We start from the raw sequence: 57,671 nt of genomic DNA, 5'->3' as shown, positions 1-57,671 counted from the left end.
TTGAAAAACACATTGCTCAACTCCCTAAGCGCCAGCAAGAAGCGCTTCTTCTTCGTTTTTACGATAATTTAAGCTACGACGAAATTGCCGAAATGATGTCGCTAACGCGTCATTCGGTCTATAATCTTATCTACAAAGCCCTCGGCCAATTGCGCGATAATTGGATATTTGTGGCTGTTTTTGGGGTGTTGAAATTTTTTTATAAATTTTTTTAAAAAAGAAAGAGGTAATCTTCGCACTTCGTTTCTCTATGGGGTATAATGCCTCTGAGAGAATGCCTGAACCCTTAACAAAATACGCCTCCTTTGACGCTGTGCAACTCGCAGCTGATGACTTTTTCCAAGATTGGGTACGAAATCCTTCGGGAGAAACGGATCAATTTTGGAATGAATTTCTTCACACCCATCCTGAACGCCAAACGACGATGGAAGAAGCCCGACAGCTGGTGCAACGAGTCCAAGTTCGTTTGCCCGACCTGCCAGAAGCGAAAGTTCAGGCCCTCAAAACCCGACTTGAGCAGACCCTTGGCTTGCCACTATCGCCGCAAGACGCTCCCGTCATGCCTTTACGCCGCTCGTTTGTGAAACGATTGAGCTGGGTAGCCGCTGCCGTGGTGCTACTGGTAGGCGGTGTGGTAGCCGCTTGGTACACGTCGCAGCCCACCACAGTGTCGTACGCCACTTCTTACGGCGAAACCCGTAAAGTTGAGTTGCCCGACGGTTCGGTGGTGAATTTGAATGCCAACTCAACCTTGTCATTTTCGGAAGATTTGAAAGACAAGGCCATTCGGGAAGTGTGGTTGCAGGGGGAAGCGTTTTTTGAGGTGAAACATACGCCAACCGATGCGAAGTTTCGGGTACATACCAACGACCTCGTGGTGGAAGTACTTGGGACGGAGTTCAACGTCTCTGACCGCCGCAAAACTACCCAAGTGGTGCTTCAATCGGGGAAAGTTCAAATCAAAGCTGCCCAACAATCGGCGGTATTGCGGCCTGGTGATATGGTAGAGTTTCGGGCCGATACGCGTAGCTTGACGCAGCGCAAAGTAAGAACTGAGCTCTACAGTTCTTGGCAAAAAAACATTTGGATTTTGGATGGCGAGGCAATGAGCGATGTTGCTCAGCGCATCGAAGACAACTTTGGGGTCGAAGTAAGTTTTGAAAACCCTGCCCTTGCCAACGAAAAAATATCGGGCACCATTCCTTCGGGCAGTGCCGAAGAAGTACGAGACATTTTGGCCGACCTTCTTAAAGCAGATTGCCAACTCACAGAGAAAAAACTAACGATTAAATAAACCTAACTTTTGAGATAAACCATGTACAAACCATTACTATTATCCTTTTTGGTCTGTGGGATAACAGGTTTTGTTCAAAAAGCAAATGCGCAAGTGTTTGCCGCCAATTACACAACCATTTCTCAGCAAAACAAAAATCAACCCGACCGTAAAGCGTCGATTCCTTTGAAAGAAGCACTACGCGATGCCGAAACGCGTTTTGGGATTCATTTGGTGTATAAAACCGACGAAATTCCGAATCGGTTGATTGCCGCCGATGCCCTCAGTGGCAAACTCGAACAAGTGCTGGAGAACCTCCTAAGCCCTGCGGGCTTGACCTACAAAAAAGTACGAAATACGTACATCATTAAAACCCAAAAAATCAAAAACTCAGGCAAGGAGACCCCTGCCCCTAGCGAGCCAAGTCCTGAGGTATTGCCAAGCACAAGAGCCGTTGCTAACGATTTGTCTAGCCTTAGGTCTGTGCCTTCTCAATTACACGTTCCGACGGCATCCGCAAATGTCGTGGGTATTGATGAGGTAAAAATTGCGGGAAAAGTGGCAGAAGAAAACGGCCAAGGTTTGCCTGGCGTAAGTATTTTGCTCAAAGGAACCAACCGAGGAACCACCACCGATGCCAATGGGGCGTTTCAAATTTCTGTGCCTGATGACAAAGCGGTGTTGGTGTTTAGCTACGTGGGTTACTTACCCCAAGAAGTGGTGGTAGGAGGTCGTACGGCCATAAACATCACGCTGGTCGCTGATACCAAAGCACTCGGAGAAGTGGTGGTTGTAGGCTACGGCGTTCAGAAAAAAACGAGCTTAACCAGTGCCGTTGCTGAGGTAAAAAGCGAACAACTAACGCGCCGCCCCGTGTCGAATGCCAATCAGGCCTTGCAAGGGATTGCACCTGGGGTGACGATTCTTGACCGCGGCGGTTCACCAGGGCCAAATTCTCGGGCCACTGTGCGGGTACGGGGTATTACCACGTTGAGCTCAAACGACCCGTTGTTTATCGTCGATGGGGTAGAACAACCTTTCAACACCATCAACCTCGACGATATTGAGAGTATCTCGGTGCTCAAAGACGCCTCATCGACGGCGATTTACGGGTCGAGGGCAGCCAACGGGGTAGTGCTTGTGACCACCAAACGCGCCAAGTCAGGGAAAGCAGTGGTGGATTATAGCGGTTTTTATGCCGTGCAAAATGCCATTAATAAACCCGAAATGATGGATTTAGAGCCATACATGCGTTTGCAAAACGTAGCGTATATTAACTCAGGAGCGGCGGCTAGGTTTACCGAAACGCAAATTTCGGACTACGTCAATGCTACCGACCGTCTCAAATACCCTCTTCCGAATACGTGGTTTAACACCGTCTTGAAGGCAGCGCCCCAATTTAGCCAAAATGTATCCATCAGCGGGGGTAACGAGTTTTTTCGCGGCCGTGTGGGTGTGCGATACCAAAAACAAGGTGGAATTGCCCCTAATTTTGACAGCGATGTGAAAGAAATTCGCGCTAATACCGATTTTAAAGTGTCTAATCGACTCAGTGCCAGCGTGGACATCAATTACCGCAACAACAACTGGCAAACGCCTGTCAGCGAGTTCAACGTCTTTAATACCATGTTTCACGGATCACTGTGGGCTGTTCCAAAGTATCCCGATGGTACTTACGGCGTGAGCGCTCAAGGCAACAACCCCTTGATGTATGCCGAGATTGCGGGGCTTTCGCGGAATATTCAGGACTATTTGTTTGGAAGTGGAAAAGTAGAATGGGAAATTATTCCAAACTTGAAATTTAGCAGCCAATACGCTATTCGCTACACGGCAGAGCAAAACAAAAACTACACCAATGCTTATACGGTCTTGGATTATTACAATCCGTCGTTGGTCAGAAAAACCATTCCGCGCAGTAGTTTGACCGAAATCCGTAGCGTAACGCGCGAAACAACCCTCAATAATTTGTTGGGATACAGCAATACGTTTGGTCAACACGAAGTGAAAGCATTGGTAGGATACTCAGAAATTCAGAACAAATACAACACCATCAACGCGTATCGGGAAGATTTTTACAACAACGATGTACAGTCGATTGGCTCAGGTTCTGACAACAACAAAAACAGCGGTGGGGTAGATTCTCAGTGGGGGCTTCGCTCGTTTTTTGGGCGGGTCAACTACGCTTTGGCCGACAAGTATTTGTTTGAAGCCAATGCGCGTTACGACGGCTCATCGCGTTTTACGGGCGACAAAGTATATAGCTTCTTCCCATCATTTTCAGCAGGCTGGCGTTTGTCAGAGGAGAAGTTTTTTGAACCGCTCCGTACGGTGGTGGGTGAGTTGAAAGTGCGCGGTTCGTGGGGAAGAACTGGAAACCAAGCAGTAGGCTTGTATAGTTATTTCCAAACCCTCAACTCTTCTACCTATACGTTTGGAGGGTCGGTGGTGCAAGGCTACGTTCAGTCGAACTTGGCCAACCCGAACTTGACGTGGGAAACTACTGCCCAAACCGACATCGGGCTGGATGCGCAGCTTTGGAACAACCGCTTGAGCTTTACGTTTGATTATTACGACAAATTGACCGACGGCATTTTGCTAAACCTACCCATTCCAACAACCGTTGGTTTGAATGCCCCACCCCAAAACGCAGGAAAAGTAGGCAACAAAGGAATTGAATTGGGCTTGACGTACCGCAACAAAACCAAAAGCGGTTTCTCTTACGAAATTGGTGGAAACTTTGCCCAAAACAACAATAAAGTAATTGATTTGGCCAAAACAGGGCCTTACATTTCGGGTTCGGACATCGACCCGCGCTACATCATCAAAGAAGGTTTGCCGTACAATGCCCACTGGGGCTACAAAACCGATGGTTTGTTCCAAACGGCCGATGAAATCAAAGCCTATCCTACGTTGGTACCTAACATGAAACCTGGTGATGTGAAGTACGTGGACTTGAACAACGACGGAAAAATCAACAGCGATGACATGACGTTTATTGGTCTGACGTTCCCGCGTTATACCTTTGGCCTAAACACCAATTTTAGCTACAAAAACTTTACGCTCTTTACCCAGTGGCAAGGCGCGGCCGATGTGGACACGCGCTTGTCGGGGGCGCTGGCCGAAATGGGGAACTACGAAGGTTTTACGCACAAAATTTATACCGATAACTACTGGACGCCCGAGCGCCCCAATGCGCGCTTTCCTCGTCCTGTGAAATTGGATTTGCGCAACGTAGCCACGTCTGACCGCATGATTATCGACGGGTCGTATTTCCGCATGAAAACCATCCAGTTGTCATACAGTTTGCCAAAAGGCTTGTTGGAGCGTATCAAGGCGGGGCGGGCTACGGTTTATGTGAGCGGGACCAACTTGCTTACGTTCTCGAAGTTGAATGAATGGAACCTCGACCCCGAAGCCGAATCAGGGCGAGCGACTTATTATCCTCAAACGTCGCTGACAACGGTTGGTCTTAATGTACAATTTTAACCTTTAAGGAAAGCTTAAAACAATGAAAATCAGCTATATTCTCTCTCTTGTCGTAGGCTTAAGTGTATTGTCGGGTTGCGAACAAAGCCTGCTCGATACCGTGCCCAACGACCGTATTTCATCGGATATTTTCTGGAAAACCGAAAAAGACGCGATTCTTGCCTCCAATGGTTTATATCCTGCTTTGGACGGAGTCAACATCTTTGCCATTGAAGGCGTTACTGATATTTCGCACGTCAACCAAGTATTTCAGGTAGAGTCTAATATTGAAAAAGGCATTCACGATGCGCTCAATTCACGCCCTCAAAGTGAGTGGACGGCGGCTTACCGTGGGATTCGCCTTGCCAACGATTTTTTGGCCAACATTGACAAAGTCCAAACGACCAATACAGCCCTCATTGCCCGCCTCAAAGGAGAAGCGCGTACGCTTAGAGCGTATCAATATACGAAGCTTGTGGGGCTTTTTGGAGATGTACCTTTGGTAACGACGACCATTGGTATTGAAGAAGGACGGACGCTCAAGCGGACATCCTCGGCCCAAATTTGGGATTTTGTGCTCAAAGAACTTACTGAAGCTGCCAACGATTTACCCGCCACCCAAACCGACAAAGGGCGCATCACCAAAGGAGCGGCCTTGGCCTTGAAAGCACGGGCTGCACTCTGGGCGGGACGTTACCAAGAAGCGGCCGATGCGGCCAAAGCGGTGATTGATTCAAAAACGTACGCTTTGTATTCGAGTTATGCCAACCTTTTCTCGTACGCCGCCGAAAACAATTCGGAAGTGATTTTGGACAAACAGTTTATCAAAGATACGTACTCCAACAACGTGTTTGCGAGCATGGGGCCGTATAGCCAACGCACGGCCAACAACACCTACGTGCCTACCAAAGCGCTGGTGGATGCTTACCCAATGGCCAACGGCAAGGAAATTACGGACCCTACCAGCGGTTTTGACCCTAAAAACCCGTATGCCAACCGCGACCCGCGTTTGAGGGCTTCGGTTTTTGTACAGGGCGACGATTTGCCCGATGGGAAGAAATTTGACCCTCGTCCAACAAGCGGAACGGCCGATGCCATTGGCAATACTTATTTAGCCACTTCGACGGGTTTTGTGTTGAAAAAATACATCAACAAAGAAGACTTAACCACGGGTGGAAACTGCGGAATCAACATCGTTTTGTTGCGGTATGCCGAGGTGCTTCTTACGTACGCTGAAGCAAAAATTGAACTTAATCAAATAGATGCCACCGTTTACGACGCCATTAATCAGATTCGTCAGCGCGCCGATGTGAAATTGCCTGCCCTGACGACGGGGCTGTCGCAAGCACAGTTGCGTGAGGCTGTCCGTAAAGAGCGCTTGCTTGAATTGGCGTTTGAGGGACTCCGTTTGTTCGACATTCGCCGCTGGAAAACCGCCGAAAAAGTAATGGTAGGCGATGTTTATGGAATGACGTATGCAGAAGGTGCCGATTTGAAAACCATTCAGATTGCGTCATTTACCCGCGTTTTTGATCCTGCCAAACACTACCTCTGGCCTATTCCTCAGAAAGAACGCGAACTCAATCCCGAGCTTACCCAAAATTCGGGCTGGTAATTTGAGCTGAGACATCAGTAGTATCCAACTCCATTTCTATTTTAAAACAAACAAGCAGCGGTAGGACGTCAAGTGCGTTCCTACCGCTGGTTCAATCAACCGAAGCAGAATATGAAACGAATTGTTTTGTTGCTTTTCCTTTGTTGGGGAACAATGGCATTGGCCCAAAAATCGACTTCTAAACCCAACGTCATCTACATCTTCGCCGACGACCTTGGCTACGGTGAAGTAGGTGCTTATGGACAAAAGAAAATCAAAACCCCTAACCTCGACCGACTAGCGGCGGGCGGAATGCGCTTTACGCAGCATTATTCGTCGGCGCCCGTGTGTGCACCCTCGCGTTGTGGATTGATGACAGGTCGCCATACAGGCCATACGTACATTCGCGGAAATTATGAACTTGGTGGTTTTGAGGACGATAAAGAGGGCGGACAAATGCCGTTGAACGAAGGAGCATTTACCATTGGGCATTTGTTCCAAAAATCGGGCTACAAAACGGGCGCGGTTGGAAAATGGGGGATGGGCATGGCCAATACAACTGGCAATCCTAACCAACAAGGTTTTGACTTCTTCTATGGGTTGCTTTGCCAAAAACAATCGCACAATTTTTACCCTACTCACTTGTGGAAAAATGGGGAAAAAGTGGCGCTAAACAACCCCTATATCAAAGTTCACCGCCCCATGCCCGAGGGCGATGAAAACTACGAGTATTACGTAGGGAAAGACTATGCGATTGATAAAATGACGGAGGAAGCAACGGGCTTTATCACTGAGAACAAAAGCCGTCCTTTCTTCCTGTATTTGCCTTATACCTTGCCTCACTTGTCGCTGCAAGCGCCTGCTGAGGCGGTCAAAGAGTACATTGGAAAGTTTGACGAAAAACCGTACCGTGGACAAACGGGCTATGCCTCTACGCGTTATCCGTACTCGACCTACGCGGCCATGATTTCGTATTTGGACAAGCAAGTAGGGCAGATTTGGGAGTTGGTAAAAAAACTCGGGATAGAAGACAATACCATCATTATGTTTTCGAGCGACAACGGGGCGACTTTTGTGAAACACGTGGACGCGGCGTTTTTTGAAAGTGCAGGGCCGTTTCGTGGGTTGAAAATGGACGTCTATGAGGGCGGAATTCGGGTGCCAATGATTGCGTATTGGAAAGGAAAAATCAAGCCTGGGCAAGTCACTGACCATGTTTCGACGCAGTATGACGTGCTGGCGACTTGTGCCGATTTGTTGGGAACAAAACCTGCCCTTCCGACCGACGGAGTGTCATTTTTGCCCACACTTTTGGGAAAACCTACGCAGATTCAGCATCCTTATTTGTATTTTGAATATCCCGAAAACGGAGGTCAGTTGGCAATTCGGAAAGGTGACTGGAAAGGTGTAAAACGAAACGTAAAGGCAAACCGCAACGGCGATTGGGAGATTTATAACTTAAAAACTGACATTGGCGAACGGAACAATGTGGCCACGGCTCACCCCGAGTTGGCCAAGGAATTTGACGAAATCGTACAGCGCGAACACCGCCCCGCGCACGTTCATGAATGGGAGTTTGTGGATCCAAAATTTGAAGCGAAGAAGTAGGTTCGTAAAGTTGAACACTCTGTTTCTTAGCGCGAAATTCAAAAATCGAGCCTCTGTTGGCTGGTTATCCTCTATTCATTTTTATTACAAAGTCCACAAAGACCCCAATAGAAATCAGGTTGAACGCATTAAAAAAAGTAGCCTCAGCGAGGCTAAATCTTAGTAGAAAAAAAGGGGTAAAGGCCACCCAAAAGCCCCATCGGGGTGACATCTTTCACCGAACGTCGGCCGCCCCGATGGGGCTTTTGGGGGATTTGATTCATTTTTCTACTAACAGGTTGCTCCTCTGGAGCAATCAATAGCCGCTTTATATTTTAATGCGTTCAACCTGAATGAAAATAGCATAATATCACTTTGTGGGCATTGTGCTATTCTTAGCGTTCTTTGTGGTTGGTAGTGTTTAAATAGCTTCCTAACTATTACAAAATATGAGAAAGCTTTCAATTGTTTTTTTGGCAATGTGTGCCGTGGTGGGTATTTCTGCCTTTACTATTTTTTCAACGGAAAAAGCGCCCAAAGCGACCCCACCCAATATCATTTTGATTTTTATGGATGATTTGGGCTACGGCGACTTGAGTTGCTACGGGGCGTTGCAATACCGTACGCCTCAGCTCGACAAATTGGCGGGAGAAGGAGTGCGTTTTACCAATTTTCTGGCAGCTCAAGCGGTGTGTAGTGCTTCGCGGGCAGCGTTGATGACGGGCTGTTATCCCAACCGTGTCGGCATTTCGGGTGCGTTGTTTCCCAATGCCAAAGTAGGATTAAACCCCGACGAAACCACCATTGCTGAGTTGTTGAAAGAAAAAGGCTACGCCACGGGGATGTTTGGGAAATGGCATTTGGGTGATAAACCTGAGTTTTTACCAACAAAACAGGGCTTTGATGAATACGTTGGTTTGCCGTATTCAAACGATATGTGGCCCGTGCATTACGATGGCAAACCGATTGCCAACGAGTCTGATAACCGTAAAAAGAGTTTTCCCTATTTGCCTTTGTTGAGCAACAACGACACCATCCAAGAAATCAAAACCCTTGATGACCAAGCCAAACTGACGGGAATTTATACCGAACGTGCGGTTAATTTTATCAAAAAGAACAAAAAAGGGCCGTTCTTTATTTATTTACCGCACTCGATGCCTCACGTACCGATTGCGGCTTCGGCTAAGTTTAAGGGCAAGAGTAACCAAGGAACTTACGGCGATGTGTTGCTCGAAATCGACTGGTCGGTGGGTGAAATCATGAAAGCCCTGAAAGAAAATGGGTTGGATAAAAATACAGTGGTGATTTTTACGAGCGACAACGGCCCTTGGCTCAACTACGGAAACCACGCAGGCTCATCGGGCGGCTTGCGCGAAGGGAAAGGCAATAGTTTTGAGGGAGGGCAACGCGTACCTTGCATCGTTCGCTGGAAAGGTGTCACGCCCGAAGGTGTCGTTTGTAACAAACTTACTTCGACCATTGATTTGCTGCCTACCATCGCCAACATCTGCGGAGCAAAATTGCCTGCGAAAAAAATTGATGGCGTGGATATTTTACCACTGCTCAAAGGCAACATGGACGCCACGCCTCGGAAGTATTTTTACTACTATTATCGTCGCAATAACCTAGAAGCCGTGCGCCGCGATGACTGGAAACTCGTCTTACCCCATGAAGGCCGCACTTACGAAGGACAACAGCCAGGCAACGACGGTTTCCCAGGAAAAGCCCCCGAAAATCATCCGTTTCCGTTGGCTTTGTACGACCTTCGCCGCGACCCGTCGGAGCGCTACGATGTGAAAGAGCTTTATCCTGAGATTGTGACAGAGCTCCAAAAAGTAGCCGACGAAGCCCGCGAGGACTTGGGCGACGACCTCACTAAACGCGAAGGAAAAAATGTTCGTCCCAGTGGACGGGTGAAGTAAAGAATGAAACCATCAAAAAAGTCGTTCCCCAGCTAGGTGGAACGACTTTTTTGTGTTTTCTTCCGACACTATTTCAAGAATCCTATGCCTCCTATGAACAAAAACGAACGTTATATCGCCATCGCTGTTGGCTTATTGCTCCTGATTGGAGCCGCTGTCTATTACCAATTTCGCCAAAAAGAAACCGTTAAACAAGCATTTGCGCCTGACTCAACGGTCTATTCCAAACAAGATTATACCACTTTGGTACTTGATAGCACGGTGTTGGCGTCGTTTTTTGCGTCACGTTCGCTGGCCGATAGCCTTCAGGGCGATGTGCGCTCGTTTTATCAGCGACGCGGGTATCAGTATGCGTGGTTTAGCGAAAACCGCCTTGCCAACGCTGCCAACAATTTCAATAACTTACGCCAAAGCTACATCAACGATTTTGCAGACAGCAGCCTGTACAATGCCGAAATCGACCGATTGGTGAACGAAGCCGAAACCCAAGGGACGAAGTTTTTGGCCAATAAGGTAGAAGTACAAACCCTCGAATTGCTTCTGACGACAGCGTTTTTTCAGTACGCCGATAAAGCATACGCGGGTACCGTCAAAGATTTGTTGGATTTGGAGTGGTTTATTCCCCGTAAAAAGAAAAATTTTCAAGCGTTGTTAGACACGCTCGTCCTCGCCAAAGGACAGCCGATTCGTGAGCCTGTCAATCGTTATTATACGTTGTTGAAAGAAAAACTGCGTCAGTACCGACTTATTCAGCAGGAAGGCGGGTGGCCTAAATTGGAATTTGAAGGAAAAGCGCCCAAAAAAGGCGACGAAGATTCGACGGTTTTGGTGTTGAAGCAAAACCTACACCGCTGGGGCGACTTAAAAACGCTGGATTCGACGAGGATATTTGATGACTCGGTGGCCGTGGCCTTAAAACGCTTCCAACACCGAATGGGCCTCTCGGAAACGGGTAAATTGGACGAAAAGACGTTGGTGGAAATAAACCGACCCGTAGAAGAACGCATCCGCCAAATGATGCTCAACATGGAACGGTTGCGGTGGGTGCCCGATGAACTCGAACCAAATATGTTGCTGGTTAACATTCCTGAGTATCGTTTACACGTGTTTGAAAATGGCGCTCAATCGTGGATGTGCAAAGTCGTGGTGGGAAAAGAAGCGACTAAGACAAGCATTTTTAAAGGAAACCTCTCGTATGTGGTGCTAAACCCGTATTGGGTGGTGACCAACAACATCATCAACAACGAAATTTTGCCCAAACTGAAACGTAATCCAGGGTATTTGGCACGAAACAACATGGAAGTGGTGTCGGGCAACAAAGTGATAAATCCGTCCTCGGTTAGGTGGAGTGCTTATACCAAAAACGTTCCATATACCATTCGACAAAAGCCTGGGAAGGGAAATTCTTTGGGGAAAGTTAAGTTTTTATTTCCCAATAGTTACAGCATCTATTTACACGATACGCCTTCAAAAAGCCTCTTTGGAGAGACTTCGCGGGCCTTTAGCCATGGCTGTATCAGGGTGTCCGAACCCGAAAAATTGGCACTGCACGTATTAAAAAGTGTCCCAGAATGGAACGAAGAGAAGCTAAATGCCGTTTGGAAAACACAAAACGAGAAATGGATAACCGTTCGTCCTTCGCTTCCAGTGTATATTGTCTATTTTACAACTTGGGTGGATAATACGGGTCAACTCAACTTCCGCCGTGACTTATACGGGTTGGATAGTGCGTTGGCAAAAGAAGTTTTTGGAGAACAATAACAAGCACAAATGTCGGAAATTTCATGCGGCGTTGATTTCGGAACGTCAAACTCTACCATTGCATTTTACCGAGATAACCAACTCACGTTGGTGCCCGTCGAAGGGACAAACACCACCATTCCTAGTGCAATATTCTTTGAACGCATCGACAACACGCCTCATTACGGGCGCGACGCGGTGCAGCTGTTTTTGGGGCGGAACAAAGGCCGTTTTATGCGCAGTTTGAAGCGGATATTGGGAACAACGATTATGAAACAGGGAACGCTCGTCAACGGCAGTCCGATGTATTTTAGTCGAATCATTGGTCAGTTTGTCAAAAACCTCAAAGACAAAGCTGAACTGGAAGCGGGGCAAGAAATCGAGAGTGTGGTGATGGGGCGGCCTGTTCATTTTATTGATAACGACCCTGTGGGCGACAAAAATGCCCAAGAAGAACTACGGAAAATTGCGCAACAAGTAGGCTTCAAACACATTGAGTTTCAGTTTGAGCCGATTGCCGCAGCGTTTGCCCACGAAATAAACGTATCGGGCGAAAAACTGGCGTTGGTGGTGGACATCGGCGGGGGTACGTCCGATTTTACGGTGATTCGCCTTTCGCAGCATTTTTTGAATAGAACCAACCGCGCCAACGATATTTTGGCCAACACAGGGGTGCGGATTGGTGGCAACGATTTTGACAAAGACTTGAGTTTGACTTCGTTTATGCCCGAATTGGGTTTTCGTAGTACGTACGGCGACAAACACTTGCCCGTACCGCTCAAGTATTACTACGATTTGGCCGAATGGAGTAAAGTCAACTCGCTTTATACGCCCAAAAACCGAATGCAGATTTACCAGTATTTGGGCCAATCGCACGACCCTGAGCGACTTTCTCGGTTGTTGAATGTCATCGACCAAGAGAGTGGGCACGTCTTGTTAGGAGCTGTGGAAGAGGCAAAAATCGCTTTGACTTACCACGATGTCAATTGTTCCTCGCTTGATTTTTTAGCGGAAGGATGTACCGTTGAGACCTCCAAAGCGGTCTTTGAGGAATCCATTGCCGCAGAAATTGAACAAGTGACCGTGGCCGCAACGGCCTGTGTACAAGAAGCAGGAGTGAAGCTTCAGGATATTGAGTTGATTATTTTGACGGGAGGTTCTACTGAGATTCCCGCAGTTCAACTTGCTTTTAAAAACCTATTTTCCCATGCCGAAGTAGCAGATGGCAACAAACTCGATAGTGTTGGGGTAGGGTTGGCTTATGACAGCCAACGTAAGTTTCAAATGGGGTAATGGTAGTGTGTTGGGGTTTTGAGAAACCCCAACCACGCATTTTATTTTAAGTTATTGGCCAAACGAAGCAATTCGATTTCGGCGGCTTTGGCGGCAAAACTGTAATTGACAAACGCATACCCGATACTTTCAAAACTCTGTTGGGCTTGGCGCACCTCCACGATGGTCGCTTGGCGAAGCTGATAACGTTGGAGTGTCAAATCAAGCAGTTTTTTTGAAAGCTCTACGTTCTTCTTTTGTTCTTCCAGCTGCTGCAAATTCATTGAATATGTTTGATACGCCTTCACGACGTTGTTGCTCAACGTCCGCTGGAGAATTTCTTTGCGTAAGCCTGCATTTTTGGTATTGATGGCCGCGATTTGTTCTTGGCGTTTGAAAATACCTCCGTTGTAAATAGGAATGGTTAGTCCTACACCCAAAAACGGCCCACTACTTTGGTTGAGGAGTAGCTGCCCAGCGGTTTGTTGGTTACGGTTGTAGTTAAAACCCATGTTTGCCCGCAGCGTGGGGTAGCGTTGTGCTTGAACTTCTTTGGCTGCCCATTCCGCAATTTTGATTTGGTTATCGGCGGCCATTACGTCGGCGTTGCGGTTAGCGTTCCGCAAAATATCGTCCATTTGAAGGCTTTTGTCAACCAAAATCGTGTCTTGGATGGCGATAAGGGTGTCAGGGCGAAGGTTTAACAAAAGCAATAAATCGGTTTTAGCTTGGGTCACAATCAGTTGTTGCGACTGCTTGGTTTGGAGCAAAGCGTTCAGGTCAAGCTGAGATTGAAACAAGTCGGCGTTGTTGGCCAATCCTACGTTTTGTTGCACCTTTACCAACTCTAGGCGGCGCTCTGCCACATCAATCGACTGGTCGATGGTGCGGATGTACGCCTGTTGACGAATGACGTCATAATAACCCGCCATTACGCCCGCAATCGTGTTTTGAACTTGGGCATTGAGCAACTGCTTGCTTTGCAGTTCGAGCTGCTCAAGGCGTTTTTTGGTCGATTTAACGCGGTTGCCGTTGTAAAGTAGAATACTGCTCGTAATGTTGGAGTTCAGCTGATTGGCGGCAGCACCGTTTCGCTTAATTTCCACCCCCGTGTTGAGCTTCTGATTGACGTTGGTGTATTGCTCGTTGTCGTTGATGGTGGCAGTTACCGTAGGCAAGGCACCAGCGATACTTTTGTCGTTGTTGATATGGGCTACCTGAACGTTGTTTTTCAACACCTCAATATCGAGGTTATTTTTGAGCGCAATGCCGATGGCATCGTTCAGGGTCAAGTTTTGAGAAAAGGCGATTTGACCAGAAATTGTCAAACCCAATACTATCAAAAATTTCCTCATTGTGATGAGATTACGTGCCAAAGCACAGTTAATCATTATTTGTTAATTGTAGATAAAATGGTGGAAGTTAGGCATTGCTAACTTCCACTGTCTTTTCTTCTACGTTATCGGCGTTTTTGTGTTTTCCCGAAACAAACGTATATACCGCTGGAACGACAAACAATGTAAGAACAAGGGAGAACATGATGCCGCATACGACCACAATTCCGAGCGGAATACGGCTGGTACTGGCAGCTCCCAAGCTCAACGCAATCGGCAAAGCTCCCAAAGAAGTAGCAAGGCTGGTCATCAAGATCGGACGCAAACGTTGTGTTGAAGCGTCGATAACGGCTTCTACTTTCTTGAGGCCATGTTCGCGCCGTTGGTTGGCAAATTCCACAATCAAGATTCCGTTTTTGGTCACTAGACCAATCAACATGATCATTCCGATTTGGGAGAAAATGTTGAGGGTTTGGTCAAAGGCCCACAAGCTCAACAACGCCCCCGCCAACGCCAATGGTACCGTAATCATGATGGTGAAAGGGTCGATGAAGCTCTCAAACTGAGCCGCTAATACCAAGTAAATAAGTACCAAAGCCAACATAAAGGCAAAAAGGATGTTCGACGAACTTTCTGAGAAGTCACGCGAGGGCCCTGATAATGCCGTTTGGTAGCTTTCGTCGAGGAGTTTGTTGGAAATACTTTCCATGGCTTTGATACCGTCGCCGATGGTGTAGCCTTCCGCCAGCGAAGCCGAAATGGTCGCCGCCTTGTAACGATTATAGTGGTAAATCGTGGTAGGAGTCGTACTTTCTTCCCAACGAATTACGGAGCTTAATGGAATATTTTCGCCGCGCGAGTTGCGTACGTACAAGCGGCCGATGTCTTCGGGCTTGTTACGGTCGGTGCGCTCTACTTGGGCAATGACGGAATACTGGTAGCCATTTTGGATGAAATAAGCCAAGCGACCACCACTAAACGCCGCCTGAATGGTTGCTACTACGTCTTGGGTCGTAAGTCCTAAGTCTCTGATTTTCATTCGGTCAACGGACAGTTTTAACTCAGGACGGTTAAACTTCAAGTTGACATCGACGTTGGCAAAGGTTTTGTCCGAACGAGCTGCTTCCAAAAATTTCGGGATAATAGCGCGGAGCTTATCAAGGTCTTGGTTTTGAAGAATAAACTGTACAGGCAAACTACCACGTGAGCCAAAACCTACCGAAATGGTTTGTTCTTGAACGGCAAACACCCGTGCTTGGTTAAAGCGGCTGAGCTTTTTCTGCAAATCGTTTACAATATCGCTTTGGCTACGGGTACGCTCGGTGGGTTCTACCAAGGCCAAACGAGGTGCCGCGCTGTTGGTAGAACCACCTCCTCCAGGGCCTCCGCCTGGCGTACGCACAAAAATAAAGTCGCGTTCAGGAATAGAATCATATAAAAACTTGCCTAATTCATCGGCGATTTTGGACATAGCGCTGTAACTTGTTCCTTCGGGAGCAGTCACGTTAAAACGAATACTGCTGCGGTCTTCTAACGGTGCAAGCTCACTTTTCAACGTCCCCATGCAATACCAAATAATCCCTCCACAGGCCAAGACAATGACCCAAGCCATCCAGCGCACTTTCAAAAAGCCCGTAAGCATCGCTTTGTATCCATCTTCCATGCCACGGAAGAATGGCTCGGTTTTTTGGTAAAACCAGCCATGACCCGCGTTTTTGCGCGAAAGATAGACGTTCAAGACGGGCGTAATGGTAAGCGATACAAAGGCGGAGACGAGTACGGCGGCGGCCAATGTTACCCCAAACTCTCGGAAAAGACTACCAATAAACCCTTCCAAGAAAATAACGGGTAAAAACACAATCGCCAGTGTAATGGAAGTTGAAATAACGGCAAAGAAGATTTCTTTACTTCCTTCAATGGCCGCTTTCCGAATCGGCAAACCTTGTTCGAGCTTCTTAAATATGTTTTCGGTGACTACAATACCGTCATCGACTACCAGACCCGTGGCCAATACAATCGCCAACATGGTAAGGATATTGACTGAGAAACCCGCTAGATACATAATGAAAAACGTAGCCACGAGCGAAATCGGAATGTCAATCAATGGACGAATCGCAATGAGCCAATCGCGGAAGAAAAGGAAGATAACGATAACCACCAAGATAAACGAAATGATGAGCGTTTCTTCTACTTCGGCAAGTGAATTACGAATGTTTTTGGTGTTGTCACTTAATACTTTGATTTGGACGTCGCTTTTGCTACTCTTCTGGATTTGCGCAACGCGTTTGTAGATTTCGTCCGCAATTTTGATGTTGTTGGCACCAGGTTGGGGGATGATGGCCAAGCCCACCGCGTGTAAGCCGTTGTATTTCCAGCTTTGTTCGAGCTGTTCTGGGCCTAGTTCTACTTTGGCAACATCGCTCAATCGCACGATTCCTGTCGCATCTTCCCGAATGATAAGGTCTTGAAACTGCTTCTCGGTGGTCATACGACCCAACACCCGAATGGTTAAATCCGTGTTGTTACCGTAGATTTTTCCAGGAGGTAGTTCAATGTTTTCGTTGTTCAGCGCCGAACGAATGTCGGAGAAGGCAACGTTGTAAGCACTCATTTTGTCGGGGTTAAGCCAAATACGCATGGCGTAGCTTTTTTGCCCAAAAATGTTGATAGCACTTACCTCGTCAACGGTTTGAAGCTGTTGTTGGAGGACGTTTTCGGCATAGTCACTCAATTCGAGCAAACTTTTACTTTCACTCTGAATGGCCAAAATCATAATAAAGTCGCCGTTGGCATCGGCTTTCGATACTACTGGCGGAGCGTTGATGTCTTGCGGAAGACTACGCAAGGCTTGACTCACCTTGTCGCGCACGTCGCTGGCGGCCGCTTCGAGGTCAACGCCGAGGTTGAACTCTACGCTGATTTGGCTGTTACCTTGCGAGCTAGAAGAAGTAATGGTGCGGATACCCTGAATCCCATTGACTTGTTTTTCAAGGGGTTCGGTGATTTGGCTCTCAATGATGTCGGGGTTAGCACCCGTATAAGAGGTACTCACCGAAATCAGTGGCGGGTCGATGGCGGGATAGTCCCTCACCGCCAAAAACGAAAGCCCCACTACTCCGAAAATAATGATTGCCAAGTTCATCACTGTGGCAAGCACGGGGCGGTTTATGGATAGTTCTGAAATGTTCATTTCTTTGCTTTTCTTACTTTGAGAACGGCGTCAGGTTTGGCAAATAATACCCCTGTTACAACGACAGAGTCGCCCACGTTAAGACCTTGGGTAATTTCTACGTTGTTAGAACTACGGACTCCTGTTTGTACGTTGACAAACGCAGCTTTTCCGTTTTTAACCAGGATAACTTGGTTGTTGCGGTCGTCGGGAATAATGGCATTGGTCGGAATCATAATGGCTTTCTTGTTGTTGCCATTGCCAATAATTACCTTGGCAAAAGCCCCAGGATTGGCGCGAGAATCGTCCATGAGAGCGCGCACGACCAAGCTACGGGTGAGTCGGTTGGCTTGCGGTTCAAGGGCAATCACAGTTGCTCGGCTCAAAACCGAATCACGTCCATCCACGCGAACTTTCACTGTCGAACCAATCCGAACCAATTCGCTGTATTCTTCGGGAAGGGTAAAATCAATTTTCTTTTTACCCAACTGTTGAATCGTCGCAATGATGGACGTAGGGGTTACGTACGAACCTGGGCTGATTTGACGAAGACCAATCGTTCCCGTAAATGGCGCACGAAGTACCGTTTTGTCAATCAGGGTTTGGGTATAAGCCATGTCAGCCTTGAGGGTGTTGACGGTATTCAAAGCGGCGTCGTAGTCGCTTTGGTTGATGCCATTTACGTCAAGAAGTTTTTTGAAACGTTCTTCGGTGCGCACTGCGTTGTCCAACTGCACTTTGGTTCGTTGCATTTGGGCTTCGAGGTCGGCGCTGTTGATGCGGGCTAAAATCGCTCCTTGCGTGACCGTTTTTCCTTCGGGAACGTTGAGATAGGTCAAGCGTCCGCTTACTTCAGGGCGTAGCTCGGTCGATTCGCTCGGAATAATCGTTCCGTTGACTTCAACTACACTGGTGAGGGGCTGAGGAGTAGCTACCATGACATCTACAAGGGTAGGTTTGTCTTTTTTCTCTTCGCGACCGCCACCTCCTTCTTTTCCCTTTTTTTCTTTACAAGCAGACAGCGACAAACAAACCAATACTGTCGACAAACTTATGTAAAAAGAATGCGTGGGTTTGGAATAATTCATTCAAAATAAGATTTAGAGAGCTCTGTAGTTCGTTTTGTGAGGTATTAACAAGTAAACAAATGTAAGTGTTATGCAAAAATGGTGTTTAGGTATCGTACCGAAAGCCCCTAAAAATGAGAGCAAACGGCTTTTTGACGCTACAACCCCTTTTGTAAGTTTATTACGACAAAAAAGGGCTTTCGTCCTACTGTAAAAGTGGATTGAAGCCCTTAATTTACCTAGTAAAATGTACAAATCGCCCCTATCGCTCGACAGATTGATTGATTTTGTCGATATTTCTAAAATTCCATCAGGCGCTTTACGTTTTCTTGGTAAGTACTGCCTGTCTCGATTTTGGTTTGTTTTTGATCAAGCATCACAATCATGTATTTGCCCGTAAAATACCGCTCCATCTCCCTGATTTTGCTGCTGTTAACAATCGTTGAGCGGCTTACCCTTACAAAATTTGACGGTAGTTTTTCTTCTAAACTTGTAATCGTATAATTCATCAAATACTGTTTATTATCGACGGTATTGAGCAGCACATATTTATCTTCTGCCTGAAAAAAGCTAATGTCCGACAGCGGTACAAACAAGATTTTATCACCACTTTTGACCGAAATAGAGTGCATTTCTTTCTTCGGTACCATGCTTCCGATGAGCTGCCTGAGGCTTTCTTGGCTGAGCGTTTGTTCTTGTTCGGGCCGCAGGTTTCGGAGCTTGTCCATCGTTTTGGCCAAACGTTCTTTTTCAACGGGTTTGAGCAAATAATCAATGGAGTTTTCTTCAAAAGCTTTGATGGCGTATTGGTCGTAGGCTGTCACAAAAACGACCATAGGCATATACGACAGCCGCGATAACATCTCAAAACCCGTCATTTGGGGCATTTCGATGTCCAGAAAAAGTAAATTGGGGCGTAGCGTTTCAATTTTTTGAATGCCTTCGAGGCCATTGAGGGCTTCGTCAACCACCTCAATGAGGTCATCAAACTGCGTCAATAAACGTTTGAGACGCCCTAAGGCAATGGGTTCGTCGTCGATAAGAAGGGTAGTAAACATAGCGAAAAGTCGTTAGAAGCGATGGTTTATTTCCAGTCAGTCCACTCGTGGTCACGCGGAAGGCTGATGATTACTGCTTTGTGGTTGTCGTTTTGAATTTGTAATGTGGCCTTGTCTCCATAGACCAATTGAAGTTTTTCTCGAATACTTCGTAACCCATACCCGCTGGCTATTTCTTCTTTGAAGGCAGGGCCATTGTCGTGAATCGTAAACAGAATATGGCTGGAAGTGCGTTCGATGCAAATTTCGATAATTCCGTGGTCAAGCAATTGCGAAATTCCGTGTTTGATGGCGTTTTCGACCAGCGGTTGCAACAAAAAACGCGGAATTTTTACGTCCAACAACGTTGGCTGCACGTCCACCTTAAATTGAAGTCGCTTACCAAAGCGCATTTGCTCAATGGCCAAGTACGACTTTACCACTTCCAATTCTTCCGAAATGCTGTGACTATACGCTTCTGAGCGGCCTGTGGTTGAGCGAAACAATTTCGATAGTTGAATCGTCATTTCTTCTGCTTTGTCGGGGTCTTGGTGTACGAGTCCTGCGATGCTGTTGAGCGAATTATATAAAAAATGGGGATTAATGCGCGCTTCGAGGGCGTTGAGTTGTGCCTTGGTTTTTAGCTTTTCGAGGTTGAGCAATTGGTACTCTTGTTCGGATATTTTACGGGTAATCTTCCGCGTGCGTTGCCAGTAAAATAAGTAAGAACAACTCACTATTTGGGGTAAACACAAGTAAAAAATGGTGGTTGATTTAAGGTTACTTGGCCAAGATTGTACAGGAATTTTACTCCAATAAAGAAGGCCAATGATGACTTGAAACGAAAAAACAAATAGAAAGGTAAGTCCAATGACGGTGAGGTATTTGGCCCAAGAAAAGTGAATTTTGGAGTCGAGAAAATGTATAAAAATTTGCAATGCTAACCATGCCCCGAGGCTATTGGCAATGTTGGAAAAAAAGATACCCGTAGATAGAACATTGTGTGAGCGAAAAAACTCCAACGAGAAATACACGACTCCGCTCAGTCCATATCCCAAAAACAAACAGAACAAAAACGCAATCAGCATTCCTTCAAGCGAAAAAGGTGAAGGTGTTCGCTCGTGATTGCTGGAAACTGAGGGCGGAGGCGTGACCGTAGTGGGTGGCGGAGGCGTGGGCGTATTTGGTTCAGTAAACGGGTGACGTGGATAGTCAGTAGGAACATACGAATAAGGCGCAGGGGCTGGCGTTCCTGACTGGTACTGCGACAGCGTAACCCGCCCTCCAAAACTCCGAATGGTAACGTTGGGGCCGCCACCGTTGAGTTTACCTCTTAAATTACTTCGGGACGAATAGCCGTTAAAGTCTTGAAAACGAGGGTGTCTTACGCGACCAGCGACCACTTCCAAATCCAACCCTTGGTGAAGCGGAAGTGCCACTTTGATGTTTCCGCCTGAGGTATCAAACCACGAATATTGATGAATCGACGTTACTTCGGCAGTGATATTTCCCCCACGGGTGCTGGCACCTATGTTGCCGTTGAGGTGTCTGAGGCGGACATTCCCGCCCGAGGTACTACATTCTAAGTCGCCCGTGATATTGGTGGCTTCGATGTTGCCTCCCCACGTACTTCCGTTGATTTTGCCTTTGTGGTTATGAATAATCACATTACCGCCTTTGGTGTCGGTGCGGATAGAGCCTTCATTGTCGCTAATGGTGACTTTTCCACCAAACGTGCTCAGTTCAATATTGCCCTGACAATGAGCTACTTCGATATTGCCGCCCATTGTTTTTCCAAGGTAGTTGCCTTCTGAATGAAGCAAAAGCAAATGCCCACCCCAAGTATCAAACTTATGGTTTCCAGAAAGGTGCTGGAGTCGAACGTGTCCGCCGTAGGTTTTGATAAACGAATGCAACGAGGGAGGTAAAAAGATACGAAATGACGTGCGGTGAAAATGAACCCAATTGTAAGGGTTAAAGTAATTGGGGCGCGCCGTGATTTTCAAGGATTCGCCTACGATGGTCATCACCAAAGGGTTGATGTCGGAAGGGAATTCGGTGATGGGTTCTTGGTACAAAAAAAGCGATAATAAGCTGCGTACCGAGGCAAAAACCTCTACCCGAATGGCGTTTTCGTCGTGGCCAATTAATTCTACGTTGCCCGATAATGTTTCCAATTGGAGGTATTTTAGCCCTTCAGCAGGATAAGTCACCACTTTAGAGGGTGTTCCTAATTCTTGGTCGGGAGTCAGTATGGTGCTCATCGTTGTTCAGGTTTACGTACCAAAAAGAGGGCTACCAATACCATAAAAACCACGGTGAAAGGCGTAATGCTAAGGTTTCCTAAAAACTGGATAACTCCCCAAGTGGTGGTTTTAGCAGCTATAAATTGATGCGATTTGAGCCAGTTGAAGAAGAACAGGTGGGTAAAAAGCTGGATGCTCAAATTGGTAACGGTGCCAATAATCATGATGACGATGAAGTTGACCGAAAATGCAATTTTGTTCCAAAAAATGTTCAGTTTGAGTTGTTTCCAAAGGAGCCCCCCTTCGGTAGTCATACGTTTTGGGAAAAGAATAATTTGTTTAACACCTGCTTGCCAAGAGCCTTGCCCCAAAACAAGTACGATTAATCCGAGGCGAGCGACGACGACAAGGACATCAATGAGAGAAAAAAGCCAAGGAGAAATAGCCCCAAAACCACCCCCTTGGGCCAATCGCCCAAAAGCCGCGATGAGGTTGAGAACGCCTATTTTTGCCCAATGTTGGTTGATAAACCGTTGCGTTTCTGAAATGAGTTCGGCGAAGCCGAGGTGAATGGCTCTGAGTTCCATGGCGGAGAGGAGGGGTCTGTTGGGTGATGAAATAATCATACGAGGTAAAAATAGCTGTTTTGATAACGGATACAAAGCTATTTTGCCTGTGTTGATTCTACAGGGTGATTCGGACAAACCTCTCAAAAATGGGAGTAAAAGGGAAGAAAATGAGGGTGAAAGTGAGCGAGGGGTATCGCTATGTTTTCTATGTGAAAAACTTAAATGTACTATGTGTTAATCATAGAGTAACAACCGTACTGTTACTTCTTTTATACCCATTTATACAGCCTTTTAAAAACAGATGAACACTACCCTTACTTCGCGTGTCCCGCTTATCGACGGGCTTCGAGGCTTCGCCCTTTTAGGTATCATTTTAGCACACTACATCGGATGGCACGGCGGCTGGTCGTTGCCCGAGGAAGTGAGCAAACCGTATCAATCGGACGTGCTCTCCCAAATTATCTGGACGTTTGATGGAATTTTAGTGACGGGTAAATTCTTTGCCTTTTTCTCGTTTTTGTTTGGGGTCAGTTTTGGGCTCATGCTTCTCCGAACCAGCGACCGTAAAGCGGCCTTTTTGGCTCGTTTTGCGTGGCGAATTACCCTTTTAGGTGGCATTGGACTGCTGCATCACTTGCACTGGCGGGGTGATATTCTGAGCATTTATGCCATGGTTGGATTTGGGCTTTTGCTTTTTGTCAATATTCCTGATCGATGGTTGTTGTGGCTTGCTATTGCTTTGATTATCAACGTGCCTGCGCGCATTCAGGATGCTTACATGACTTTTCAACACATAGACACGGGGGCGTTGTGGGGAACAATTTTTGACGAACCAGGCAACAAACGTTACCTAAACTTGATTCGGGCAGGGGAGTATCTGCCGTTTTTGGAAGATAACTGGGCTGCATTTCCCAAAAAGATGAAATTCCAAGTTCTGAGCGGACGTCTATACATCACTTTTGGCTTCTTTTTACTGGGCTTTTGGTTTGCGCGCAAGCAGCTCCTCCAGCAGTTTGATGCGCATCGCACATTTTTTCGGAAGTTGCTCATTTACAGTATTTCGGTGGTAGGGGTACTTCTTCTGATTGGCGTGGGTTTGCAAATGAGCGGTATTTTCAACAAAACCATTCCGATGTGGTTGTCAGTGCTACTTTCGATGCTCTACGACTTCATGACTGCCTGTATGGTGCTGTTTTATGTGGCAGGGGTAAGTTTTTTGTTGTCCAAAAAAAGCTGGAGCAAGGTACTTTCGTCATTGGCGGCCATCGGTAAAATGGCCCTCACAAGTTACCTTACGCAAACGCTCTTAGGCTTGTTTATTTTCTTCGGATTTGGGCTTAATTTGCTTGGCAAAGTGTCGCCAGCGGTTGGGTATTTGATTGGAATTGTAGTGTTTTTAGCTCAAATTGCGTTTAGTCAATGGTGGCTTGGACGCTTCCGTTATGGCCCCGTCGAATGGCTGTGGCGCTCCTTGACCTACTTAAAAATTCAACCTTTTCTGAAATCTCGCTAATGTTCAATTTTTGTACCTCGAAATAAACAACCTTTCCTATGAATAATTCCTTGAAAATCCTGTCGGCAATGGCCTTAGGTGCTTTTTTGGTGAGCTGCAAGTCGGAATCAGATCAGCCGAAGCGAACGTCTTTTTTTGACGTAACGGGCATGGATTCAACCGCCAAACCCACCGATGACTTTTTTCAATACGCCAACGGTGGCTGGATGAAAAATACCCAAATCCCTGCCGACCAAACGGGATGGGGGTCGTTTTATACCTTGTATGAAGATAACTTAGCTAAGCTTCATACCATTTTGGAAGAAACAGCCAAAGGCTCGCATACGAAAGGGAGCTTGGAACAAAAAATCGGTGACTTGTATAAATCGGGCATGGATACTGTCACGATTGAGAAGAAGGGCTATGAACCCATCAAAGCCGATTTGGCCAAAGTCGATGGCCTGAAGAGTAAACAAGACGTTATCGACTACGCCGCCAGCCTTCCGTCTGACCCAGGCAGTGTGTGGTTTAGCCTATATGTAGGCAGCGACGAGAAAAACCCAGGCTATAATGCTTTGCAGTTTGCCCAAACGGGGTTGACGCTGCCCGAAAAAGATTACTATTTCCGCTCCGATGCCGAAACGAAGAAAGTACGTGATGCTTTCAAAAAATACGTGACGACACTTTTTACCTTGAGCGGAACCGATGCGGCCACGGCGCAGAAAAAAGCCGAAGGTATTCTCCAACTCGAAACCGAGATTGCTAAATCGCACCGTAGCCCTGTAGAATTGCGAAACCCCGAAAAAAACTACAACAAGTTTGCTACCAAAGACCTCGCAAAAGTGACTCCAGGCATTGGTTGGGTAAAGTTGGTGCAAAAAATGGGCGTAAAAACGGATACGGTCATTATTGGCCAGCCCGACTATTACCGTGGACTTGACCAGTTGTTGGGAAAACAGTCGATGGAGGTTATCAAAGACAAAATTCGCTTTTATATTTTGACAAGGGCGGCTTCGTCGTTGAGTAAAGGTTTTCGGGATGCACAGTTTGAGTTTTACGGAAAAACCCTCAATGGTCAGCAAGTGCAAGAAGCCCGTTGGAAACAAATTACGAATGCTGTTGATGGCGGTTTGGGCGATTTGTTGGGGCAGATTTTTGTGAAAAAATACTTCCCGCCTGCGGCCAAAACGCGCATGGATGAGCTGGTAAACAACCTCCAAGTGGTGTATGCCGACCGTATCAAGCGTTTGGATTGGATGAGCGATTCGACCAAGACCGAAGCGTTGAAGAAATTGAACTTGTACCTCAAGAAAATTGGCTATCCTGATACGTGGAAAGATTATGCAGACGTAGAAATTGTGGCGGATAATTATTACGCCAACGGGCAGTCGATACGGGCATCGGCGTTGAAGCGCGACTTTGCCAAAGTCGGAAAGCCCGTGGATAAAACTGAGTGGGGGATGACAGCGCCTACGGTGAATGCGTACTATAACCCAACGTTCAACGAAATTGTGTTCCCAGCGGGCATTTTACAATTCCCGTTCTTTGATAACGATGCCGACGATGCCATCAATTACGGGGCCATTGGGGCGGTGATTGGTCACGAAATGACCCACGGTTTTGACGACCAAGGAAGCCAATATAACTACATGGGAATGCTCAAAAATTGGTGGAAACCAGCCGATGCCGACCGTTTCAAACGCAAAGCGCTGGTGGTGGTGAAGCAATACAACAGCTACACGGTGTTGAACAATGTCCACGTCAACGGAGAGCTTACGTTGGGAGAGAATATCGCCGACATCGGCGGGCTTTCGATTGCCTTTGAAGCGTTCAAACGTACCAAACAAGGTCAAAGCAACGAGAAAATCGACGGGTTTACGCCCGAACAGCGCTTTTTCTTAGGATTTGCGCAAGTATGGCGGATTAAGAATCGTGACGAAACATTGCGCACCCGCATTTCGGTGGATCCTCACTCGCCCGAACATTTTCGGGTCAACGGGCCGTTGTCGAACATGCCTGAGTTTTACAAAGCGTTTAACATGAAGCCGACCGATAAAATGTATCGTCCTGATAGCGTTCGGGTAAGCATTTGGTAACGGAAGAAAGGAAGTGTTTTTTTAATAGTTTTTAGTAGTATTGCATGAGATTCAGGCCGTACAGTACTTATTAAATCTAAAACATAACCATTTCACTAACCTTCTCTTTTATCTGTGAACTTACATCTTCGAGAAAAAGTCATTATCGTTTCAGGCGGTGCCAAAGGAATTGGCGAAGCCATTGCGCGCACCTTAGCCGTAGAAGAGGCCATTCCTGTGATTGTGGGGCGTAGTGCAGCCGACAATCAGGTGGTTATCGAAAAAATAGAAGCCTTGGGCGGCATGGCCTACGGCGTTGAAGCCGAACTTACTGACCCTGCCGAATGCGAAAAAGCCATTCGGTTGACGGTAGAGCGCTTCGGTCGGATTGATGGTTTGGTCAATAACGCAGGCGTCAACGACGGTGTAGGACTTGAAAAAGGTAGTTATGAGGCATTTATGGCTTCGCTGCACAAAAATGTCGTGCACTATTATTTGTTGGCACAACACGCCCTTCCGTATTTGATTAAAACCAAAGGCCCGATTGTGAACGTCAGCTCGAAAGTGGCCGAAACAGGACAAGGAAATACGTCGGCTTACGCCGCCGCCAACGGCGCTCGTAATGCCCTTACGCGCGAGTGGGCGGTAGAATTGTTGAAATACGGAATTCGGGTAAATGCGCTCCTTGTGGCTGAATCGTGGACGCCGCTTTACGAAAAGTGGATCAAAACACTGCCGAACCCAGAAGAAACCCTCAACGAAATCAATAGCCGTATTCCTTTTGAAAATCGAATGACAAGTCCTGAGGAAATTGCGAATATGGTCACCTTCTTATTATCGAAAAAATCGAGCCACACCACGGGTCAACTTATCCACGTGGATGGCGGCTACGTGCATTTAGATCGTTCGATTATTAAGCATTAGTCCTAGACCTTCTCGAAAGTTTTGAATCTTCCCGAAAGTTCAAAACTTTCGGGAAGATGATTTCTAACCTTACAAATAACCCTAAACTTCATTTACTAATTTATTGATGAAAAAAGCCCCTTTACTTACCGCCAAGTACGTCCCGACGTACGCCTTTGTGACGAGTCTTTTCCTTCTTTGGGGGATTGCCATTACGATGGGAGACTTATTGAATCGCCGTTTTCAGACGGTTTTGAACGTTTCTATCGCTGATTCTGGCTTGGTTCAGTTCTCGATTTTTGGTGCCTATTTCGTGATGGGAATACCTGCGGGGTTGTTCATGAAAAAGTACGGATACAAAAACGGCGTACTTCTTGGCCTTGGCTTATATGCCATCGGGGCGTTTTTATTTTATCCTGCTGCTGAGGCTCAGTCGTTCGATTTCTTTCGGTTAGCCCTTTTTATTTTGGCGTGTGGATTGGCCACACTCGAAACCGTAGCTCACCCTTTTTCGGCGGCATTAGGTCACGAAGAAACGTCTGAACAACGCATCAACCTTTCCCAAACTTTCAACGGAGTAGGGGCGATTTTGGGGCCTGTGTTGGGGTCATTTATCATTTTGCGTAACGTCCCTACAGGCGACGTCGTTCATGATTTGGCGCCTGTGAAATATTTGTATATTGTGATTGGTGCTGTGGTACTTAGCGTCGCCATTGCGTTTTCGTTTATCAAAGTACCGCCATTGACCGAAGAGAGCGTTGAGACGGAAGAAGGAGCAAGTACTGGTCCTAAAAAAGGTTTGTTTGAGCACCGTCACTTTATTTGGGCGGCCATTGCTCAGTTTTTCAACGTGGCAGCACAAGGCGCAACTTGGGCGTTTTTTATCAACTATGCTGTCAAATACATGCCCGACATGACCGACGAAAAAGCGGGGTATTATTTCTCGTTTAGCATGGTATTGTTGTTGGCAGGTCGTGCGGTAGGTACGTTTTTGATGCGTTTTATTAAGCCTAATACGCTTCTTGCTATTTTTGCAGCAGCCAACATTGTGTTGTGTTTGATTATTTCTCAAACCTGGGGGTGGGCGTCGTTTATTGCCCTAATGATGCTTAACTTCTTTATGAGTATCATGTTCCCAACGATTTTTGGATTGGGCCTTCGCAACCTTGGCGAGCACAAACAACGCGCGTCGTCGTTTATCGTGATGGGAGTTGTGGGTGGTGCGGTTTTCCCACCTATCATGGGGAAAGTAGCCGACATTGATGTGGCTCAATCGTACTTGACACCGATCATTTGTTACGTCGTGATTTTGTTGTTTGGCTTGGTTTTCTCGAAGCCTAAGAACTAGATATACGCATCCATAAAAAAGCCTCAGATTCTCGGTAGTCTGGGGCTTTTTTGTTTCCTGTTTTTGGTTTCGTATTTCCTGTTTTGTCATACCGACGAAGGAGGTATCTAATTCGGGCGGGTTGTGAGCAACCCTTAGCACGTTAGCACATTTGTTCAAATTTGTTGTAATTTAAGCTGTTATTCATGTAATTTGAACTTTGGAAATTCAAATTGCATGAATAATGATTGGAAGAAGCTTACAACAGGTTATTCAAAAATCACTTAGTTTTTTTCCTGCTATAGGTATTTTAGGGCCACGGCAAGTGGGTAAAACTACTTTGGCGAAGCAATTAGTAAGTGATTTAAAGAGACCCTTTTTATATTTTGATTTAGAACTACTAGATGACTATCAAACCCTTAGCCAAAATGCGGCATGGGTTATTGATACTAACCGTGAAAAAACTATTATTATTGACGAAGTACAACGGCTGCTTCCTATTTTCCCTCAGCTACGAGGACTTATTGACCGTGACCGACAACCGGGTAGATTTATTCTTTTAGGTTCGGCATCCCTTCAGTTTTTACAGAAAAGTTCAGAATCGTTGGCAGGTCGTATTGCCTATCACGAACTTATGCCTTTGCAGATTGAAGAAGCACAATCTACTCAGATTTCAGTGGCAATGTTATGGTTTAGGGGAGGATTCCCTGATGCTTTATTAGCGCCAAGTGACGATTTCTGGTACCTTTGGCAACAAAATTTTGTCAAAACGTATATTGAGCAAGATTTATCCCAGATGGGCATCAATGCTTCATCTGTTTTGCTTGCCAATTTCTTGAGAATGTTGGCTCACAATCACGGTGCTTTGCTCAATTATTCTACGCTTGCTAATTCACTTGGTATTGCTCACACAACAGTACAACGTTATATTGCCATTCTCGAACAAGCGTACATCATCAGGAGACTTGAACCATGGTTTGTAAAAGCTTCTAAACGTATTGTTAAGAGCCCTAAACTTTATTTGATAGATAGCGGTAGTTTACACTTTCTGCACGGCCTTCGTACGCAATCGCATCTTTTTCAACATCCTATAGCGGGGGCTTCTTGGGAAGGATTTGTGATTGAGCAAATCATTCGAAGGCTTAAAAATGGCGTTTTCCCTTATTTTTATCGCACTTCTAATGGTGCTGAAATGGATTTGGTATTGGTGGAAGGTATTCAGCCAATTGTATCCATAGAAATTAAACTTTCACTTAGTCCTGCTTTAAAGCGAGGTTCAACCGAATCGGTGACGGATTTGGGTACTTCTCATAATTTTGTAATCACTCCTCAAGGGGGAAATTTAGGCATACGCCCCAATTGGATTCATTGCAACATTGAAGAGGCAATAAAACAACTGCAGAATTTAGGATTGGTCGAAAAATAGTTTAGGCGCACGTTTAGGGCGTTCGTACGATAGCGAGGCGTTGGAGAAGTTCACGGTGTTGGTTTTCGGGAAAAGAGATTGACGTATCTCGATTGGTCATAAAAAGTTGGCCTTTCTCAATCCGTTCGATATAATCTAAGTTGACCACCAGTGAGCGCGATAAGCGCTGAAAACCTTGAATCATAAAAAACTGCGCCAAGTAGCCCAAATTCATCGAAAATATCAACGGTTTGGCCTCTCTCACTGTGTGTACTTCTACGTACGAACCCGCCGCTAATAAATACATGACTTCCTTTTTGTTGACTTTAATGTATCCTTTTCCTTGGTCAACGGGCAAAAATAGAGAAGGCGAAGTATGTGGGTTAACAAGCGTTGTGTGCTGTGCTTTGTAGTTGTAATAGGCAAGCTCAATCTGAATTGCCAATTCTTTGTGGCGAAATGGTTTTAGTAAATACGCAGCAGGACGCGTCTCTTGGGCTTGGGTAACGATGCTAGGGTCGTCGTGGGCAGTCAAGTAAATAACAGGCATCGGGCTGATGGCAATCATTTGTTTGGCAATCATAATGCCCGTGTCTGCCGTCCCCTCCAATGTGATATCAAGCAGTGCGAGGTCGGGCAGTTGGTGCTTGACCACGTTGAGCGCTTCGCGGGAGTTACGGGCTTGCCCTACTATTTCGTGACCAGCTTCTTCGAGGGTTTCTTGGATGGATTCTGCCATCACAAGGTCATCTTCAACAATAAGAATTTTTAAACTTTTCATGGTAAGTGGTAATCTGGTAGTGGGTTAGTTATACTTTAAATTTCATCAAGAATTGTGAGCCATTATTTATTTCAAAATTGAAGGTAGCATAGAGTTGTTCTGCTTGAAGTTGAATCAACCTCATACCGAAAGAGGACTTTCGGGTGATGGGCTGTGGGGGAATAAAACCAGGGCCGTTGTCGTTGATTTTTAATGTCCAAGTACGGTTCGACTGTTCGCAGGCAAGTGTCCAATGGGGTGTTTCGTGATCAGCGAAAGCGTATTTACAAGCGTTGGTGAGCAGTTCGTTGACAATAAGCCCAATGCGCATGGCGTGGTCGATGGGTAGGTACAGCGAATGGGCGATGTGTGTATTAATTTGAACGTGCTGATAGCCGAAAGTTTGTAAGCCTATTTTGACGATTTCGTTGAGGAAGTCGTGCATCTGTACCTCTCCGAGGGTTTGCCCGCTGTAGAGTGTACGTTGGAGTGTTGACATGACCTCAATTCGCAGCTGGGTTTCTTCCAAGATACTTTTTGTAGCATCATCGGTGAGTCGATTGAGCTGGAGGTTCAACAAACTCGAAACGAGCTGAAGGTTGTTTTTAACGCGGTGATTTTGTTCTTGAACGAGGGTAGCATTAGACTCACTGAGGCGCTGGTTTTTGACAGAGATTCGGTAAAAAGCGATACTAGCGGCAAATGCACCTACCAGTAAGACGGCTAAAATTCCCACGAATCGTTGTTGATTTTGCTGGCTTTGTTGGCTGAGTTGGAGTTCGCGTTGTTTGGCCTTCAGTTCGGCTTCTTTTTTCTCGGTTTCGTATTCGATACTCAGGCGGCTTATGGCACCTTCGCGGTCGGCGCGGAGTTTTTGGTACTCAGCGCCGTGTACCCGTTGGGTATAGTCAAAAGCCTTTTGCCAGTCTCCGATGGCAGCATAGTAGTCTTGGTAAAGCGCATTTTGACTGGTTTGAAAGGTTCTATTTAATAGATGGGGATGATTAGGTAATTTTGCGGCATCTTTTTCAATTTCTTGAATGAGTAATTTCGTTTTATGGAGTTGTTTGAACTGAAGGCACGTTTGGGCTAATTGTAATTTAGCAACGATAATTTCGGAAGGTTTCTGCTCTTTAATGCAAATGTCAAGGGCTTTGTGGTGGTAGTCAATGGCTTTTGGGTCATTTCTTCTTCGTAATTCAGTGCCTAAATTAATCATAATGGCGCGTACATCCATGGGCTTGCCATACTTTAAGAGGAGCTTTTCTTTTTTACGTAAATAATACAGTACACTGTCGTGGTTGATACGAGGATAAGTTATGTTTTTTCCTCCCTCGGACCAATCTATTTCATGAATTGACTGTACGGAACTGTAGGCCAATGACAGTGCCTTGGTAGAGTTAATACGTTCGGCTACTTGTAGTGCTAGTTGCGCATAACGATGGGCATCTTTATAATGAAAAAGCATTTTTTCGATTTCAGTAAGGCGATAGTATAGGCGAGAGAGCTCAAACGAATCTCCGCGTTTTTCTTGGATTCGGAGGGAGCGCATAAAATAACGTTTAGCGGTTAGATAATCGCCTGATGCCTCATAGATTTTACCGTAAAGGTACCATCCTTCGGCGAGTTGAATGGTGTCTTTGGTTTTAAGGGCATTTTTAATGACGGCATTGGCCCACTGCACCTTGTGGGGTTGGAGAGGTAGGAATTGGGGGGATTGGGCGTGGACAGTACGCCCAACGGCACTCATCATTACAAACATGATAAACGCCTTTGTAAAATAGCCTGTTTGAATGTTTAATATAATCTTACTCATAGGTATAGCAAACGCCATGCCCCCTGACATTTGCCTTGCTAAAATAACCGATATTTATTTTTTAAGGATAAAAACTTATCGAACGGTAAACAGAAAATGTACGTATATAAGTGTTGTGGAATTATTTCACAAGAGATATAGGCTGTTTCACAAAGAAAAATGAAGTTTTTGTAAAATTAGTAACCGATTGAAGTGCATTGGCAAAATGTCTTTTGTGCTGGGTATCTTAGCTGTAGCATCTGCAAAGCCAATAGAAGAGCTAAGAGAATTAGATGTGCTTATTTAGTTAAAATAACACCCCCCCACCCTCACAAAACAAACCCCCATATCCATAAAGAAAAATCCCTACTTCGTAAAGTCGTGCTGTTAAGTATGCCAAAGATTTTGGAAATTGTACCAATCGTACTAAACCTCCACTCCGAATATGATGCACGGTTTACAAATTCCTAATCAGGCCAATAAATTATGGATTGCTTCCGATGAAATTGTTGCCTTACGAAGTGTGCGTAACTATACCGAAATCATCCAAACCAACGGGAAAAAGTTCCTGTTCTCAAGAACCCTAAAAATTGTCGCCCAACGACTCGCGGCGAGCGAGCAATTTTTTAGGGTCAGTCGAGGGTGTTTGATAAACCTAAAACAAGTTTCGCATTATTGCCAAATCGACCTTTCGTTAGAAATACACTTGTCTAACGGAGACGTGGAGGTTGTTTCGCGCCGCCGACAAATGGATTTTCTTACAGCATTTTCGAAAGTCAATAAGGCAAGCTAGGCCAAACTAAGTTCCAAAATTTCGCCCACCACCTGAGGCGTAATGTCGGCACGCTCGCCAAAATTCATGCCCCGGGCTTCAAAACGTTGTACCACTTCGGTGACGGTACTAGCTGGAATAGCATACGAACTAGCTTTGGTAGGAATCCCCAACGACTCGTAGAAATCTGCCGTTTTTTGAATGGCTCCCGCCACTATTTCGTCGTCCGTGCCTGTCAATTGCCACACTCTACGTCCGTACTGGAGCAATTTCTCGCGCTTGCTATCTTTCTTAATCTCCAACAAATGAGGCAATACTACCGCCAACGTACGGGCATGGTCGATGCCGTGCAAAGCCGTGAGTTCGTGGCCGATTTGGTGCGTAGCCCAGTCGGTAGGAACGCCTGCGGCCAATAAGCCATTCAAGGCCATGGTCGCTGCCCACATGATGTTGGCTGCGGCGTCATAATCAGTAGGGTTGGCCAACATTTTAGGGCCTTCGTCGATGAGCGTGAGCAATACCGCTTCTGCCATTCGGTCTTGCATTTCAGCACGAACGGGGTAGGTCATGTATTGCTCCATGACGTGCGTAAACGCATCAGCAATTCCGTTGGCGATTTGGCGGGGTGGGAGCGAAAACGTCGTTTCGGGGTCAAGTATTGAAAACTGTGGATAAACGAGTGGGTTACCCATGCCTTTTTTCTCCTGCGTTTCTTGGCGACTGATAACGGCGTAGTAGTTCATTTCCGAACCCGTTGCGGGCAGTGTCAGCACGGCACCAATGGGGAGTGCCTTGGTAAATTTGGCACGGTTGGCCACAATTTGCCACGCGTCGGGGCCTTCAAAAGGAATGGCAGCGGCCATAAATTTGGTGCCGTCAAGTACCGAACCTCCACCTACGGAGAGCAAAAAATCAACGCCTTCTTGGCGCGCTATCTCAACCCCTTTCATGAGGGTTTCGTAGGTCGGATTGGCCTCAATACCCCCAAATTCTACTACTTTGTAGTTACTGAGTGCCGCTTTTACTTGCTCATATACCCCATTTTTAAAGATACTTCCTCCGCCATAGGTGAGCATCACTTTGGCTTGAGCAGGAATTTGTTTGGGGAGTTGCGCCATTTGTCCTTTTCCGAACAGGATGCGCACGGGATTATGGTATTGAAAATTGTTCATATAACAGAAAATTTATTCGACATGGCCTGATGTCTTTCTCTTCTAACTATGGGTTTCCTACTTTAGTTTCCAACATTTTTTGTATTATTACACCTGCAAAACCTGCTGCAACCCTATGAAAATCCTAGTTGTTGACGACGAACACGATATAAAAACCCTTTTTGAACAACGCTTTCGGCGCGAAATCCGAAGCGGCGCACTGAACTTCAACTTCGCGTATTCGGGAGAAGAAGCCCTCGACTTTCTCAAAGACCATTTATCGGAAGTTGTGCTCATTTTGTCGGACATTAATATGCCTGGTATGAGCGGTATCGAGCTTCTCAAAAAAATTCGTAGTACGCATCCGATGTCGCCACCGACCATTATGATGATTACTGCTTACAACGACGAAGAAAACTACAACCAAGCGAAGCAGTTTGGAGCCGATGATTTCTTGAACAAACCAATAGATTTTTCCAGTCTGAAACAAAAACTCTTCGAATCGTTATGACAAAAGCCAAAATGCTCGTCGTGGACGACGAAAGCGATTTGGAATTGCTTATTAAACAGAAATTTAGGCGCAAAATTCGGGAGGGTTCCTACGAGTTTCACTTTGCCCCCAACGGCGCCGAAGCCATAGAAGTGATTCAAAAAGTGGCAAATATTGACTTGGTTTTGAGCGATATTAATATGCCTGTCATGGACGGATTGACGCTGTTGAGCAAGGTGAACGAATTGAGCCCGCTCATCAAAGTGGTGATGGTATCGGCCTATAGCGACATGGATAATATTCGTACGGCTATGAATCGCGGAGCGTTTGATTTTGTCTGTAAACCTGTCAATTTTGACGACTTGGAAGTCACCGTCGAAAAAACGCTTCAACACGTACAGCACCTACGGGATACTTTGCAGGCCATCAAAGAGAACAATATCCTGCGAATGTACGTCGATGAAAACGTGCTGAACTTTATGAATCGTCAAGAGTTTGAGTCATCGCTGATGGCCAACGAACTTGTGGAAGCGACTGTCATGTTTATCGACATTTGCGGGTTTACGGCCATCACCGAAAACGTGGACGCAGATACAGTGGTAAAGCTTATCAATAAATATTTTGACGTGATGGTGAAAGAAATCATTGCGCAAGGTGGTCACGTTGATAAGTTCATGGGCGACGCTGTGATGGCGGTTTTTCGAGGGGAATACCACCTTGATCATGCCGTTGAAGCAGCCTTAGCGGTTCGTGCCCATATCGAGGCAATTGAAGAAAACCTGCTGAATCACAGTACTTTTATGCCGCGTGTGGCGATTGGTATTAATTCGGGCGAGATGATTTCGGGTAATATTGGCTCGGTGTCGTTACGCCGCTTGGATTATACGGTTATTGGTGATACTGTAAATGTAGCCCAGCGTTTCCAGTCGGCGGCTAAGCCAGGACAAATTGTGATTGGCCAAAGTGCGTATGACAACATCAAAGAATCATTTCAATGCAAGCCCATTGGCGAAGTAACGCTCAAAAACAAGGCAAATCCATTGATGATTTATGAAGTGATTGCGTAGGACTTCAGTAACCTTCCCGAAAGTTTTGAACTTTCGGGAAGGTGCTTAGTTCAAAACTTTCGGGAAGGTGCTTACTTCAACGGCTTCAATAAATGCTCCAATCCATTGACCTTGATTTCATACAAGGTAGAAAGCAACATCCCTAACTTTCCCGCAGGAAAACCTTTAGCATGAAACCAAACCAAATAAGGCTCAGGTAAATCGCACAGAGTGACGCCCTTGTACTTTCCAAAAGACATTTTCATTTCTACTAATTCTTGGAGTAAATTGGGGTTGAAACCTTCCATTTAATAAATGTTGAATTAAAAATTAAGCGGGGTTTTGAGAAACCCCTTGTACGGATGTAGCGTCGGGTTTTGAGAAACCTTCCTCACATTTTGAGAAACCCTCCTCACGCTTTTATTGTCCAGGGTGATAGGTGCGTTCGGCGTGTTTGAGGACGTCTTCTTTGTAGAATAAAACTTCTTTGAATTTTCCTTGGGTGTACATTTCGGCTTGGTCGCTGAAATGCTTAGACGTGGGATCGCCACTGTTGCCCCCTGCCAAAAGTGATTTCGCTTTGATGCGTGGTCCAAACTCAACGGCACAGATAAAACTGTTGCCACTGACGCCGTAGCGTTTGTTGGTGCCTGCGTAGGGGCGGCTGTTGTACGACGGCAACATTCCCCACAGTGCTGAAGCGTATTTGACAGGATAGCTAGGTTGGGCGTCGTCGTGTTTGGATTGAATATCGTTGGTAAGGCGCTGAAAACGATTGACTTCTCCCCAAGGCATTTGCCATTTTCCAAACTTTGTTTTCAACTCGGTCAATGTAGCAAGTAGGGGAGTCGTAAGTTGAGCCAGCGTAGCGTTAGCGGCAAAAAGTTTGGTATTTTCCACTTGGTCGCGCTCACCTTGGTCGATGTACAAACGCGTAATTGTGGGCGTCAATTTTTGTGCCCATTCGATAGCGATGGTGGTGGCTACCGAATTTTCGGCCACGTGGTAGTCCCATTTTTTCAACAATTGCACCGCTTCGGCCAGCGATGTATAGAGCGAATCGCTGGGTTTTACATTTTTCTCAAACGACGCTACCAACGCAGGAACCAATACCTCAAAGGCCGATAAATAGGTGTCGTAACCAGCCTCAATGACTTTATCTAGTGTGTACCCTTTTTGGTTACTCAATACCCGAACTGCGTTTACTCCTCGAAAATTCTCTCCGTCGGGTGCCATGTACGGTGGGTAGTTTTCTCGTTTAGGACTTGCTGGGCCTGAGACGGTAAAAGGCGTAGAATTACAGTTTTGAATCCAGCCGTTGTTGGGGTTGTAAATGTGTACGGTTTCGCCCACGGGGTGCAATCCTTTCCATTCGGTCGCGGGTGTGGTGCCGTCCATAAGTTTTGCCCAGTTCAATGACTTGTCGCGGATAGGTACGTAGTTGCCGTGCCAGTAGGCGATGTTACCTTTGTTATCGGCAAAAACGGTGTTGTTGGAGGTGTTTCCTTTCAAGTCCATCGTTTTTTTGTATTCTTCAAACCCTTTGGCTTTGGTGCGTTGCCAACTTTGTACCAGACTGGTCATGGAACGGTTAAACGAGCGCAAACTCACCCATTTTCCTTCGCGTTTGGCCATAACGGGGCCGTGGTGGGTAAAATAGGTGGTGAATGTTTTTGATTTTAATTCATTATTGTCTAAATACTTAATAGTGATTTTCTTTTCCGTAACGGGCTTGAGTTGCTGATTGTATTCGTAAAAAAACGCGTCTCCTTTCTTGGTTACCTTTTCGGCATAAATATCAGCTACGTCCACGTTACAAGAAGTGTGCATCCAACCGCAATATTTGTTAAATCCTTGATAAACAAAGAACTGTCCCCAAGTAACGGCACCGTAAGCGTGAAGTCCTTCGTCGCTTACAACTTGTACCTCAGGACGAAAATAAAACGTTACGTGGGGGTTGATGTACAAAATGGCGTTGCCCGACGCCGTGATAGATGGGCCAAAAGCAAACCCATTTGAACCCGTTTGGTGCTCAGGGTCTTTGGGGGGAGCGATGGCCGCCGTTGCCTCGCCCGAGTAAAAGTTTTTTAACTCTGCCACGCTCAAATCGGCCGTACTGATGGCTCCAATGCTACCGTCAGTCCAAAGTAGCTGGTACCAAGGCTCAAAACGTTGAAGAAGGGCGGGCTTGGTTTGAGGGTGTTTGTACAAATAATAATTAATGCCGTCGGCGTAAGCTTGAAGCAATTTTTTGAGCCACGGTTCGGCTTTTTTGTAATCCGAAATGGCTTCCGCTGTATCTATCAAGAGTTTGATTTGGAGGTCGTTGTACAGTGCCGATTCGCCTTTGAGTTCTGCCGTTCTGCCTAGTTTTTCGATGTAGTTCATTTCTACCCGCTTAAAATCGTCTTCGCACTGGGCGTAGAGCAGTCCAAACACCGCATCGGCGTCGGTTTTTCCGTAAATGTGCGGAATCCCCCAATTGTCGCGAACGATGGTTACGCGCTTGGCTTGCTGCTCATAACGGGTTATCTCGGCTTTTGTAAAACGTTGCGCTAAGAGCGTAAGAGGTAAGCAGAAAAGTAAAAGTAAGTATTTCATAAGGGTTATTAAAAGGAGTTTGTGGATGAAATCAGGTGCGGAATCCCGCATATTTTGTAGTTTTAGCAAACTTATCAATTCCTCTTTCAAGCACAAAAATAAATCACAAATCGTTTTGCTCATGCCTTCACATCCTTATCCATTCCAAGGTCTTACCGATGCCCAAGTTGAGCAATCGCGGCGGGAAAATGGTACGAATTCCCTTCAAGATACTTCCAATAGTGCTTGGTGGGAAGCCCTCAAAGAAACCGTTACCGAGCCGATGTTTATTTTGCTGGTAGCGTGTACCGTCATCTATTTTTCGCTCAATGAACTCTCCGAAGGTTTTTTTATGCTGGGGGCGATTTTGGTCGTGTCAGCCATCTCGTTTTATCAAGATTCACGTAGTAAAAAAGCCCTTGAAGCCCTCAAATCTTACACCCAAGCGTCCACAACGGTTATCCGAAACAACGAGGTTGTAGAGCTTCCTTCGAGTGAGGTTGTGGTAGGCGATGTGGTAGTGGTATCGGAAGGTGAACTCATTCCTGCGGATGGTACGTTGCTCCAAATCCACGATTTTTCGGTCAATGAGTCCATCCTGACGGGTGAAGCTTTTGCGGTCCATAAAGAACTTCAAAATGCTGAGAATAATCAGGTGTTTCAGGGAGCATTGGTGCAGTCGGGGCAAGGAGTGTTTGAAACAACAGCCGTGGGACAGCATACGCGTTTGGGAAAAATAGGTACTTCTTTGGCGACGATTGAGACCGAAAAAACGCCATTACAGCGCCAAATTGACCAATTTGTAAAAAGAATGGCGGCAGTTGGAGCGGTTATTTTTGTATTGATTTGGGGTATTAATTATTTCCAATCGGGCGATATTTTAGGCAGTTTGCTCAAAGGCTTGACGATTGCCATGTCGGTCTTGCCCGAGGAAATTCCCGTGGCTTTTGCCACCTTTATGGCGCTTGGAGCTTGGCGGCTCATGCAGCAAGGTATTATCGTCAAACAGACCCAAACCGTGGAAGCATTGGGCTCGGCCACGGTGATTTGTACCGATAAAACGGGAACAATTACCGAAAATAAAATGGCATTGCATCGTTTGTATGTCAATGAAAGTGATGCCGTTTTGGGTGAAAATCAATGGCAAAATACACCTGCTCGCCGACTGATTGAAGTAGCCATGTGGGCTAGCGAACCTGCGCCTTTTGACCCCATGGAAAAAGCCCTGCACCAAGCTTATCGCCAATCGACGGAAAAAGACGAGCGCTCGGAGTTTCGGTTGGTACACGAGTATCCACTTTCGGGGAAGCCGCCAATGATGACCCATGTCTTTGAAAATCAGTTTGGTAAACGCATTATTGCTTGCAAGGGAGCGCCCGAAGCGCTTCTGCGTCATTCTACGTTGAGCGATGAAGCGAAAGAAAAAGTACACCGCCAAGTCGCAGCTTTTGCCGCCGATGGGTTGCGGATGCTCGGGGTAGGCGTGTCTTCTTTTGAAGGAAAAACGTTTCCCGAAAACCAACAAGAGTTCTCGTTTGAATTTTTGGGGCTTGTTGGTTTTTACGATCCACCAAAACCCAATATTGCGAAGGTATTTAAGCAGTTCTACGACGCAGGCATCCAGCTAAAAATTATTACAGGCGACAATTCGCTGACGACGGAAGCCATCGCCAAACAGGCGCATTTCAAAAATACCACCCCGCCGTTGACGGGTGAGGAGCTGTTGCGCCTTTCTCCCGAAGAAGTGGAGAAACGAATCGCGGAGACAACGCTTTTTACTCGAATGTTTCCTGAAGCAAAGTTGAAGATTATCAATACGTTGAAAGCCCAACAGCAGATTGTGGGAATGACGGGCGACGGCGTAAACGATGGCCCTGCGCTCAAAGCCGCGCACATCGGGATTGCGATGGGAAAACGAGGTTCGGAAATTGCCAAACAGGCCTCTTCGCTGATTTTGGTGGACGATGATTTTGGTAAAATGGTCGATGCCGTAGCGGCAGGGCGAAAAATTTATAATAACCTCAAAAAAGCCATTCAGTACATTATCTCCATTCACATTCCCATTATTCTGACTGTGGCGCTGCCTTTGGTGCTAGGTTGGGTGTATCCCGCTATTTTTACCCCTGTTCACGTTATTTTCTTAGAACTTATTATGGGGCCGACTTGCTCGATTGTCTATGAGAACGAACCGCTCGAAAAACGCAGTATGCAGCAACCTCCCCGCCCGATGACGACTACTTTTCTGAACCTTCGTGAGTTGTCGATTAGCATTGTACAAGGGCTGATGATTACCGCTGGAACTTTGTTTCTCTACCAATATTCCGTTCGACAGGGGTATGCTGAAGATCAAACTCGGACGATGGTGTTTGCCACGCTAGTGATTGCAAACATCTTTTTGACACTCGCCAATCGGTCTTTTTATGACTCAGTGATTGAGAGTTTTAAGTATAAAAACAACTTATTGCTGGGGGTGATTGGGGCAACTATCGTGCTTTTGGCGGGGCTGGTGTATGTTCCAGTTTTAGCAACATTCTTCAAGCTTACTCCGTTGTCATTGAGTCAGTTAGGTTTTGTTAGCTTGGTAAGCTTGGCCAGTGTCGGCTGGTTTGAAGGGTTTAAATGGGGGAAACGGAAGGGGGTGTGGTAATGCTTTAAAAGCACAAAAGCCACTTCCATTACGGAGCGGCTTTTGCTGTTTATTGGTGTCAAAATGTAATGTCGGTGCCGACTACTCGCCGTGCATCCAGGCTTTTTTCGCAAGAAGCGTTTCGTCCTCTTCTTCGTTGTCAGGGTCGGGGACACAGCAATCAACAGGGCATACAGCCGCGCATTGTGGTTCTTCGTGGAAACCTACGCATTCTGTACACTTATCGGTTACGATATAGTAAAACTCGTCTGAAACAGGTTTTTGCTTTACTTTTGCACTGACAACGGTGCCGTCGCCGTAGTCGATTTCTTCAAGGGCAGTTCCTCCCGCGAAGGTCCATTCTACACCTCCTTCGTATATTGCAGTATTCGGACATTCTGGCTCACATGCACCACAATTGATGCATTCGTCAGTAATCATGATAGCCATATTGCAGAGTATCGTTTAGTTTTGGGATATTTGCATTCGCAATTAAAAAACAAATTTACTTATTTAAAGTTTCGGTTGGGGTACAAAAAATATATTTCTTATTTTATTTGTACTTTTCCTATAAATAGTTCAATGAATAATCTCGAAAAACGCATAGCTCCGTTTGTTTCCTTAGGAAAACTACTCAAAACAAACGCCATCGAAGAAATAACGTACCGTGCTCAATCACAAAACCATTGGTTTACGCCTGAGTTTGTAAACGAATCGCTACGCGCCATTGCTTCGGCCTACCTGGAAGAGGATAAGCTTCGGCAGTGGCTGAAGGGGTATCCTGCATTGGTTACATCTGAGGTGGGAACACCCAAAAAAATTGGCGTTGTGATGGCAGGTAACATTCCCGCCGTGGGTTTCCACGATATGCTGTGTGTCCTGTTAAGTGGCCATCATTTGTTGGCCAAACTCAGTTCGGACGATCGCCTTTTGATGCTGTTTTTGATGCAACAACTGAAAGAAATCGACCCTTCTTTGGCCGAACGCATTACGGTAGCCGAGCGCCTCAATGCCGCCGACGCTTACATTGCGACGGGTAGCGACAATACTGCGCGTTATTTTGAGTATTATTTCGCCAAGAAACCCCACATTATCCGTCGCAATCGAACGTCGGTGGGCGTGCTCAATGGTACCGAAACCACCCAGGAACTCGATGCTTTTGGGCGGGATGTGCTACAATATTTTGGGCTTGGCTGTCGCAATGTTTCTAAGGTATATGTGCCAGAAGGATATTTGTTTGACACATTTTATGAAACCATTGAATCAAAGGCAAGTACGTACATCAATCACCACAAGTATTTTAATAATTATGAATACAATAGATCGGTGTATTTGGTCAATCGTGAGCCACATTTTGACAATGGGTTTTTGATGATGCGCAAATCCGCATCGTTGGTTTCGCCGATTTCGGTATTGTTTTACGAAACATATACCTCGGCGGAGGAACTTGCGGGAAAACTGGCTGCTCAATCCGACAAAATTCAGTGTATCGTCTCGCAAAATGGCTGGTTTCCCAACAGCCTACCGCTGGGACAAGCCCAAGCCCCCACGCTTTTTGACTATGCCGATGGCGTGGATACCATGGCATTTTTAACAAGTCTGTAATGACGGAGGCGGCGCACCGTTATTTTGTACTCAACAAGCCCTATAATATGCTTTCGCAGTTTATAGGGCCTGTTGATGCCCGAAAGCTAGATGAATTGGCGTTTGATTTTCCAGAAGGAACACACCCGATTGGGCGGCTCGATGGCATTTCGGAAGGGTTGTTGATACTTACGACCAACAAAAAAGTAACCAGATTGCTCTTCCAAGGTGAAACTTCCCACAAGCGTAGCTATTTGGTGCAGGTCTATAAAGTGGTGAGTCCTGAAAACCTTCAACGTCTCCGTGATGGGGTTGCGATTCGCATTCGTGGTACTGACGAACTGTATGTGACAGCCCCCTGCGAAGTGGAAATCGTTGAGAAACCGACCAATTTATTTCAAAGTGGTTATGAGTTTGACGAGCGAATTCCGCATACTTGGCTCCTCATCACGATGACCGAAGGGAAGTTTCGCCAAATACGAAAAATGGTATCGGCCATCAATCACCGTTGCCAGCGTCTGATTCGGCTCTCCATCGAAAATCTGTCGTTGGAAGATTTACAACCTGGGCAAGTTCGAGAGATTGAGGAGGAAACGTTTTTTCGCCAACTCAAGATTGACAATTGGAAATAAGAGCACACACCCTTCTAATCTACGTTTGACATGAGAAAAATGCTTGTTTTATTATGAAATGTACTGATGTTATGCTATCTTCATAAGCAGAACTAATAAAGTATATTATTATGAAATTGTTTTTTACTATTCTTTTGTTTATTTCTATAGCGTTAAACCTTAACGCTCAAGTTATAACCCCAAATACTATAAGCTTTCCCAAAAAATCATACGAAGAAATCAATCAATTTACATCACCAACGAGAGGGGATGCTATTTTTGACACGACGTTTAATGTTTTACGGGTATATAATGGGATAAAATGGATGGCATTAGGTGTTGATGAAAAAAATCCAGTAATGACTGCTTGGAGGGGAGGAGGGCTTCTTTCGGATATTGGTGAAGATATTGTTGTTGATAAAAACAATAATGTCTATGTCGTAGGGATTTTTAATCTGACTGCTATTTTTGATTCTTTATCAATTGTAGCACCAGATACTTCTGCTCTTTTCTTGGCAAAATATAGTAAGACAGGTAAAATTTTGTGGGTAAAACAGGTTGCTTCAAATACAGGGATTGGTGCAAATGTGAGCCGTTTATGTTTAAGTTCTACAGGTGAATTACTCATAGCGGGCGTTTTCAGGGATAGCGTAAATTTTGGAATAGAAACGCTTTCCGCTTCAACTGGTAAAGCAGAAGGTTTTGTGGCTAAGTTTTCATCCGAAGGTTTGCCCTTGTGGGTAAGAAGAATAAATAGCACCAGTTCATTGTTGATTTATGACCTTGGGTTGGACAGGAACGATAATTTATATGTTGTTGGTACTTTTTTTGATTCTGCTACTTTTGAAAATGCTACTTTGACTTCAGTCGGAAGTAATGATTTTTTTTTAGCTTCATATACTTCAGAAGGAGCATTTCGTTGGGTTCGTCAGGGCGGTAGTGAAGGAAATAATTTTGACTCTTGTAGAGGTGTTGCTATCAGTTCACAGAATCAAATCTATATTACTGGAACTTTCGTAGGAAAATTCAGCATTGGGAATAAAATTTTAGAAACACTTGGAAATCAAAATATGTACTTAGCTCGCTATTCTTCTAACGGCGATTTTGTGTCTGTTTTTCAGGCACATGGTAATGTGAATAACTTGCGAGGAAATGTTGAAGGTGTTAGAGTTATTGCTACTAATCGAGACGATATTTATGTAGCAGGGCGCTTTCAAGCTGTTGCGGCTTTGGGGGACTATAAATTAATTGGTAGTCTTAACACATATCAGGTTTTTTTGGCTCGATTCTCAGAAACAAATGTCGTTGCGGCTTTTGAAACACAAGGAGATTTTCTAGGTGGTGTTTCGCTCACTGCTGATGATGATGGAGCGGTGTATTTGGCTGGTGGGTTTATAGGAAATGCAATCATAAAATCATTTGTACCTAAAATAATCTCTTCTGCGGGAGGTTTCGACTTTTTTGTCGCTAAATATGCTAGTAATTATCCTGCTGAATGGGTTATAAGTGGAGGGGGAAAAAATAGTGATGTAATTAGCAATATGGTTATTGGTCAAAATAAAAATATATATCTTACAGGACAATATGTTGGTGAATCTATAATAGGCAATACTAGGCTCAAAAATGCCAACTCACTGACCGATATGTTTTTTATACGTTTAGTCCAGCCTTAACTTGTTACAGGTTGAACACATTAAAATATAGAGGGTCTATTGATTGCTCCAGAGGAGCTACCTCTCAGTAGAAAAATGAATCAAATCCCCTTCCAAATCCCTATAGGGCGGCCGATGTTCGATGAAAGATGTCACCCCGATGGGGCTTTGGGATGGCCTTTGTCCTTTTTTTTCTACTAAGATTTAGCCTCGCTGAGGCTACTTTCTTTAATGCGTTCAACCTGAACTTGTTATTTATCTGAGGTAGTGTCAGTCTAAATTTTTATATTACTACTCAAAAAAATAGGCAAATAAGATAATTTATTTCCGCTACCCCACTAGCCAAAACCGCTATTTCAGAGGTATTTGTAGAGGTAATGTTGCTTTTATGAGCACGCACCCTTCTAATCTACGTCTGACATGAGAAAAACGCTTGTTGCAAGCTGGTTTTTACTGGTTTGTTTGTTTCAATGGAGCATTGCCCAAGTTCCAGGAAGTAAAGTTGCGTACAGCCCTGCGTCTTCGGGTTTGTACATTGGCTCGCCGAGTATTTGCCGACTTGCTAACGGCGATTATCTCGCCTCGCATGACTTATTTGGCCCTCAATCCAAAGAATTTGAAAGCCCCGTTTCGTGCATTTATCGCTCTACCGACAAAGGCAAAACTTGGACTCAAATTTCAACCATTAACGGTCAGTTTTGGTCAAAACTTTTTGTGCATCAAGGAAACCTCTACTTTCTAGGAACAAGCAAACACCACGGAAATACCATCATTCGGAAATCGCTTGACAATGGCAAAACTTGGACTACCCCGACCGACGGCGATAACGGGCTACTGCTGGCTGGAGAGTATCACTGCGCTCCTGTACCGCTGATTGAACACAACGGGCGCTTGTGGCGTGCGATGGAAGACGCCATGGGGCCGATTAAAAAATGGGGGAAACGCTACGGCGCGTTTATGATGTCGATGCCGCTGGATGCCGACCCAATGAAGGCTTCCAACTGGAGCCACAGCAACGTGCTACGATACGATTCCACACTTTTGGGCGGAAGTTTTGGGGGATGGATAGAAGGCAATGCCGTGGTGACGCCGCAAGGCGAGTTGCTGGATATTTTACGTGTTGACGATAAGAGCACTTTGGACGAAAAGGCTGCTTTTGTCCACATCAGTGCCGACGGCAAAAATGCGACGTTTGACCCTGCCAAAGACTTTATCAACTTCCCAGGTGGAAGCAAAAAATTCACGATTCGTTTTGATCCAAAATCAAAATTGTATTGGACACTCACCAATTATATCCCACAAGAGATAAAAGACGCCAATCCCAAACGAAACCCTGCGAGTATCCGTAATACCCAAGCACTTTTTAGTTCAAAAGACTTGGTGAATTGGGAATTGCGTGAGGTAGTTCTTCAACATCAAGATGTACTGAAACACGGTTTTCAGTACGTCGATTGGCTTTTTGAGGGCAAAAACATCGTGTTTTTGTCTCGTACTGCCTATGATGATGGTGTAGGCGGGGCGCATAACAACCATGACGCCAATTACCTAACCTTTCACCGCATTAAAAAATTTAGAAAAAAATGAACACCGTTACTCAACCGAGCCGTTTGGCTTCGCTCGATGCCCTTCGTGGGTTTGATATGCTCATGATTTCGGGCGGTGGTGCCTTTTTGTATTTGTTAGGGGGCAAAACAGGTGTTGCGTTTATCGACGCCATTGCCGCGCAATTTCACCATCCCGACTGGAACGGCTTTACGTTTTATGACTTTATTTTTCCTTTATTTCTCTTTATGGCGGGAGTATCGTTGGCGTTTAGCCTCAAAAGTGGTTTGGCCAAAGGTATATCGCAGGCCGAGCTGACCAAAAAAGTCTTCAAGAGAATGTTGATTTTGTTTGTGTTGGGGATACTCGATAAAAACGCCCCCGTTGACATTTTCGACCCTGCTCATATTCGTTACGGAACGGTTTTGGGGCGGATTGGCATTGCTACGTTTTTAGTGGCTTTGTTGTATATGCGTTTTACGTGGACACAAATGCTCTACATTGCGTTGGGAATTTTAGTGCTTTATTTTTCGGCCCTCATGCTTATTCCTGCCCCTGGTTTTCAGGCAGGAGATTTGACATTTGAAGGGAATTTGGTGGGTTGGCTCGACCGTACTTTTATGCCTGGGCGTCTCAAACAAAAGACCTACGACGAACTTGCCATGACTACGCAGCTATCAGCGACTTGCCTAACGATTTTTGGTTGTTTGGCGGGGGATATTCTGCAAAATAGTGCTATTTCAATTCCTCAAAAACTGAAACAACTGAGTCTGATGGGTGTCATTGGGGTAGTGGCGGGGTTGGCGTGGTCGCCCTTTTTTCCCATCAACAAACACTTGTGGTCGAGTTCATTTATTCTATTAACGGTCGGAATGGCCTTTTTGATGGTGGTTCTTTTCTACTGGATTATCGACGTCAAAGGATACACGCGCTGGACGTTTTTCTTCAAAGTAATTGGGATGAATTCGTTGGTGATTTACTTGGCCTGCCGTTTTATTAGCTTTGGCGAAACCTCGCGGTTGCTGTTTGCGGGGCTGTACGGTCACACCCCCGAGCCGTGGCACGAGGTTTTCAATGCCTTGGGCGGTTTGCTGTTGGTGTGGTTGATGCTGTACGTCATGTATCGTCACAAGATTTTTGTGAAAGTGTAGTGGGGGGATTTTACTAAAGCCACTTAAAATGCTCTGAGAGGCGTTCTTTATGTAACCGAGATACAGGAATGGATTGATTGTTAGTCATTATTATGTAAGAACCTTCGCCCTTGTAGAATTTTTTGATGTGGTCGAGATTGATGAGGTATTGGCGATGGATGCGCAAAAAACCTCGCTCTTCTAGTAGTTCTTGAATTTCTTTAAGGGTTTTTGTTACCAAGCAGTTTTGCCCATTAGTCAAGAAAAACTTTGTGTAACTATCGTCAGATTCGCAGTAGATTACATCTTTTATACTTACAAACGTCACTCCGTTTTGATAAGGTAGCGCGATTTTATCTGTCAGGGGGCGTTGTGCATTGGCAAATTGTTTTTTTAAGTGGTCAATCTGCTCAAAAGAAGTAGGCTGGAATCGTTCAGTTCTTTTTACAGCATTTGCTAACTCTTGAGAATCAATGGGTTTGAGTAAATAGTCAATGGCGCTGTACTTGAATGCCTTGAGGGCAAATTTGTCATAAGCCGTGACAAAAATCAATGCAAAAGGTATGCCTTCTACGGCTTCCAATACTTGAAAACCGTTCATCTGTGGCATTTCAATGTCTAGAAAAACGAGTTCAGGGCGGTGTTCTATGATAGCCGCCACCCCTTTGATGCTGCTTGTGCAACTAGCGACGACTTCAATCTGTGGACATTTTTGACCGAGCCGGATAGTCAACAGCTCTACAGCATCGGGTTCGTCATCAATGATAATTGCTCTCATAATTAAATTGGAATTTCTACTACCACCTTTGTACCCGTGGCCTCTCCCTGTTTATTTTTCAGGTCAATGATTTGGACTTGGGTGGCCGTGTTATAAAGTTGATTAATGAGTTCGATACGCTCGGCGGTCACTTTCATGCCGAATGATTTGTTTTGAGTAGCCGATTTACTCTTAAATTCTGCCGCCTTTTCTCTCCCAACTCCATCGTCGGTGATGTCAAATCTTAACAGATGCGCATGAGGTTGGGTTACCTCAATACGGATGCTTCCGCCTTCTTCTTTGTGCATAAGTCCGTGCCAAATAGCATTTTCCACAAAAGGTTGTAAAAGCAACGGTGGAATTTGAATAGAATCCTTGTCAACGTTTTGAGCAATATTGATGAAGGCGTTTACTTTTCCTCGAAAACGCATGGCTTCCATTTCCATGTAGAGTCGAAGGGTTTCTAACTCGTTTTCGAGCGAAACTTTCTCTGAACGGGAGTTTTCCAGAACAAGGCGAATCAATCGAGAGAATTTATTGAGGTAATCGGTAGCTTTCTCTGTATTGCTTTGAGCTGTATATAATTGGATGGAATTTAGGCAGTTGAAAATAAAGTGCGGATTCATCTGTGCCCGTAAGGCCGAGATTTCGGTAGCTTGGATTTTGTGAGTTACCTCTCTGATAATTTCATTTTTGGCTTCTAAGTCTTTGTTTTTCGTTCTTAGTTTATGGTTATACCAAAATAAAACCAACCCCAATAGCGCACTCAAAGCTAGTCCAACTTCAAGCGTATTTCTTGTACGGCTTTCAATAAGTTTATTCTGTTGAAATTCTTTAATCTGGAGGTTATTAATAAGTTTTTCTTGCTTTGATCTATCCTCAAATGCAAGTGCTTTTTGTTTAATAGCTTGTTCTCTTAGTGCTTGTGTTTCTATTTGCCGTTCTAATTTTTCGCTGACTGCCTGATCCAAAAAACGTTGCCGTTCAGCAGAAGCCTTTAATTTTTCCAGTTCATTTTGGTGATGAATTTTTAATAACTCTTGTTCTCTCTGTTCTTCTAACTGTTTATTTTTCAATTCAGCTTTTTCTAAATCAAACCTACTTTGGACTTTATACAGCTCTTCAGCATTGAACTTGGCATCGAGCGAATCACGCCATAGTATATATTGTTCAAAATGCTTTAAGCTTTCTTGCCAATTAGCCTGTTTTTGTGAAATTTGATAAAGTACGTAGTGGGCTTTCTTGAGGGCGTTTTTGGCAGCAGGAGGTTTTAAAGCTAAAGAAGCATAAGTTTGTGCCTGAGGCAAATCGTTAATTTCCAAAAAACAACTGGCTAGATTCGCTTGGGTGGCGGTTAGATTTTCTCGTTTTTTAAGGTCTAACCAAAGTGTTTCAGCTTTTTTACCATACTCAATAGCTTGCAGGTATTTACCTTGCAACTGATAAAATACGGCCAAATTATCGTAAATACCTGCATGGGAGCTTATGAAAGGTATTTTAGGCAGGTATTCTAAAATTTTCACAAAATAGGTATTGGCCGTTTGATACTGTTTTTTATAGGTATTTAACATGGCCATGCCCTCCCAGATGGCAACTGTATAAGCATTGGTACTGGCTTTGCTCAATCCTGTTCCCAGTGCGATACGTGCTTCCGATTGATGAAAGTAAGTGAGGGATTTGTCAAATTCTTTGACACTTGAGTATAAGTCTCCTAAATTATAGCAGATTCGCCAAAGAACTTGTGGGTCGTGATCGGCATTTACAACTATTTCATAAGCTCGTAAATTAAGCCGTAAAGCTTCTTCCAAATTTAATTTTATATCTCTTTGATAATGTGCTTGCTGAAATAAACCTTTCACTTCAAATTCCGTATTCCTGCAATTTTTGGCATACTCAATTGTTTTTCTTGCGTAAAAAAGACAGCTATCAGGCGCTACTTTTGACTGCCTAAAAATAGAGGATATGTAATTGTAAAGCTGTAATATACTGGTATCTTTTCGGGCCGAAGGGGGTTGTTTTTGTTGGCTATTGATCATTACTCGCGCCTTATCGAGCAAAGAATTGACGTATGATTCATCGGATGATCTATTTAGGTCAAACTGAGTCGGAACGACGTACGTTTGCCCCTCTTGTGTTCTAACAGGAGGAAACTGAGCTATACCCACCAAAGCCTTCAGAAATAAAAAGAGAATACAAAAAGTCCTTTTATACATCATTATAGAGTTTGTATAAAAATCGCGTAAATCACTCGTATAAAGCCTCATGTACAATATTAGCTTAATGTGCTATCCTTATTCTATAATGCGCCGCCAACGGAATGGAATTTAAGGTAAATGACATGATTGAGGGGGTAAGCGGTACAAATAACACATTCGTACCCAAAAACACATTACCGTTTACTCAATCACCTACTAAATACCGCCGCTCACTTGTTCAAACCTATCACTCACGGGCTCAGAGTGTAAGCAAATAGAAGAGAGGATGTAGGTTTGAGACAACAATGACAAACTTTAGTCAACCCAATAGTTCAAATGAAAACCCTACAAAGCCTCTTTACTGTCGCTTTTTTGCTAATTGCTGTGGCTGCCTGCAAAGAAGACACCCCAACCCCGCCCTGTAAAGTTTCGGTCATAGATCGAGGCAACGGCAACAAACACACTTATGCCTACGATGCGAATGGTAAAATCACCCAAATGGCTCGTGAGTTTGATGGAACGGGCTCGGGTACTATTTCAAAATTCGTATATACCTTTACGTACGATGCTTCTGGCTTACTTATCAAATCCTCTATAAAGCTAGATGGGAAAGATTATAGCACCGAAACGTATAGCTATTCCAACGGAAAAATCTCGAAAGTAACTTATACCAATGCCGATGGCAGTAAGGGAATCAACAACCTGAAATACAACGCAGCTGGCCAAATCACCGAGTTTACCTACGAAACTGGCGACCCTAATTCGGACGGGAAACAGTATTTTGAATACAATGCTAACAATATTATGACCAAACGCGGCTTTGCCGATTTACAGGGAAATAAGTATTTTGAAATAATCATTAATCCCGTTGGAGTAGTAAAATCGCCCGAACAATTACTGGCCAATAACGGCTTGCCCTTTGATGTGTTGTCGGGCTTTTCGTGGCAGGTTGCCGAGGGTAATATAGGCACAACCTATGAGTCATTTTTTGCTGACCAAGACGGTAAATTAGTATCCGACAGCAAAGAGAAAATCACGGACGTAAAGACCAACTCGCAGGGCTATCTCATTGAAAATGCCACGATTGATGCGGCCAACAAGATTAGTAATCAGCGAATTACGCTGATGGATTGCCAATAGTTAGCGATAGAGAATGCCGCTTAATAAATAACTTAACTAAGGTTGAAAGAAAAACAATATTTTCGAAAACTTTTATAAACCTCGTAAACCCTTTTAGCTATGACTCCTCGTTCGTTCACAATCAATGGTGATTTTGAAAATTTGGCTTTACCAGTACACCAAGGGGTGGAAGGTTTGTTGTTTTGGGATAAAAAAGCACAACCAACCATTGAAGATTGTATTAATAAATTTAAGGATGTTGTACCTGAGCAACAGCCTTTGTTTATTTCAAAAGAGTCTTGGGAAAAATTGTGGACTGGGAATGGATTTGTTTCTGAAAATGAGGAAGTTTATCTGTTTCTTTTTTGTGCGGCCTACGATGAATATACCCAGTCGGTCTATTATCGTATTCGACTGATTACGATTTTAAAATCAGATTTAGTTTATGCTCAAACCGCAGTTCCTCAGCCTACGAAAGTAAATGTCAGGGTATATGCTTCTCCCATTGCATACACGGTACCCAACATGGGAGGTGAAGATTGTATAAAATGGGTGAGTGCTGACGACAGTGAAGAGAATGCTAAGTTGGAGAAAATTAACTTCGACGTTGAAAACTGGAAGGAAAAAGTTAGAAAGTCGTTGAAAGATTTATTGGTGAATTATGAACCAAAGTATATTGGAGATATGGTTGGGGCCAAACGTATCAAAGATATTTTAGGGGATATCTACCCTCATGTAAAGGGTATTACGCTCAGTCCCGCACTTTATCGCAATGCGGATGAGAATAAACCTTTTATGGCATTTCTCATTAATGATGATGCTGCTACAGTGGGACAAAATATAGCTGATATTTTAAAATGCCCCCCTGGTGGCAACCCTTGTGCGAGCCTTGAATCAATGCAATAGAATTAATTAGCCTTTATTTGCCCTATGTCACTTGAAGATTCTTATTTTCTATGTTTTTATCTACAGTTACTGTCTTATGCCTTCCCTATTTGGGTGGGCATAAGACATTTTCGGTATTTCGATAACCGTCTCAAATTATTTTTCTTAGGTATCCTCATTGCCTGTTGTATTGATGTGACCTCTTGGGTGCTGTATAAACTTCACATTCAAAATCACTATTTAGATTATTTTTTCAGTTTTAATGGCTTTATTGTAAAGTTGCTGATTTACAGGGTTTTTGTTAAGAACCAAAGGCATAGGAAAATAATTATCTGGATTGGCCTATTACTTATTCCTTTTTTTTTAGTCGATATTCTTTGGATATCTGGCATCAAACATCATAATGCTTTTTCGGGAGGAATCGCACAATTGTGGGTATTTATAGCTACTTTTTACTGTTTGCGTCAGTTAATTCAAGAACACGTTGTTGGAATCAGAAAACAACCTTTTTTTTGGATTTTTTTGGGTATCCTTATCAAAGTAGGGCTGACTTATTTTGATACAGTGGCGTATAATTTTATACTCAATAGTTCGGTGACTCTAACCTATTTATTGTCTGATTTTACGTATCTTACCTCCGTGATAGAAAATATACTATACGCGATTGGTTTCAAACATGCTAAAACTAAGTAAACTCGTTGTTATAATTTGTTTTTTGAGCCTATCCAAAGCCCTTTCTCAAAGCATTAAGATTGATTCTGTAGTAGCTCCTGCTTTAGCCCATAATAACCGACTTCAATCAGTTACATTTAAGCCAATCGGCAGCAAAATTCGGGTAAGTCCTACCCAAAATTTTTTATTTATCTATTTTACATCTTCTCCAAAAACCACAGTTTGCGAATACCAATTAATGGGATTAGAAACGTATTTTACATCAACAACTAATCCATATATCTATTACCCAAATTTGCCTGAAGGAACCTATACGTTGGTAGTCAGGGTACGCGGTACCGATAAACCTACTACCACTTTAACAATCATTGTCGATGGTCCCTTTTGGCAGCAATGGTGGTTTGTTCCTGTTGTGTTTGTATTTATAATAGGCATGATGGGACTGGTTTTCTATCTCTTCTTTTTCTACCGAACACGACAGGAGCTTTACCTTCAATCCATTAGGTATGAGCTGGAAATCAAGGCATTGCGTGCGCAGATGAATCCTCATTTTATTTTTAATTGTCTCAATACTATTGATGCATACATTACCCGTAAACAATTCATAGAAGCTTCAGACTGTTTGCAGAAATTCTCCCGATTGATTCGGCATATTTTGGAAAATTCAGAATTTCAAACCATCAGTCTTGAGAAAGAAATCGAAACGTTGAAGCTCTATATTGAACTGGAGCAGGAGAGGTTTGCCAATACCTTCTATTATGAGCTTATGGTTGACCCATCTCTGATGGAGGACTCTTATCAAATACCTCCGTTGTTGCTGCAACCTTTTGTCGAAAACGCCATCCTGCATGGACTACGACACTTGACTGAAAGAGAAGGCCGACTTCAAATTACGCTACAGCAAACTGTCTTAAACGAAAAAGAGAGCCTATTTTGCCAAATTGAAGACAATGGTATTGGTCGTGACGCTTCTACGAAAGTTAATGAATACAATCGTGAGCACCACAAATCCATGGGCATGAACGTCACCCTTGAACGCATAACTGCTCATCAAGCCTACTATGGAGAACGTATGAAAACGGAGATAGAGGATCTCCGCATCCCACATACGGGGACTGTCGTTCGGTTATGGCTTCCTTTGTTGACTCAATTTTGGCAAAAAAATAAAGCAAACAGTCATTCTTAAAAGACAGATTATTTATTGATACCCCCATTCATTCCTACATGAGGGGTTTTATGTTTTGTTATTCTTCTAATCCGTTTACTCAATTACCTGCTAAAACCCGTTGCTTACCTTTTAAAAACTACCTCTCACGGCTATACAATGGCAGTGCGTTAGGGAAGTTTGTAGGTTTGACACGTCCAACAAATCAATGTTAAAACATTGAATAAAGGAATCAAAACAGAATAGTAAACCTCTGCTTTTATACATCAATCAAATGAAAAGACTTCACCGCTGCCGCCTTCTCTATTTATTCCTCATTGGGCTTATTTCAGTCTGGTCTTGCAAGGAAAAGGCAACCCCAACACCTACGCCTACGACGAAAAGCTCCGCCAAATTCATTACCAAATTTACATTCGGGACGCTCACTCCAGTAGTAGAGGCTATCGTAAGTGGTACTACCATTGCGGCCACTGTACCAGCAGGGACGGATATTACTAAGCTTGTGCCTACCGTTACGCTCTCAGATAAAGCTACGGTTTCGCCCGCATCGGGTGCGGTGCAGGATTTTTCAAAAGCCGTGACCTACACCGTCACGGCCGAGGATGGAAGTACGCAGGCATATACGGTGAATGTGACAGTAGCGAAACCCGTCAATAACGGGACAGTTTACATCGGTAGCATGGATGGTAATCTATATGCTGTAGATGCGTTGACTGGAGCAAAAAAATGGCAGTTTGCTACGGGCGATGCTGTTCTTGGAACCCCGACCGTGGTGAATGGCGTGGTATTTTTTGCAAGTTGGGATAAAAAACTCTATGCCCTTGATGCCGAAACTGGGGCAAAAAAATGGGAATCAAATCCCGCAACGGTTGCGCTGTTGCAACCTTTCGCTGCGCCAATGGTGAGTAATGGAATGCTGTACTATGGCGGTGAACATTTTTTATACGCGCTTGATGCTGCCACAGGAGCCAAGAAATGGGAATTTCGCAACGATGAGATATATCCTTGGCAAGCCTCACCTACTGTAGTGAGCGGCATCGTCTATGCCAGCATTCGAGGTAGTTCGGGCGGGAAATCAGGGCTTCATGCGCTGGATGCCGCAACAGGAACGCTGAAATGGCATCAACCTGGTATTGGAATTTCAGAGTCATCACCTGCGATAGCTGACGGAATTTTATATGCAGGTTCGGAATTTAATGGTTTCATGGCTTTTGATGCCCAGACTGGGGCCGTCAAGTGGACATTTGCCAGTGGCTTGATTACGAATTCATCTCCCACTGTTGTCAATGGGACTGTATATGTGGGTGCGAGCGCATTGACCCACACTAACAATGATAAACTATACGCCATAGATGCCAAAACGGGAGTTAAGAAGTGGGAGTTTAATACCCTTGATGGCGGCCCCGATTACTCATCACCTATCGTAGCCAGCGGTATGGTCTATATCGGTGCTGGAAGCACGCTTTACGCCGTTGATGCGGCGTCGGGGGTTAAAAAATGGGAAGCTAAACCTGAAGCCAATAACTTGATTGTTTCTGGGTCAGTTGTTGCAATGGGACTGGTTTACCAAGGGATTGGCAAAAAACTCTATGCCTTTGATGCTGCCACTGGGGTAAAAAAGTGGGAATATGAAACTGGCCGCGCCATTAGCCATTCTTCTCCGTGTGTAGTAAGCAAAGACGGTACGGTGTATCACGCTGGGATTAGCGGGATGGTACAGTAAAGCCAAATAGGCCATTGAAGTGGTCAATATATTCATTTATAAAATTCTTTAACATGAATCATCTCCAAACTATCCGTTGGATTGGGATGCTAGGGGTATTTTTATGCCTATTATTCCATCAAAGTTGTAGAAAAAAAAATGAACCTTCGCCTGCTGAGGCTCCTGCCATAGGGCCTACTACCGTGAGCAATGCCACACATAACAGCGCGACTGTGGCATCGGCTATTAAAAAGATAGGTTTCAACGTAAGTACCAAAAGCCCCATTTCAGAGTATGGGTTTGTGTATGGGCAGGCCGAAAACCCAACTGGAAACAAAATAAAAGCAGGTGCTACTACCGAATCTCCTGTTGATTTCATGGGGCAGCTAACTGGTCTTATCTCTGGCAATAAGTACTTTGTGAGAAGCTACGTGGTGTATATGCTCGACACTCAAGCTGAAACTATCTACGGGGAACAAACTGCCTTTACAACCCAAAACTTGAAAGCGCCAGAGGTATCGACCAACGACGCTATCGACTTAACTGCCAATGCGTTTTCAATAGCAGGTAAGTTGACTGCCCTTGGTACGAGTGATGTTGTCCAGACAGGACATGTGCTATCGACGACCAACCAAACACCTACTCTTGCCGATACTAAAACCGAAACGGGGGGAAGTAACAGTGTTCCGAAAGAATTTAAAAGCACTTTTACCAATCTGCTATCAAATACCACTTACTATGTGCGAGCCTATGCCACCAACGCCACTGGAACGGGCTATAGCGAGGTAAAAATCGTTAAAACCGCTAATGTAGTGGCGCCTACAGTGACAACGGGAAACGTTGCTAATATTACAACATCATCGGCGGATGTGGGTGTGACCCGTAATACGCTCGGAACCACGGCCAATGGACAAGTGGGTGTTTGCTGGAGCAGTACGAATCAGACCCCTACCATTGCCGATACTAAACGTGACAATGGGTCTGCTAACGCACCTGAATTTTTCAGTATAAATCTAACGAATCTTACTCCAAATACCACTTACTATGTACGTGGCTATGCTACTACCGCCGCAGGAACAGGCTATGGTGAAGTGAAGAGTTTTAAAACAAATCTTATTCTTCCCACAGTGGAAACAACTCCCAACCCTAGCTTCAATACTTCTCCCAATTTAGAGAGTGATGAGGCAAGAATAACGCTTCTGGGTACGGTAGTTACTAAAGGAGTGCCCATTCTTGAATATGGGTTTGTAGTACAAAACTCCAAACTGCCGAATCCTACCATCGACAGTTATGTTTTGAAGGTAGTAAGTAACAGTTCAATAAGTAGCAGCAACGGTGCCGTAATAGGGGGGGGAATCAAAAAAGCAGACATCGCAAAACTGGAAGCAACGAATAATTTCAGAGCCTATATCAGGACTGCTGACGGTGTTTATTACGGCAGCAACCAAACCTTTTCTTATACCTATCCACCCGAGTTCAGCAGTTTAAAGTTTGATTGTAATGGCACTTCTTTTTTTGTAACAAAGTATAGCCGTACGCCCCAAATTGTCGAAATAGGAGAAATTGTGGTTTTTAGCAGCAACTATACGCTGGTAACCCCGCTAAAATTACCGGGCAGTACAAGCTATACCGAAAAACAGTATTCCAACATTCCTTCGGGAGATTCAGGGTATTCGCTCTATGTGTACAACACCACTGGAAAACCAATCAGTTTACTGCCCTCAGCCAACGGGAAAGTTTATACAGCTAATTTCAAAATTGAAGCTGGAAATCTGCAAGCGGTTTGCTGGAGTTATCCCTGGAGATTAGTTATTCCTTATGCTAAGATGGCCAATGGTACGGTCTATTATCCTAATCCCCCTTCTATCAAGCCCGTCGAGAAGTGTTTTATCGACTGCACAGTAAAGTAGTTCATTTCTGAAAATCTTATTCTAAAAAACTCGTCGGAGGTTAAACGAAT

General features: G+C 44.9%; 42 protein-coding genes (1 of these 42 cut by a window edge). 28 read left to right on the top strand and 14 right to left on the bottom strand.

Translation table 11 applies throughout. The features are described from left to right. From AC23P2_RS11130 to AC23P2_RS11095, 8 genes are all read left to right on the top strand, one after another. Positions 1-215: the 3' end of an RNA polymerase sigma factor gene (locus AC23P2_RS11130; protein WP_487773260.1), read on the top strand. The gene continues 391 nt to the left of window position 1, outside the view; 215 of the gene's 606 nt are visible here — the last part of the coding sequence; its start codon lies off the left edge, out of view; its stop codon occupies positions 213-215. Positions 216-274: 59 nt separating this feature from the next. After that, a complete protein-coding gene (locus AC23P2_RS11125) occupies positions 275-1,294 on the top strand; it encodes a FecR family protein (protein ID WP_487773259.1) in 1,020 nt (339 codons plus the stop codon). 21 nt (positions 1,295-1,315) lie between these two features. Then, the gene (locus tag AC23P2_RS11120) at positions 1,316-4,759 is read left to right on the top strand and encodes a SusC/RagA family TonB-linked outer membrane protein (RefSeq protein WP_487773258.1); all 3,444 of its coding nucleotides are present in this window, start codon (positions 1,316-1,318) and stop codon (positions 4,757-4,759) included. Positions 4,760-4,781: 22 nt separating this feature from the next. Next, the gene (locus AC23P2_RS11115) at positions 4,782-6,353 is read left to right on the top strand and encodes a RagB/SusD family nutrient uptake outer membrane protein (protein ID WP_487773257.1); all 1,572 of its coding nucleotides are present in this window, start codon (positions 4,782-4,784) and stop codon (positions 6,351-6,353) included. A gap of 111 nt (positions 6,354-6,464) precedes the next feature. Continuing rightward, positions 6,465-7,940, top strand: coding sequence for an arylsulfatase (locus tag AC23P2_RS11110; RefSeq protein ID WP_487773256.1), 1,476 nt, complete (start codon positions 6,465-6,467; stop codon positions 7,938-7,940). A 458-nt stretch (positions 7,941-8,398) separates the two neighbouring features. Next, a complete protein-coding gene (locus AC23P2_RS11105) occupies positions 8,399-9,841 on the top strand; it encodes a sulfatase family protein (protein WP_487773463.1) in 1,443 nt (480 codons plus the stop codon). A 93-nt stretch (positions 9,842-9,934) separates the two neighbouring features. Further along, positions 9,935-11,602: a L,D-transpeptidase family protein gene (locus AC23P2_RS11100; protein ID WP_487773255.1), complete on the top strand. Its 1,668-nt coding sequence runs from the start codon at positions 9,935-9,937 to the stop codon at positions 11,600-11,602. Positions 11,603-11,611: 9 nt separating this feature from the next. Continuing rightward, the gene (locus AC23P2_RS11095; protein WP_487773254.1) at positions 11,612-12,874 is read left to right on the top strand and encodes an Hsp70 family protein; all 1,263 of its coding nucleotides are present in this window, start codon (positions 11,612-11,614) and stop codon (positions 12,872-12,874) included. A 41-nt stretch (positions 12,875-12,915) separates the two neighbouring features. Here AC23P2_RS11095 and AC23P2_RS11090 read toward each other — a convergent pair whose 3' ends face one another. From AC23P2_RS11090 to AC23P2_RS11065, 6 genes are all read right to left on the bottom strand, one after another. Beyond that, a complete protein-coding gene (locus AC23P2_RS11090) occupies positions 12,916-14,208 on the bottom strand; it encodes a TolC family protein (RefSeq protein WP_487773253.1) in 1,293 nt (430 codons plus the stop codon). A 67-nt stretch (positions 14,209-14,275) separates the two neighbouring features. After that, positions 14,276-17,377 (bottom strand): efflux RND transporter permease subunit, encoded by a 3,102-nt coding sequence (locus AC23P2_RS11085; protein ID WP_487773252.1) that lies wholly within the window; start codon positions 17,375-17,377, stop codon positions 14,276-14,278. Continuing rightward, a complete protein-coding gene (locus AC23P2_RS11080) occupies positions 17,374-18,444 on the bottom strand; it encodes an efflux RND transporter periplasmic adaptor subunit (protein ID WP_487773251.1) in 1,071 nt (356 codons plus the stop codon). The genes AC23P2_RS11085 and AC23P2_RS11080 overlap by 4 nt, the downstream gene beginning before the upstream one ends. A 278-nt stretch (positions 18,445-18,722) precedes the next feature. Further along, complete coding sequence (locus AC23P2_RS11075; protein WP_487773250.1) at positions 18,723-19,481, bottom strand: LytR/AlgR family response regulator transcription factor; 759 nt, start codon at positions 19,479-19,481, stop codon at positions 18,723-18,725. 26 nt (positions 19,482-19,507) lie between these two features. After that, positions 19,508-21,724 (bottom strand): histidine kinase, encoded by a 2,217-nt coding sequence (locus AC23P2_RS11070; protein ID WP_487773249.1) that lies wholly within the window; start codon positions 21,722-21,724, stop codon positions 19,508-19,510. After that, positions 21,721-22,332 (bottom strand): hypothetical protein, encoded by a 612-nt coding sequence (locus AC23P2_RS11065; RefSeq protein ID WP_487773248.1) that lies wholly within the window; start codon positions 22,330-22,332, stop codon positions 21,721-21,723. The genes AC23P2_RS11070 and AC23P2_RS11065 overlap by 4 nt, the downstream gene beginning before the upstream one ends. A 244-nt stretch (positions 22,333-22,576) precedes the next feature. Between AC23P2_RS11065 and AC23P2_RS11060 the strand changes: the two genes are divergently transcribed. The 5 genes from AC23P2_RS11060 to AC23P2_RS11040 all read left to right on the top strand — a co-directional run bounded on the left by AC23P2_RS11060 (position 22,577) and on the right by AC23P2_RS11040 (position 29,498). Next, a complete protein-coding gene (locus AC23P2_RS11060) occupies positions 22,577-23,788 on the top strand; it encodes a DUF418 domain-containing protein (RefSeq protein WP_487773247.1) in 1,212 nt (403 codons plus the stop codon). A 38-nt stretch (positions 23,789-23,826) separates the two neighbouring features. Beyond that, positions 23,827-25,863 (top strand): M13 family metallopeptidase, encoded by a 2,037-nt coding sequence (locus tag AC23P2_RS11055; RefSeq protein WP_487773246.1) that lies wholly within the window; start codon positions 23,827-23,829, stop codon positions 25,861-25,863. Between the two features lie 114 nt (positions 25,864-25,977). Continuing rightward, on the top strand, positions 25,978-26,766 hold the full coding sequence (locus AC23P2_RS11050) for an L-fucose dehydrogenase (RefSeq protein WP_487773245.1): 789 nt from the start codon (positions 25,978-25,980) through the stop codon (positions 26,764-26,766). A gap of 106 nt (positions 26,767-26,872) precedes the next feature. Further along, complete coding sequence (gene fucP, locus AC23P2_RS11045; protein WP_487773244.1) at positions 26,873-28,093, top strand: L-fucose:H+ symporter permease; 1,221 nt, start codon at positions 26,873-26,875, stop codon at positions 28,091-28,093. A 223-nt stretch (positions 28,094-28,316) separates the two neighbouring features. Beyond that, positions 28,317-29,498, top strand: coding sequence for an ATP-binding protein (locus tag AC23P2_RS11040; protein WP_487773243.1), 1,182 nt, complete (start codon positions 28,317-28,319; stop codon positions 29,496-29,498). 13 nt (positions 29,499-29,511) lie between these two features. On the opposite strand, the gene AC23P2_RS11035 is transcribed toward AC23P2_RS11040, so the two are convergent. Beyond that, on the bottom strand, positions 29,512-30,258 hold the full coding sequence (locus AC23P2_RS11035) for a LytR/AlgR family response regulator transcription factor (protein ID WP_487773242.1): 747 nt from the start codon (positions 30,256-30,258) through the stop codon (positions 29,512-29,514). Between the two features lie 28 nt (positions 30,259-30,286). Beyond that, the gene (locus AC23P2_RS11030; RefSeq protein WP_487773241.1) at positions 30,287-32,053 is read right to left on the bottom strand and encodes a histidine kinase dimerization/phosphoacceptor domain -containing protein; all 1,767 of its coding nucleotides are present in this window, start codon (positions 32,051-32,053) and stop codon (positions 30,287-30,289) included. Between the two features lie 424 nt (positions 32,054-32,477). Between AC23P2_RS11030 and AC23P2_RS11025 the strand changes: the two genes are divergently transcribed. Next, the gene (locus AC23P2_RS11025; RefSeq protein ID WP_487773240.1) at positions 32,478-32,825 is read left to right on the top strand and encodes a LytTR family transcriptional regulator DNA-binding domain-containing protein; all 348 of its coding nucleotides are present in this window, start codon (positions 32,478-32,480) and stop codon (positions 32,823-32,825) included. Here the strand turns inward: AC23P2_RS11025 and AC23P2_RS11020 are convergent. After that, positions 32,822-33,976 (bottom strand): iron-containing alcohol dehydrogenase, encoded by a 1,155-nt coding sequence (locus tag AC23P2_RS11020; RefSeq protein ID WP_487773239.1) that lies wholly within the window; start codon positions 33,974-33,976, stop codon positions 32,822-32,824. The two genes, AC23P2_RS11025 and AC23P2_RS11020, sit on opposite strands and share 4 nt — an antisense overlap. A 115-nt stretch (positions 33,977-34,091) precedes the next feature. Here AC23P2_RS11020 and AC23P2_RS11015 point away from each other — a divergent pair, with 115 nt between their 5' ends. Further along, entirely contained in the window at positions 34,092-34,466 is a 375-nt protein-coding gene (locus tag AC23P2_RS11015) for a response regulator (RefSeq protein ID WP_028522020.1), read from the top strand. Then, the gene (locus tag AC23P2_RS11010) at positions 34,463-35,512 is read left to right on the top strand and encodes an adenylate/guanylate cyclase domain-containing protein (protein WP_487773238.1); all 1,050 of its coding nucleotides are present in this window, start codon (positions 34,463-34,465) and stop codon (positions 35,510-35,512) included. The genes AC23P2_RS11015 and AC23P2_RS11010 overlap by 4 nt, the downstream gene beginning before the upstream one ends. A 71-nt stretch (positions 35,513-35,583) precedes the next feature. Here AC23P2_RS11010 and AC23P2_RS11005 read toward each other — a convergent pair whose 3' ends face one another. Together AC23P2_RS11005 and AC23P2_RS11000 are read right to left on the bottom strand one after the other, a co-directional pair. Further along, positions 35,584-35,799, bottom strand: coding sequence for a DUF3820 family protein (locus AC23P2_RS11005; protein ID WP_487773237.1), 216 nt, complete (start codon positions 35,797-35,799; stop codon positions 35,584-35,586). Between the two features lie 112 nt (positions 35,800-35,911). Next, the gene (locus AC23P2_RS11000; protein ID WP_487773236.1) at positions 35,912-38,092 is read right to left on the bottom strand and encodes a penicillin acylase family protein; all 2,181 of its coding nucleotides are present in this window, start codon (positions 38,090-38,092) and stop codon (positions 35,912-35,914) included. 121 nt (positions 38,093-38,213) lie between these two features. On the opposite strand from AC23P2_RS11000, the gene AC23P2_RS10995 reads away from it, so the two are divergent. Next, a complete protein-coding gene (locus tag AC23P2_RS10995) occupies positions 38,214-40,718 on the top strand; it encodes a cation-translocating P-type ATPase (RefSeq protein ID WP_487773235.1) in 2,505 nt (834 codons plus the stop codon). An 81-nt stretch (positions 40,719-40,799) separates the two neighbouring features. Here AC23P2_RS10995 and AC23P2_RS10990 read toward each other — a convergent pair whose 3' ends face one another. Then, complete coding sequence (locus tag AC23P2_RS10990) at positions 40,800-41,147, bottom strand: 4Fe-4S dicluster domain-containing protein (RefSeq protein WP_487773234.1); 348 nt, start codon at positions 41,145-41,147, stop codon at positions 40,800-40,802. Positions 41,148-41,279: 132 nt separating this feature from the next. Between AC23P2_RS10990 and AC23P2_RS10985 the strand changes: the two genes are divergently transcribed. From AC23P2_RS10985 to AC23P2_RS10965, 5 genes are all read left to right on the top strand, one after another. Further along, the gene (locus AC23P2_RS10985) at positions 41,280-42,302 is read left to right on the top strand and encodes an acyl-CoA reductase (RefSeq protein ID WP_487773233.1); all 1,023 of its coding nucleotides are present in this window, start codon (positions 41,280-41,282) and stop codon (positions 42,300-42,302) included. Then, positions 42,302-42,913 carry a pseudouridine synthase gene (locus AC23P2_RS10980; RefSeq protein ID WP_487773232.1) on the top strand — a complete coding sequence of 204 codons (612 nt, stop codon included), beginning with the start codon at positions 42,302-42,304 and terminating at the stop codon, positions 42,911-42,913. Before AC23P2_RS10985 ends, AC23P2_RS10980 begins: the two co-directional genes overlap by 1 nt. A gap of 110 nt (positions 42,914-43,023) precedes the next feature. After that, positions 43,024-44,565, top strand: a complete 1,542-nt coding sequence (locus tag AC23P2_RS10975) for an NHL repeat-containing protein (protein ID WP_487773231.1) — start codon at positions 43,024-43,026, stop codon at positions 44,563-44,565. Positions 44,566-44,964: 399 nt separating this feature from the next. Next, positions 44,965-46,128, top strand: a complete 1,164-nt coding sequence (locus tag AC23P2_RS10970; protein ID WP_487773230.1) for a sialidase family protein — start codon at positions 44,965-44,967, stop codon at positions 46,126-46,128. Beyond that, complete coding sequence (locus AC23P2_RS10965; RefSeq protein ID WP_487773229.1) at positions 46,125-47,237, top strand: acyltransferase family protein; 1,113 nt, start codon at positions 46,125-46,127, stop codon at positions 47,235-47,237. The genes AC23P2_RS10970 and AC23P2_RS10965 overlap by 4 nt, the downstream gene beginning before the upstream one ends. A gap of 13 nt (positions 47,238-47,250) precedes the next feature. On the opposite strand, the gene AC23P2_RS10960 is transcribed toward AC23P2_RS10965, so the two are convergent. Together AC23P2_RS10960 and AC23P2_RS10955 are read right to left on the bottom strand one after the other, a co-directional pair. Further along, positions 47,251-47,994, bottom strand: coding sequence for a LytR/AlgR family response regulator transcription factor (locus AC23P2_RS10960; RefSeq protein ID WP_487773228.1), 744 nt, complete (start codon positions 47,992-47,994; stop codon positions 47,251-47,253). A 2-nt stretch (positions 47,995-47,996) separates the two neighbouring features. After that, positions 47,997-49,496 carry a tetratricopeptide repeat-containing sensor histidine kinase gene (locus AC23P2_RS10955; RefSeq protein WP_487773227.1) on the bottom strand — a complete coding sequence of 500 codons (1,500 nt, stop codon included), beginning with the start codon at positions 49,494-49,496 and terminating at the stop codon, positions 47,997-47,999. 1,008 nt (positions 49,497-50,504) lie between these two features. Here AC23P2_RS10955 and AC23P2_RS10950 point away from each other — a divergent pair. The 6 genes from AC23P2_RS10950 to AC23P2_RS10925 all read left to right on the top strand — a co-directional run bounded on the left by AC23P2_RS10950 (position 50,505) and on the right by AC23P2_RS10925 (position 57,621). Then, positions 50,505-51,308 (top strand): hypothetical protein, encoded by an 804-nt coding sequence (locus AC23P2_RS10950; protein WP_487773226.1) that lies wholly within the window; start codon positions 50,505-50,507, stop codon positions 51,306-51,308. A gap of 141 nt (positions 51,309-51,449) precedes the next feature. Continuing rightward, positions 51,450-52,193, top strand: coding sequence for a hypothetical protein (locus tag AC23P2_RS10945; RefSeq protein WP_487773225.1), 744 nt, complete (start codon positions 51,450-51,452; stop codon positions 52,191-52,193). Positions 52,194-52,217: 24 nt separating this feature from the next. Then, positions 52,218-52,865, top strand: a complete 648-nt coding sequence (locus tag AC23P2_RS10940) for a hypothetical protein (RefSeq protein ID WP_487773224.1) — start codon at positions 52,218-52,220, stop codon at positions 52,863-52,865. Further along, positions 52,849-54,030, top strand: coding sequence for a histidine kinase (locus AC23P2_RS10935; RefSeq protein ID WP_487773223.1), 1,182 nt, complete (start codon positions 52,849-52,851; stop codon positions 54,028-54,030). Before AC23P2_RS10940 ends, AC23P2_RS10935 begins: the two co-directional genes overlap by 17 nt. A gap of 253 nt (positions 54,031-54,283) precedes the next feature. Further along, positions 54,284-55,732, top strand: a complete 1,449-nt coding sequence (locus AC23P2_RS10930; protein WP_487773222.1) for an outer membrane protein assembly factor BamB family protein — start codon at positions 54,284-54,286, stop codon at positions 55,730-55,732. Between the two features lie 53 nt (positions 55,733-55,785). Continuing rightward, complete coding sequence (locus AC23P2_RS10925) at positions 55,786-57,621, top strand: hypothetical protein (protein WP_487773221.1); 1,836 nt, start codon at positions 55,786-55,788, stop codon at positions 57,619-57,621. The last annotated feature ends 50 nt before the right edge of the window (positions 57,622-57,671 follow it).

Source organism: Runella sp. R0.1_18 (assembly GCF_057652155.1).
Note: the sequence above shows the minus strand (reverse complement) of the source record. Positions and strands in the feature narration are given on the sequence as shown.

Bases quoted from the DNA above. Each gene is read 5' to 3' on its own strand.
- AC23P2_RS10935 (WP_487773223.1), top strand. From the start codon at position 52,849: ATGCTAAAACTAAGTAAACTCGTTGTTATAATTTGTTTTTTGAGCCTA.
- AC23P2_RS11110 (WP_487773256.1), top strand. From the start codon at position 6,465: ATGAAACGAATTGTTTTGTTGCTTTTCCTTTGTTGGGGAACAATGGCA.
- AC23P2_RS11080 (WP_487773251.1), bottom strand. From the start codon at position 18,444: ATGAATTATTCCAAACCCACGCATTCTTTTTACATAAGTTTGTCGACA.
- AC23P2_RS10930 (WP_487773222.1), top strand. From the start codon at position 54,284: ATGAAAAGACTTCACCGCTGCCGCCTTCTCTATTTATTCCTCATTGGG.
- AC23P2_RS10985 (WP_487773233.1), top strand. From the start codon at position 41,280: ATGAATAATCTCGAAAAACGCATAGCTCCGTTTGTTTCCTTAGGAAAA.
- AC23P2_RS11090 (WP_487773253.1), bottom strand. From the start codon at position 14,208: ATGAGGAAATTTTTGATAGTATTGGGTTTGACAATTTCTGGTCAAATC.
- AC23P2_RS10950 (WP_487773226.1), top strand. From the start codon at position 50,505: ATGAAAACCCTACAAAGCCTCTTTACTGTCGCTTTTTTGCTAATTGCT.
- AC23P2_RS11015 (WP_028522020.1), top strand. From the start codon at position 34,092: ATGAAAATCCTAGTTGTTGACGACGAACACGATATAAAAACCCTTTTT.
- AC23P2_RS11100 (WP_487773255.1), top strand. From the start codon at position 9,935: ATGAACAAAAACGAACGTTATATCGCCATCGCTGTTGGCTTATTGCTC.
- AC23P2_RS11010 (WP_487773238.1), top strand. From the start codon at position 34,463: ATGACAAAAGCCAAAATGCTCGTCGTGGACGACGAAAGCGATTTGGAA.
- AC23P2_RS10970 (WP_487773230.1), top strand. From the start codon at position 44,965: ATGAGAAAAACGCTTGTTGCAAGCTGGTTTTTACTGGTTTGTTTGTTT.
- AC23P2_RS10960 (WP_487773228.1), bottom strand. From the start codon at position 47,994: ATGAGAGCAATTATCATTGATGACGAACCCGATGCTGTAGAGCTGTTG.
- AC23P2_RS11070 (WP_487773249.1), bottom strand. From the start codon at position 21,724: ATGAGCACCATACTGACTCCCGACCAAGAATTAGGAACACCCTCTAAA.
- AC23P2_RS11115 (WP_487773257.1), top strand. From the start codon at position 4,782: ATGAAAATCAGCTATATTCTCTCTCTTGTCGTAGGCTTAAGTGTATTG.
- AC23P2_RS11060 (WP_487773247.1), top strand. From the start codon at position 22,577: ATGAACACTACCCTTACTTCGCGTGTCCCGCTTATCGACGGGCTTCGA.
- AC23P2_RS11005 (WP_487773237.1), bottom strand. From the start codon at position 35,799: ATGGAAGGTTTCAACCCCAATTTACTCCAAGAATTAGTAGAAATGAAA.
- AC23P2_RS10940 (WP_487773224.1), top strand. From the start codon at position 52,218: ATGTCACTTGAAGATTCTTATTTTCTATGTTTTTATCTACAGTTACTG.
- fucP (WP_487773244.1), top strand. From the start codon at position 26,873: ATGAAAAAAGCCCCTTTACTTACCGCCAAGTACGTCCCGACGTACGCC.
- AC23P2_RS10995 (WP_487773235.1), top strand. From the start codon at position 38,214: ATGCCTTCACATCCTTATCCATTCCAAGGTCTTACCGATGCCCAAGTT.
- AC23P2_RS11055 (WP_487773246.1), top strand. From the start codon at position 23,827: ATGAATAATTCCTTGAAAATCCTGTCGGCAATGGCCTTAGGTGCTTTT.
- AC23P2_RS10975 (WP_487773231.1), top strand. From the start codon at position 43,024: ATGAAATTGTTTTTTACTATTCTTTTGTTTATTTCTATAGCGTTAAAC.
- AC23P2_RS11125 (WP_487773259.1), top strand. From the start codon at position 275: ATGCCTGAACCCTTAACAAAATACGCCTCCTTTGACGCTGTGCAACTC.
- AC23P2_RS10965 (WP_487773229.1), top strand. From the start codon at position 46,125: ATGAACACCGTTACTCAACCGAGCCGTTTGGCTTCGCTCGATGCCCTT.
- AC23P2_RS11095 (WP_487773254.1), top strand. From the start codon at position 11,612: ATGTCGGAAATTTCATGCGGCGTTGATTTCGGAACGTCAAACTCTACC.
- AC23P2_RS11020 (WP_487773239.1), bottom strand. From the start codon at position 33,976: ATGAACAATTTTCAATACCATAATCCCGTGCGCATCCTGTTCGGAAAA.
- AC23P2_RS10980 (WP_487773232.1), top strand. From the start codon at position 42,302: ATGACGGAGGCGGCGCACCGTTATTTTGTACTCAACAAGCCCTATAAT.
- AC23P2_RS11025 (WP_487773240.1), top strand. From the start codon at position 32,478: ATGATGCACGGTTTACAAATTCCTAATCAGGCCAATAAATTATGGATT.
- AC23P2_RS11105 (WP_487773463.1), top strand. From the start codon at position 8,399: ATGTGTGCCGTGGTGGGTATTTCTGCCTTTACTATTTTTTCAACGGAA.
- AC23P2_RS11030 (WP_487773241.1), bottom strand. From the start codon at position 32,053: ATGAGTAAGATTATATTAAACATTCAAACAGGCTATTTTACAAAGGCG.
- AC23P2_RS11040 (WP_487773243.1), top strand. From the start codon at position 28,317: ATGATTGGAAGAAGCTTACAACAGGTTATTCAAAAATCACTTAGTTTT.
- AC23P2_RS11085 (WP_487773252.1), bottom strand. From the start codon at position 17,377: ATGAACATTTCAGAACTATCCATAAACCGCCCCGTGCTTGCCACAGTG.
- AC23P2_RS11065 (WP_487773248.1), bottom strand. From the start codon at position 22,332: ATGATTATTTCATCACCCAACAGACCCCTCCTCTCCGCCATGGAACTC.
- AC23P2_RS11075 (WP_487773250.1), bottom strand. From the start codon at position 19,481: ATGTTTACTACCCTTCTTATCGACGACGAACCCATTGCCTTAGGGCGT.
- AC23P2_RS10925 (WP_487773221.1), top strand. From the start codon at position 55,786: ATGAATCATCTCCAAACTATCCGTTGGATTGGGATGCTAGGGGTATTT.
- AC23P2_RS11035 (WP_487773242.1), bottom strand. From the start codon at position 30,258: ATGAAAAGTTTAAAAATTCTTATTGTTGAAGATGACCTTGTGATGGCA.
- AC23P2_RS10990 (WP_487773234.1), bottom strand. From the start codon at position 41,147: ATGGCTATCATGATTACTGACGAATGCATCAATTGTGGTGCATGTGAG.
- AC23P2_RS11000 (WP_487773236.1), bottom strand. From the start codon at position 38,092: ATGAAATACTTACTTTTACTTTTCTGCTTACCTCTTACGCTCTTAGCG.
- AC23P2_RS11120 (WP_487773258.1), top strand. From the start codon at position 1,316: ATGTACAAACCATTACTATTATCCTTTTTGGTCTGTGGGATAACAGGT.